The sequence below is a fragment of the Ureibacillus sp. FSL K6-3587 genome (genome assembly GCF_038593165.1).
Lineage (GTDB): Bacteria > Bacillota > Bacilli > Bacillales_A > Planococcaceae > Ureibacillus > Ureibacillus suwonensis.
Map to the genome: position 1 here is coordinate 3,343,656 of NZ_CP151969.1, position 57,671 is coordinate 3,401,326.

At 39.9% G+C, this 57,671-nt stretch carries 56 protein-coding genes and 1 pseudogene (2 of these 57 cut by a window edge); 18 read left to right on the plus strand and 39 right to left on the minus strand.

The genetic code is table 11. The annotated features are described in order from the left end of the window. From NSS77_RS16525 to NSS77_RS16590, 14 genes and pseudogenes are all read right to left on the minus strand, one after another. Positions 1–131, minus strand: a pseudogene (locus NSS77_RS16525) (GNAT family N-acetyltransferase) (its annotated part extends 223 nt beyond the left edge of the window); the annotation flags it as partial. 199 nt (positions 132–330) lie between these two features. Next, entirely contained in the window at positions 331–1,656 is a 1,326-nt protein-coding gene (gene lysA, locus NSS77_RS16530; protein WP_342469720.1) for a diaminopimelate decarboxylase, read from the minus strand. 245 nt (positions 1,657–1,901) lie between these two features. After that, the gene (locus NSS77_RS16535; protein WP_342469721.1) at positions 1,902–3,362 is read right to left on the minus strand and encodes a spore germination protein; all 1,461 of its coding nucleotides are present in this window, start codon (positions 3,360–3,362) and stop codon (positions 1,902–1,904) included. Further along, positions 3,359–4,153, minus strand: coding sequence for a SigF/SigG family RNA polymerase sporulation sigma factor (locus NSS77_RS16540; RefSeq protein ID WP_342469722.1), 795 nt, complete (start codon positions 4,151–4,153; stop codon positions 3,359–3,361). The genes NSS77_RS16535 and NSS77_RS16540 overlap by 4 nt, the downstream gene beginning before the upstream one ends. Before the next feature lie 90 nt (positions 4,154–4,243). After that, positions 4,244–4,687, minus strand: coding sequence for an anti-sigma F factor (gene spoIIAB / locus NSS77_RS16545; RefSeq protein WP_342469723.1), 444 nt, complete (start codon positions 4,685–4,687; stop codon positions 4,244–4,246). Then, positions 4,680–5,030 carry an anti-sigma F factor antagonist gene (spoIIAA, locus tag NSS77_RS16550; RefSeq protein WP_342469724.1) on the minus strand — a complete coding sequence of 117 codons (351 nt, stop codon included), beginning with the start codon at positions 5,028–5,030 and terminating at the stop codon, positions 4,680–4,682. The genes spoIIAB and spoIIAA overlap by 8 nt, the downstream gene beginning before the upstream one ends. A gap of 507 nt (positions 5,031–5,537) precedes the next feature. After that, positions 5,538–7,259, minus strand: a complete 1,722-nt coding sequence (gene sulP, locus NSS77_RS16555) for a sulfate permease (protein WP_342469725.1) — start codon at positions 7,257–7,259, stop codon at positions 5,538–5,540. A 271-nt stretch (positions 7,260–7,530) separates the two neighbouring features. Continuing rightward, a complete protein-coding gene (locus NSS77_RS16560; RefSeq protein ID WP_027725900.1) occupies positions 7,531–8,733 on the minus strand; it encodes a transposase in 1,203 nt (400 codons plus the stop codon). A 226-nt stretch (positions 8,734–8,959) separates the two neighbouring features. Beyond that, positions 8,960–10,264: a pyrimidine-nucleoside phosphorylase gene (locus NSS77_RS16565; RefSeq protein ID WP_342469726.1), complete on the minus strand. Its 1,305-nt coding sequence runs from the start codon at positions 10,262–10,264 to the stop codon at positions 8,960–8,962. A 13-nt stretch (positions 10,265–10,277) separates the two neighbouring features. Next, complete coding sequence (gene deoB / locus NSS77_RS16570) at positions 10,278–11,456, minus strand: phosphopentomutase (RefSeq protein WP_342469727.1); 1,179 nt, start codon at positions 11,454–11,456, stop codon at positions 10,278–10,280. A gap of 26 nt (positions 11,457–11,482) precedes the next feature. Then, positions 11,483–12,385, minus strand: coding sequence for a site-specific tyrosine recombinase XerD (gene xerD / locus NSS77_RS16575; RefSeq protein ID WP_342469728.1), 903 nt, complete (start codon positions 12,383–12,385; stop codon positions 11,483–11,485). Between the two features lie 280 nt (positions 12,386–12,665). After that, complete coding sequence (locus NSS77_RS16580) at positions 12,666–13,124, minus strand: Fur family transcriptional regulator (RefSeq protein ID WP_342469729.1); 459 nt, start codon at positions 13,122–13,124, stop codon at positions 12,666–12,668. A gap of 62 nt (positions 13,125–13,186) precedes the next feature. After that, positions 13,187–13,699: a hypothetical protein gene (locus NSS77_RS16585; RefSeq protein ID WP_342469730.1), complete on the minus strand. Its 513-nt coding sequence runs from the start codon at positions 13,697–13,699 to the stop codon at positions 13,187–13,189. Between the two features lie 98 nt (positions 13,700–13,797). Beyond that, positions 13,798–14,340: an NUDIX hydrolase gene (locus NSS77_RS16590; RefSeq protein ID WP_342469731.1), complete on the minus strand. Its 543-nt coding sequence runs from the start codon at positions 14,338–14,340 to the stop codon at positions 13,798–13,800. 81 nt (positions 14,341–14,421) lie between these two features. Between NSS77_RS16590 and NSS77_RS16595 the strand changes: the two genes are divergently transcribed. The 3 genes from NSS77_RS16595 to NSS77_RS16605 all read left to right on the plus strand — a co-directional run bounded on the left by NSS77_RS16595 (position 14,422) and on the right by NSS77_RS16605 (position 17,679). Further along, positions 14,422–15,321 carry an aldo/keto reductase gene (locus tag NSS77_RS16595; protein WP_342469732.1) on the plus strand — a complete coding sequence of 300 codons (900 nt, stop codon included), beginning with the start codon at positions 14,422–14,424 and terminating at the stop codon, positions 15,319–15,321. Beyond that, on the plus strand, positions 15,318–15,809 hold the full coding sequence (locus NSS77_RS16600) for a VanZ family protein (protein WP_342469733.1): 492 nt from the start codon (positions 15,318–15,320) through the stop codon (positions 15,807–15,809). The genes NSS77_RS16595 and NSS77_RS16600 overlap by 4 nt, the downstream gene beginning before the upstream one ends. Before the next feature lie 529 nt (positions 15,810–16,338). Then, a complete protein-coding gene (locus NSS77_RS16605) occupies positions 16,339–17,679 on the plus strand; it encodes an amino acid permease (protein WP_342469734.1) in 1,341 nt (446 codons plus the stop codon). Between the two features lie 203 nt (positions 17,680–17,882). Here the strand turns inward: NSS77_RS16605 and NSS77_RS16610 are convergent, their stop codons facing one another. Next, the gene (locus NSS77_RS16610) at positions 17,883–18,137 is read right to left on the minus strand and encodes a DUF3886 domain-containing protein (RefSeq protein ID WP_342469735.1); all 255 of its coding nucleotides are present in this window, start codon (positions 18,135–18,137) and stop codon (positions 17,883–17,885) included. A 20-nt stretch (positions 18,138–18,157) separates the two neighbouring features. Beyond that, complete coding sequence (locus NSS77_RS16615) at positions 18,158–19,339, minus strand: acetyl-CoA C-acetyltransferase (RefSeq protein WP_342469736.1); 1,182 nt, start codon at positions 19,337–19,339, stop codon at positions 18,158–18,160. A gap of 231 nt (positions 19,340–19,570) precedes the next feature. Between NSS77_RS16615 and NSS77_RS16620 the strand changes: the two genes are divergently transcribed. Continuing rightward, positions 19,571–20,518 (plus strand): alpha/beta hydrolase, encoded by a 948-nt coding sequence (locus NSS77_RS16620; protein WP_342469737.1) that lies wholly within the window; start codon positions 19,571–19,573, stop codon positions 20,516–20,518. 219 nt (positions 20,519–20,737) lie between these two features. On the opposite strand, the gene NSS77_RS16625 is transcribed toward NSS77_RS16620, so the two are convergent. The 5 genes from NSS77_RS16625 to NSS77_RS16645 all read right to left on the minus strand — a co-directional run bounded on the left by NSS77_RS16625 (position 20,738) and on the right by NSS77_RS16645 (position 24,523). Beyond that, positions 20,738–21,379 (minus strand): hemolysin III family protein, encoded by a 642-nt coding sequence (locus NSS77_RS16625; RefSeq protein ID WP_342471318.1) that lies wholly within the window; start codon positions 21,377–21,379, stop codon positions 20,738–20,740. 234 nt (positions 21,380–21,613) lie between these two features. After that, positions 21,614–21,841, minus strand: a complete 228-nt coding sequence (locus NSS77_RS16630; RefSeq protein ID WP_342469738.1) for a YneF family protein — start codon at positions 21,839–21,841, stop codon at positions 21,614–21,616. 283 nt (positions 21,842–22,124) lie between these two features. Next, positions 22,125–23,210 carry a class III poly(R)-hydroxyalkanoic acid synthase subunit PhaC gene (gene phaC / locus NSS77_RS16635; RefSeq protein ID WP_342469739.1) on the minus strand — a complete coding sequence of 362 codons (1,086 nt, stop codon included), beginning with the start codon at positions 23,208–23,210 and terminating at the stop codon, positions 22,125–22,127. Positions 23,211–23,243: 33 nt separating this feature from the next. Next, positions 23,244–24,023 carry a 3-oxoacyl-ACP reductase family protein gene (locus NSS77_RS16640; RefSeq protein WP_342469740.1) on the minus strand — a complete coding sequence of 260 codons (780 nt, stop codon included), beginning with the start codon at positions 24,021–24,023 and terminating at the stop codon, positions 23,244–23,246. A 47-nt stretch (positions 24,024–24,070) separates the two neighbouring features. Beyond that, positions 24,071–24,523: a polyhydroxyalkanoate biosynthesis repressor PhaR gene (locus tag NSS77_RS16645; protein WP_342469741.1), complete on the minus strand. Its 453-nt coding sequence runs from the start codon at positions 24,521–24,523 to the stop codon at positions 24,071–24,073. Positions 24,524–24,736: 213 nt separating this feature from the next. Between NSS77_RS16645 and phaQ the strand changes: the two genes are divergently transcribed. Both phaQ and NSS77_RS16655 read left to right on the plus strand, forming a co-directional pair. Then, on the plus strand, positions 24,737–25,294 hold the full coding sequence (gene phaQ / locus NSS77_RS16650; RefSeq protein ID WP_342469742.1) for a poly-beta-hydroxybutyrate-responsive repressor: 558 nt from the start codon (positions 24,737–24,739) through the stop codon (positions 25,292–25,294). A 76-nt stretch (positions 25,295–25,370) separates the two neighbouring features. Next, positions 25,371–25,865, plus strand: a complete 495-nt coding sequence (locus NSS77_RS16655) for a PhaP protein (RefSeq protein ID WP_342469743.1) — start codon at positions 25,371–25,373, stop codon at positions 25,863–25,865. 125 nt (positions 25,866–25,990) lie between these two features. On the opposite strand, the gene sirA is transcribed toward NSS77_RS16655, so the two are convergent. After that, positions 25,991–26,416 carry a sporulation inhibitor of replication protein SirA gene (gene sirA, locus NSS77_RS16660; protein WP_342469744.1) on the minus strand — a complete coding sequence of 142 codons (426 nt, stop codon included), beginning with the start codon at positions 26,414–26,416 and terminating at the stop codon, positions 25,991–25,993. Between the two features lie 305 nt (positions 26,417–26,721). Between sirA and NSS77_RS16665 the strand changes: the two genes are divergently transcribed. From NSS77_RS16665 to NSS77_RS16685, 5 genes are all read left to right on the plus strand, one after another. Then, positions 26,722–27,078 carry an ABC transporter permease gene (locus NSS77_RS16665; protein ID WP_342469745.1) on the plus strand — a complete coding sequence of 119 codons (357 nt, stop codon included), beginning with the start codon at positions 26,722–26,724 and terminating at the stop codon, positions 27,076–27,078. After that, positions 27,078–27,710, plus strand: coding sequence for a PspA/IM30 family protein (locus tag NSS77_RS16670; RefSeq protein ID WP_342469746.1), 633 nt, complete (start codon positions 27,078–27,080; stop codon positions 27,708–27,710). The genes NSS77_RS16665 and NSS77_RS16670 overlap by 1 nt, the downstream gene beginning before the upstream one ends. 81 nt (positions 27,711–27,791) lie before the next feature. Next, on the plus strand, positions 27,792–28,475 hold the full coding sequence (liaF, locus tag NSS77_RS16675) for a cell wall-active antibiotics response protein LiaF (RefSeq protein WP_342469747.1): 684 nt from the start codon (positions 27,792–27,794) through the stop codon (positions 28,473–28,475). Further along, positions 28,472–29,545 carry a sensor histidine kinase gene (locus NSS77_RS16680; RefSeq protein ID WP_342469748.1) on the plus strand — a complete coding sequence of 358 codons (1,074 nt, stop codon included), beginning with the start codon at positions 28,472–28,474 and terminating at the stop codon, positions 29,543–29,545. The genes liaF and NSS77_RS16680 overlap by 4 nt, the downstream gene beginning before the upstream one ends. Then, entirely contained in the window at positions 29,538–30,176 is a 639-nt protein-coding gene (locus tag NSS77_RS16685) for a response regulator transcription factor (protein WP_342469749.1), read from the plus strand. Before NSS77_RS16680 ends, NSS77_RS16685 begins: the two co-directional genes overlap by 8 nt. A 396-nt stretch (positions 30,177–30,572) precedes the next feature. Here NSS77_RS16685 and NSS77_RS16690 read toward each other — a convergent pair whose 3' ends face one another. The 7 genes from NSS77_RS16690 to NSS77_RS16720 form a co-directional block, all read right to left on the minus strand. Then, on the minus strand, positions 30,573–30,905 hold the full coding sequence (locus tag NSS77_RS16690) for a DUF779 domain-containing protein (RefSeq protein WP_342469750.1): 333 nt from the start codon (positions 30,903–30,905) through the stop codon (positions 30,573–30,575). Then, positions 30,905–32,425, minus strand: a complete 1,521-nt coding sequence (locus NSS77_RS16695) for an aldehyde dehydrogenase family protein (RefSeq protein WP_342469751.1) — start codon at positions 32,423–32,425, stop codon at positions 30,905–30,907. Before NSS77_RS16695 ends, NSS77_RS16690 begins: the two co-directional genes overlap by 1 nt. A 266-nt stretch (positions 32,426–32,691) precedes the next feature. Next, complete coding sequence (locus tag NSS77_RS16700; RefSeq protein WP_340714247.1) at positions 32,692–34,047, minus strand: transposase; 1,356 nt, start codon at positions 34,045–34,047, stop codon at positions 32,692–32,694. Positions 34,048–34,272: 225 nt separating this feature from the next. Then, entirely contained in the window at positions 34,273–36,267 is a 1,995-nt protein-coding gene (gene tkt / locus NSS77_RS16705) for a transketolase (protein WP_342469752.1), read from the minus strand. Between the two features lie 129 nt (positions 36,268–36,396). Further along, on the minus strand, positions 36,397–36,627 hold the full coding sequence (locus NSS77_RS16710) for a DUF896 domain-containing protein (RefSeq protein ID WP_342469753.1): 231 nt from the start codon (positions 36,625–36,627) through the stop codon (positions 36,397–36,399). A gap of 64 nt (positions 36,628–36,691) precedes the next feature. After that, a complete protein-coding gene (locus NSS77_RS16715; RefSeq protein WP_342469754.1) occupies positions 36,692–37,348 on the minus strand; it encodes a recombinase family protein in 657 nt (218 codons plus the stop codon). Next, positions 37,348–37,680: a LysM peptidoglycan-binding domain-containing protein gene (locus NSS77_RS16720; RefSeq protein WP_342469755.1), complete on the minus strand. Its 333-nt coding sequence runs from the start codon at positions 37,678–37,680 to the stop codon at positions 37,348–37,350. Before NSS77_RS16720 ends, NSS77_RS16715 begins: the two co-directional genes overlap by 1 nt. Before the next feature lie 168 nt (positions 37,681–37,848). Here NSS77_RS16720 and lexA point away from each other — a divergent pair, with 168 nt between their 5' ends. Continuing rightward, entirely contained in the window at positions 37,849–38,466 is a 618-nt protein-coding gene (lexA, locus tag NSS77_RS16725) for a transcriptional repressor LexA (protein ID WP_342469756.1), read from the plus strand. Positions 38,467–38,516: 50 nt separating this feature from the next. Here the strand turns inward: lexA and NSS77_RS16730 are convergent, their stop codons facing one another. The 9 genes from NSS77_RS16730 to NSS77_RS16770 form a co-directional block, all read right to left on the minus strand. After that, positions 38,517–39,266, minus strand: a complete 750-nt coding sequence (locus tag NSS77_RS16730; protein ID WP_342469757.1) for a gamma-glutamyl-gamma-aminobutyrate hydrolase family protein — start codon at positions 39,264–39,266, stop codon at positions 38,517–38,519. Between the two features lie 1,421 nt (positions 39,267–40,687). Further along, the gene (locus tag NSS77_RS16735) at positions 40,688–41,440 is read right to left on the minus strand and encodes a prepilin peptidase (protein ID WP_342469758.1); all 753 of its coding nucleotides are present in this window, start codon (positions 41,438–41,440) and stop codon (positions 40,688–40,690) included. 27 nt (positions 41,441–41,467) lie between these two features. Further along, the gene (locus tag NSS77_RS16740; RefSeq protein ID WP_342469759.1) at positions 41,468–42,175 is read right to left on the minus strand and encodes a potassium transporter; all 708 of its coding nucleotides are present in this window, start codon (positions 42,173–42,175) and stop codon (positions 41,468–41,470) included. Next, entirely contained in the window at positions 42,172–42,756 is a 585-nt protein-coding gene (locus tag NSS77_RS16745; protein ID WP_342469760.1) for a hypothetical protein, read from the minus strand. The genes NSS77_RS16740 and NSS77_RS16745 overlap by 4 nt, the downstream gene beginning before the upstream one ends. Continuing rightward, positions 42,756–43,730 (minus strand): pilus assembly protein PilM, encoded by a 975-nt coding sequence (pilM, locus tag NSS77_RS16750; RefSeq protein ID WP_342469761.1) that lies wholly within the window; start codon positions 43,728–43,730, stop codon positions 42,756–42,758. Before pilM ends, NSS77_RS16745 begins: the two co-directional genes overlap by 1 nt. Positions 43,731–43,837: 107 nt before the next feature. Further along, entirely contained in the window at positions 43,838–44,350 is a 513-nt protein-coding gene (locus tag NSS77_RS16755) for a prepilin-type N-terminal cleavage/methylation domain-containing protein (RefSeq protein ID WP_342469762.1), read from the minus strand. A 52-nt stretch (positions 44,351–44,402) separates the two neighbouring features. After that, positions 44,403–45,569, minus strand: a complete 1,167-nt coding sequence (locus tag NSS77_RS16760; protein ID WP_342469763.1) for a type II secretion system F family protein — start codon at positions 45,567–45,569, stop codon at positions 44,403–44,405. Positions 45,570–45,607: 38 nt separating this feature from the next. Further along, positions 45,608–46,651 (minus strand): type IV pilus twitching motility protein PilT, encoded by a 1,044-nt coding sequence (locus tag NSS77_RS16765; RefSeq protein WP_342469764.1) that lies wholly within the window; start codon positions 46,649–46,651, stop codon positions 45,608–45,610. Positions 46,652–46,664: 13 nt separating this feature from the next. Continuing rightward, positions 46,665–48,326 carry a GspE/PulE family protein gene (locus NSS77_RS16770; RefSeq protein WP_342469765.1) on the minus strand — a complete coding sequence of 554 codons (1,662 nt, stop codon included), beginning with the start codon at positions 48,324–48,326 and terminating at the stop codon, positions 46,665–46,667. A 167-nt stretch (positions 48,327–48,493) separates the two neighbouring features. On the opposite strand from NSS77_RS16770, the gene NSS77_RS16775 reads away from it, so the two are divergent. Next, positions 48,494–49,930, plus strand: a complete 1,437-nt coding sequence (locus NSS77_RS16775) for a DDE-type integrase/transposase/recombinase (protein ID WP_340714312.1) — start codon at positions 48,494–48,496, stop codon at positions 49,928–49,930. Between the two features lie 251 nt (positions 49,931–50,181). Here NSS77_RS16775 and NSS77_RS16780 read toward each other — a convergent pair whose 3' ends face one another. Next, positions 50,182–51,525 carry a VanW family protein gene (locus NSS77_RS16780; RefSeq protein WP_342469766.1) on the minus strand — a complete coding sequence of 448 codons (1,344 nt, stop codon included), beginning with the start codon at positions 51,523–51,525 and terminating at the stop codon, positions 50,182–50,184. Positions 51,526–51,989: 464 nt separating this feature from the next. On the opposite strand from NSS77_RS16780, the gene NSS77_RS16785 reads away from it, so the two are divergent. The 5 genes from NSS77_RS16785 to NSS77_RS16805 form a co-directional block, all read left to right on the plus strand. After that, the gene (locus NSS77_RS16785) at positions 51,990–52,451 is read left to right on the plus strand and encodes a hypothetical protein (protein WP_342469767.1); all 462 of its coding nucleotides are present in this window, start codon (positions 51,990–51,992) and stop codon (positions 52,449–52,451) included. Between the two features lie 289 nt (positions 52,452–52,740). Then, positions 52,741–53,238 (plus strand): prepilin-type N-terminal cleavage/methylation domain-containing protein, encoded by a 498-nt coding sequence (locus NSS77_RS16790; protein ID WP_342469768.1) that lies wholly within the window; start codon positions 52,741–52,743, stop codon positions 53,236–53,238. Further along, on the plus strand, positions 53,235–53,723 hold the full coding sequence (locus NSS77_RS16795; RefSeq protein WP_342469769.1) for a prepilin-type N-terminal cleavage/methylation domain-containing protein: 489 nt from the start codon (positions 53,235–53,237) through the stop codon (positions 53,721–53,723). The genes NSS77_RS16790 and NSS77_RS16795 overlap by 4 nt, the downstream gene beginning before the upstream one ends. A 20-nt stretch (positions 53,724–53,743) precedes the next feature. Continuing rightward, positions 53,744–55,981: a hypothetical protein gene (locus NSS77_RS16800; protein WP_342469770.1), complete on the plus strand. Its 2,238-nt coding sequence runs from the start codon at positions 53,744–53,746 to the stop codon at positions 55,979–55,981. A 444-nt stretch (positions 55,982–56,425) separates the two neighbouring features. Further along, positions 56,426–57,671, plus strand: the 5' portion of a protein-coding gene (locus NSS77_RS16805; protein ID WP_342469771.1) for a hypothetical protein. The gene runs 842 nt beyond the window's last position; only the first 1,246 of its 2,088 coding nucleotides appear in the window; the start codon lies at positions 56,426–56,428; the stop codon falls past the right edge of the window.

Consider the following 57,671-nt stretch of genomic DNA (forward strand, 5'->3'; position numbering starts at 1 on the left):
AATTGCCAATTGTCTTCTTGTTCGTAGGACTGCATTGTTTCCATCAGCTTTTTGACATCCTTCTGCTGCGGCATAAACGAAAGTAATCCCATCGCTATTTTTTCGAGTGATTTTTTATAACGAACTAACATAGTACATTCCCTCGTTTTCTTATCGCATACAACATTCTATATTATCGTACACGATTTCAATTCAAGAATCAAATTTCATCCAATTATTGCCAAATCGCAACAAGTCAATCGAGTCTTGGAATTAAGAAAAAAATGTAAAACAATGCCCATATTAAACAAAAAGCAATGAGGATTCCTAGCAATTTCCATCTTGAAATTTTCACAGTTGATTCACCTTATTTAATTGATATTCCATATCGTTTAAGATGAGATCGTCGTAACTTTCTCTGCGAATGGCCAATTGATGTTTCCCGTTTTCCACAAAAACAACTGCAGGTCTCGGTACGCGGTTGTAATTGGATGCCATTGAATATCCGTAAGCGCCAGTACAGAAAATCGCAAGAATATCGCCTGGTTCCGCTTTTTGAAGTGGGGCATCCACAATCAGTTTATCACCGGATTCGCACAGTTTACCAGCAACTGTATATTTGTATTCTTTTGGTTCGTTCGCTTTATTGGCAATCACCGCATCGTATTTTGCATCGTACAATGCCGGGCGGATGTTGTCGCTCATTCCTCCGTCAACGGCGATATATTCGCGGATATTTGGAACGGTTTTATGTGAACCGATCGTATATAGTGTCGTTCCTGCATCCCCCACTAAAGAACGGCCTGGTTCAATCCAAATTTCCGGCATGGATAAACTGCGTTTTGCGGTTTCTTCCTTCACCGTTTTGATCATTTCTTCCACATACACATGAGGTTCAAGTGGACGATCTTCCTCCGTATAGCGGATACCGAAACCTCCTCCTAAATTGAGGACTTTACATTCAAAGTTGTATTTTTTATTCCAATCATCAATTTTTTCGATCAATTTTCCAGCGGCTAAACTGAAACCGTCTGTTTCAAAAATTTGGGAACCTATATGACAATGCAGACCCAATAAATTTAAATATTCATGATCCACAACCAATTGAAACGCTTCATCAGCCTGACCGTTATTCAAGTCAAAACCGAATTTGGAATCCGCTTGACCTGTTGTGATGAAATCATGCGTATGGGCTTCTACCCCCGGTGTCACCCGCAATAAAATATTCATAGATTGTTTCCGTGATTCGGAAATCTCTTTCAATAACTCAATTTCATAGAAATTATCCACTACGATGCATCCAATTTTTGCATCAAATGCGAGATTCAATTCATCATAGGATTTATTGTTTCCGTGGAAGTGAATGCGTTCCACCGGAAAGTTTGCCTTTAGGGCCGTATATAATTCTCCACCGGAAACGACATCCAAAGATAAATTTTCCTCATTCACAAATTGATAGATTGCGATACATGAAAATGCCTTTGAAGCATATGCGACTTGTGCTTTCACACCATGTTTTTCAAACGTTTCTCTAAATGCGCGTGCCCGATTTCTGACTAATTCGAGGTCATAAACGATTACCGGAGTTCCGTACTCTTTTGCAAGCTCTACCGCATCAACTCCACCGATATGTAAATGACCATTTTCTCCGATTGTTTGTGTTCCGAATAAGTGCATAGATTCCCCTCCGTATTCAATGAAGCTGTCCATGTCTATGAATATAATCACACCATTTCTATCTCTTAATCTCCATTTTATACCATTTATTAAAAAAGCAGTAGAAAAAAATAATTACAAAATCGGAAAGCCCGCATCTGCAAGCTTTCATTTTGATGAAGATTGAATATTTCGACAATGGACAGCCGCAATTTTTAGTATTATGTTTGAACTTTAACATAGGCGCATGGCTTTCGCAACAGAATTTAAGTCCGTTTTCGCTGTTTCGCTCCGACAATGTAAGGTCTGAGCGCATCGTCCGCCATCGGGAATCGGATAAATACCCTCAAGAAAGCTTTTGGGAAAAACGGTACAAGCGGCCACATATAGGGGATTTGCATCGGCCGAAGTGAGCAGAAATACGAAAAAATCAAGAAAAAGCCGATGAAAAATCCGCTTGGTCCAAATAAAGCTGTCAACACCAGCACGATAAAACGGAAATATTTAATGGAAACGCTCAATTCAAAGGTTGGAATCGCAAAAGTAAAGATCGCTACAACCGCCGAATAAAGAACCACTTCCGGCGAGAATAATCCAACATCGATGGCAATTTGCCCGATGATAACGCCCGCTACCAACCCCATGGCAGTGGATAGCGGCGTTGGTGTATGAATCGCAGCAATCCGCAAATATTCCAACCCTAAATCGGCAATGAAAACTTGAAGCAAGAGCGGTATATTCGATTCTTCTTTCGCACCGATAAAATCAAGCGCTTCCGGTAAATATTCTTCATGGGTGGCCAGCAAATACCATATAGGCATCAATGTTAAACTTAAAATAATGGCCGAATAGCGCAACAGCCGAACAGTAGAACCGACAAGTGCCGATTGCCTATATTCCTCCGCATGCTGCATCAAGTGGAATATTGTAATCGGCAGCAAAATGACGGATGGGGAAGTATCAACAATGATGGCGATATGGCCTTCAAGGAGGTGGGCAGCAACGATGTCCGGTCTCTCAGAATATCGAACAAAAGGCACCGGATGGAACTTTTGCTTAAAGATCCATTCCTCCAAGGTTTTGTCGGCCATTGTCAATCCATCGTGTTTGATTTCTTCGATTCTTTGTTTCACCCATTTTAAATGTTGATCATTGACGATATCTTTAATGTAAGCAATCGCTACATCGGTTCTGCCATTTGAAGTGATTTTGTGCATTTCAAATCGCAGCTCAGGACTCCGAATTCTCCTGCGAATGAGTGCCGTATTGATCATAATATTTTCCGCAAAACCGTCACGGGAACCTCGAATGACTTTTTCATTATCCGGCTCTTCCGGCTGACGACCTGGATAGTTTCTCAACTCTAACAAATAGGCAAATCCATGTAGTGTAACAAAGCCTACTTGGCCGCTTAAGACACCCAGCAAAAATTCTTCCTTGTCTTTCGGCTCGGATTTTCCATAGAAATTGAAAGTATTGTCGAAATAAGTGTCGTCATTGATGTCCTCAGCCGGAACTTGCCCATTATCATCGCTATCAAAGTAAAGCGGAGCCAATTGATCAGTGAGGGTACTTCCGTCAACAAGCCCGCTTATATACACGCATAACACCGGTAATTTTTTCACATAAACATCTTTGATACAAACATCAAAAGATTCATCTTTTCCAAATTTTGAATACAAGAATTCTTTTGCGTCTTCTTTGGATGCAAAAATTCTGTTCGTCATTTATTCACCGTCTTTTTTGTTTTTCTTGTTGTCGTTGATGATGTATCCATCCATTCTTTCAATTGGGCCAAAATTTTCTTTTCAAGCCTCGAGACTTGTACTTGGGAAATGCCAAGTCTTTCGGCGATATCCGTCTGGGTCAAATCGTGATAATAGCGCAAGTAAATAATCGCTTGCTCTCTCTTATCGAGTTTTTTCAACACTTCTTTCAAAGAAATATATTGAAATGGCAATTCGGATTTTTCATCCTTCATTTGATCCATTAACGTGATGGAATCTCCCTCTGATTCAAACAGTTGTTCATGGAGAGAAGCAGGATCTCTCATGGCATCGGTCGCCATTAAGATTTCATCCTGTGATACACCGAGCATTTCGGCCAATTCCGAGACTGAAGGTGGCTTCTCATTGGTCTTTAAATATTCATCGGTCACTTGACGTATTTTAAAATTCAATTCCCGGATGGAGCGGCTCACTTTCACCATGCCGTCATCACGCAAAAAACGCTGTATTTCACCAATAATCATCGGTACCGCATAGGTTGAAAATTTAACGTCATACGATAAATCAAATTTATCCACTGATTTCATTAAACCGATACAACCAATTTGGAATAGATCTTCAAGCTCTACCCCGCGAGAAGCAAAGCGTTGAACAATCGACCAAACAAGCCGCGTATTCCCTTCAATCATTTGTTTCCGTGCTTCCATATCTCCAGCTTGTGCGAGCCTGATCAACTCCCGCATTTTTTCCTGCGTCAACAAAACATTGGACGGCTGTTCGATTGTCCTCATCCCCCTTACTTCTTCCAAATACCCTTAAATAGATTGGCATCCATTTTGAAAAATATTCTTTAAAAAAGGGTGTTGAATTTCATGATGGAATTAAGAAATTTGCTTCATTTTCATGGAGTGAAATTTTTTGGAAAAAGTAACAACCGTTCCAACACCCGGTTCCGATTCCACTTGAAGATGATCCGCGAAACTTTCCATAATCGTAAAGCCCATGCCGGAACGTTCCATATCCGGTTTTGTAGTGAACAAAGGCTCCATCGCTTTTTTAATATCCGGAATCCCTTTTCCTTCATCTTTCACAGCAACCGAAACAACATCGCCTTCGCGAACCGCATGGACTGTGACAATCCCTTTGCCATCCTCGTCATATCCATGAATAATTGCATTGGAGACAGCTTCCGATACGATGGTTTTAAATTCGGAAAGTTCGTCGATCGTTGGATCCAATTGAGCCACAAAACTTGTGATGGCAATTCTCGCCAAGCTTTCATTTTCGCTTAATGCTACGAATGATAGTGTCATTTCATTATCCATTCACAATCCCCCTTGCATATAAAATAGCCTCTTCTTCTTTACCCTCCATCACATACTTGCTTAACCCGGAAAATTGAAATATTTTTTTCATCGTATTGGATGGATTGAGGATGATCGTTTGTCCATTGACCGCATTCAACTCCCGCATGCGGCCCAAGATGAGGCCAACTCCTGAACTGTCCATAAAATTCAATCTCTCTAAATTCCAAATAATGGTGTGTAATTTCCCTTTCAAAATCGTTTTGGAAATGTCTGTTCGAATTTTTTCGGCTTCATGATGATCCAATTCGCCATAGAGTCGGATAATTGCAATATCATTTTCCATATTGATTTCATAATTCATCCGTTACATCGCCTCCTCCCTTCGCAATTCCACATAGCACGTCCAAATTCCTTTTGATTGACAATAGTAGAAGAAATTCGCTGAAACTAGCAAAAATACGACAAACTTTTATTTTTACTTGTTTCTTCTTTTCATCCACCACCTGTCCGATCGATGCAGAATGACGAGCTTGCGAAATAACGAAGAATAAACAGAGGAAGTCAACCAACGGATTGCAAGCTCATCCGGATGGCGACAACTATTTGGCAGAAACCGTTTCGACAATAAACCGGGAGGCCAGGAAACTTATGTACAATCACCTTCCCACTCCCGAAAGCAGACCTTGATTTTGCATGGCTGCTTATTATGAACCTTCCATTTTCCCATTTTTTAGGATACAGACCATCTCTCCTCATGAAACATAAGAAGGTATTACCTAATCAGCTTTAGTATGGAAAAATAGGAAGAATTTTAAACATAAAAAAGACTTAATGAGCCAAAATTTGGCCATTAAGTCCCATGATTGAATTAGCTGATTTTGGTTGTTGATAATTCCTCACATTCCCTGAATGCGAAATGTTTGCAGCCGATGCACTGATTCCGGTTAATGCATCTCAAAGCGCAATCAATCGCTTCACCGGTGCGTTCAAAGAAATTGTCTTCCCCGATTTCTTTCGTCAATCCGCTTTTATCCAAAAGCATCTTCATGCTTGGCTGCACCCCTGTTACAAGGAGCTTTCCACCCTGGGATTTGAAGTTGCGGACTATATTTCTCAAATAGGCCTCACCCGTCGCATCAATAAAAGGCACTTTCCCCATGCGAAGCACGAGGATTTTTGGATGATAATGGATGGATTTTAAAATCCGTTCTTCAAAGGTTTGGGCCGCACCGAAAAACAACGGCCCTTCCACCGTGTAAATGCTGATTTGCGGACAATCCCGCGCTTCGCTTACCACATGGGAATGTACTTTCCCGTTATTTTTATGGTCCGGCAATACTTTCGACACAATCAGCATATCGCTCATCCGCTTCACAAATAAAATGACGGCAAGCAATAATCCCACCATGACCGCGATGGTCAAACTTGTAAAAACGGTAAGCAAAAAAGTGATGACCAACACAAGGGAGTCACCGGATTTCAATTTTAATACATGGGCAAAATGTTTCCGTTCACTCATATTCCAGGCGACAACCATTAACACAGGGGCCAAGCTCGCGAGCGGTATATGCACTGCAAGCGGCGCAAACAACAATAATGTAACAAGGACGAATAAACCATGAATGACTCCGGAAAAAGGGGAAGCGGCGCCAAACTTAATATTGGTGGCTGTTCTGGCAATAGCACCTGTCGCAGGTATTCCGCCAAAGAGTGGCGTCACAATGTTCGCGATCCCTTGTCCGATCAATTCGCGATTCGAATTGTGTTTGCTGTTCGTCATGCCATCCGCTACAACCGCAGATAACAATGATTCAATCGCACCCAACATCGCAATGACAAAAGCCGGCCCCAACAGGGAAACCATCCGATCCGCCGTAATCTCCGGCAACCGGAATTCCGGCAATGTGTTTGGAATCGCTCCATAGGTTGATCCAATCGTTGCCACTTGTCCATTAAAAAAGATGGCTGCAACAACAGAAGATAGAATAATGCCCATCAATGGCCCCGGCACTTTTGGCAACACTTTGGGCGTGAGGAGGAGTGTCACCAGGCACAAAAATGCTACCACGATGCTATAGATATTGATTGTATTCAAATGGGTTGCGATTTCTTGCATGTTGTCGATAAAACGTTCATGCTGCTTTAATCCGGTTAAACCGAGAAAATTGGCAATTTGCCCTGTAAAAATGATGACGGCAATTCCAGCTGTAAAGCCGATTGTCACGGGTCTAGGGATATATTGGATGAGTATGCCCAACCGAAAAACACCCATTAATACGAGCATCACACCCGCCATTAAACCTGCAAGCAACAAATCTTCATAACCATAGACAAGCACGACTCCCAACAATACGGGAACAAATGCCCCCGTCGGCCCGCCGATTTGATATTTTGATCCCCCTAACAAAGAAATAAGAATCCCCGCAATAATGGCCGTATAAATTCCGTACTCCGGTTTGACCCCGGAAGCAATCGCAAAAGACATCGCCAACGGAATGGCTACGATTCCAACAATTGTCCCCGAAACTAGATCCCTTTTAAAAGAATTGAATGAATATCCTTCAAATCTACCCCGCCATATTTTATCCATTTTACCCCTTCTTTTTTCTTTTATATGTCTTAAATTTTCTTTGTTAAGTTCTATAATATATAATTTTCATAAAATTGTCACATTTTTTATTAAAAAATAATATTCTGTCAATCTTCTTATCTAATATGAGAGTTTTGCAAAATTAGATTTTTATTAAAAAGAGTTTTAAAAGAAACCCAAATAAATTGGGGTATTTTGTATCTTTGGTTTACAAATATTCTGTTTGTCCTTTTTTGGGCGTACTTGCAGAATTTTTCGCTTTAAAAATTTTTTAAGCGGTTTGTTGCTTTTTACTCTCTTTTGCCATTGCGAGAGCTGAAACCAGTAATACGATGGCGTTCAAGTAAATATGAGTTTTTACTTTATCGATTCCCCACACATGCAGGGAGTTCGCTGTAAGATAACTTTTCATTCTTGAATTGCACCGTTCTACACTGGTTCGCTCATTGTAAAGTTCTTTCCAACGTTTGGAATCGCGGTGTGGATTAGAGTACCGGCGAAGATCCTTATTCACGTTAATTTTTACTACCATTCCATAGTTGGAGGATGAACAGGCTGCCATTCCTAATGGGCAATCCACTTTTCCGGTTGCGTGTGGACATCTGAATTTGAGCTGATCCTTATTGGCGCCCCAATAAGTCATTTCGTACCCCATCGAACAACGTGGGGTTCCATTGGAGGCAATTCCTTCGGGAGGCTCCTTTTCATTACGCAAATTGAGTGGAATAATAGCTTGAGCCCCGATGTTCTTGGCGGATTCGTAGTTTTTTAGCTGGTCGTACCCACCATCCATTATCAGGAAATCAATTTTAGAGTTTGTACAACTCTTTACTTGTTCAATTAATTGTGGTGCGACATCCCCATCGTTGATATGAGCAGGGGTTACTTCAATCGCCATTGGTAATTCACTTTTGGTGTCAACGGAAAGATGCATCTTATAGCCAAACCAAGTAATTTTATTACCGAAGGAATCAAACTTTGCCCCCCAATTGGCGTTGCCTGTTTGTTCACTTCGCTTCTTAGGCTGCTTCTTTTCATAAGCATCAATGGCGGCACTGTCGATAGCCTGATGTTTTCCATCAATTACTCCTTCCTCTTGAGCTAACTGGACGAGATCTTGAAAGATTCTTTTCACAAGTCCAGTTTTGGTTAGTGAAGAAAATACTCGGCTAAGAGTAGAGATGGATGGTGCAGGCCTGCTAATATCTAAACCACATTGGTAACGAAAACGCAGGTCATTTTTTAATCGATTGTGAAGAGAAGTAAAAGTATCAATACCTTCTAATGGGGCAGCGATAAGAGCCCTTAATATCCCTTCTTTGGAATGTCCTTCAGCCCCTTGGGGTGAAGAACTTTTCAATTGTTTAGCATAAGGACGCAAATCTAGAGCACTAAAAAAGATCGGTAATTTCTCTTTTGACTCTAAAATTTGCAATTCTTCAAAGGAAAATAGACTTTCTTGTAGAATATACAAAGTGACTTCCTCCTTATGGATTTTTGTGGTTTGGTCACTTCAAAATTCTACAAATAAGGGGTGAAGTCCTTTTTTATGCTTTAGAAAACCTTATGGCTCTTAGGTTGAAAAATGTGCAAAATGCTCAATATAGAAAAAAGAGCGGGTTGGAAATTGACGCTTCCCAATCCGCTCTTTTTTATCATGTAGCGGTGTATCATTTTCAAAGATTAATTGGATGTTTTCCTTATTCTGTGATGATCCCTTTGATCAGTGAAGGAGTTTCTATTATTTCATTTGTAATGTTTATATTTGAATAAATTTTTTTCTTAATGTCTTCTATATCTTCCCGATTGGAGTGAATGGTCGCCAAACTTTCCCCTTTTTCGACATGGTCTCCCACTTTTTTGTTCAACACGATGCCTACGGACAAATCGATTTCCGAATCTTTCGTTTCTCTTCCGGCTCCAAGAAGCATCGCCGCAACACCGATTTCATTGGCAATGATTTTTTTAATATATCCTGCTTCCTTGGCTGGAACATCCACTTTATATTTGGCTTGGGGCAATAAATCCGGATGCTCTGTAATGGACGGATCGCCGCCCTGGGAAGCGACAAAGGCTTTAAATGTTTCCAGGGCTTTTCCATTGTTGAGCACTTCCTCCAACTTTTTGCGCGCCTCTTCAATCGACTGTGCTTTGCCGCTGAGCAGCACCATTTGGGAACCCAGGGTTAAGCAAAGTTCTTTTACGTCCTCCGGGCCATGACCTTTCAAAACGTCGATCGCTTCTTTAACTTCCAAAGCATTTCCAACCGCATACCCTAATGGCTGGCTCATATCGGATAAAATGGCAATCGTTTTTCTTCCGACACGGTTGCCGATTTTCACCATCGCATGGGCCAATTCTTCCGCCTCTTCCACCGTTTTCATGAAGGCGCCTTCACCGACTTTGACATCCAAAACAATGGCATCCGCGCCGCTTGCAATTTTTTTGGACATAATGGAGCTGGCAATCAGCGGAATGCTGGGGACGGTACCGGTCACATCTCTCAAAGCATAGATTTTTTTATCTGCCGGTGTCAAATTTCCGCTTTGGCTGACAACGGCCATTTTGATGTCATTGACTTGCTTGATAAATTGTTCGCTCGTCAGTTCCACCTTAAATCCCGGGATGGATTCCAATTTATCGATCGTCCCGCCTGTATGGCCCAACCCCCGGCCGCTCATTTTGGCTACGGGCACTCCGCATGCGGCGACCATCGGGGATAAACAGATAGTGACTTTATCCCCTACACCGCCTGTGGAATGTTTATCGCATTTGATTCCTTGAATCGGAGACAAATCAATCGTATCCCCTGATTCCACCATCGCCATGGTTAAATCCGTCCGCTCCCGTTCAGTCATGTCTTGGAAGTAGATGGCCATCAGCAAACTTGCGGCTTGGTAATCAGGGATGGTGCCTTCCGTATAGCCTTTGACGAAAAATTGAATTTCCTCTGTTGACAGCTCTTTGCCATCCCGCTTTTTTTCAATAATATCGACCATTCTCATGAGACTCACCCCGCTATTTTAAACTTGATAAAAAACTCGTACCGTAAGCTGGCGCCGGAACCTTAAAGTTTTCTGCAACCGTAGCCGCGATATCCGCGAAAGTTTCCCGCAAACCTAAAGTTCCAGTTTCTTTAAATTGTTTGGAGTAAACGAGCAGTGGCACAAATTCCCGCGTATGGTCCGTTCCTTTAAAGGTTGGATCATTTCCGTGGTCCGCTGTGATGATCAGCAAATCGTCTTCCTTTAATAAGTCCAATACTTCCGGCAAGCGCGCGTCAAATTCCTCCAACGCTTTTCCATAACCGATCGGGTCCCTTCTATGTCCATACATCGCATCAAAATCTACCAAATTCAAAAAACTTAATCCGTGGAAATCCCTCTTTACCGTTTCAACCAACCGATCCATTCCATCCCCATTGTTTTTCGTCCGGATGGCCTCCGTCACCCCTTCGCCATTATAAATATCGGAAATTTTCCCAAGGGCGATCACATCAAAGCCATGATCTTTCAATTCATTCATTGTCGTTCTTCTAAAAGGCTTGATGGCATAATCATGGCGATTGGCTGTACGCGTAAAGTTGCCCGGCGTTCCTGTAAAAGGGCGCGCAATGACACGGCCTACCAGATATTCCGGCTGCAACGTAAGTTTCCGGGCAATTTCACAAATTTTGTACAGTTCTTCCAAAGGAACAATTTCTTCATGGGCAGCAATTTGAAGAACGGGATCTGCCGAAGTATAAACAATGATCGCTCCCGTTTCCATATGCTCTTTCCCCAATTCTTCGATGATGGCAGTACCGCTGGCCGGTTTGTTGCCAATCACTTTCCGTCCTGTCCGCTCTTCCAGTTGACGAATCAATTCTTCCGGAAAACCATCAGGGTATACTTTAAAAGGTTTATCCACTTGAAGCCCCATGATTTCCCAATGTCCTGTCATCGTATCTTTTCCAGCCGATGCTTCCTGCATTTTTCCGTAATATGCTTTCGGGTTTGGAACCTTTTGGACCCCTTTTATTTCCCGGATATTGCCTAAACCCAATGCTTCCATATTTGGCACATTTAGTCCGCCCATTGCCTCCGCAATATGGCCAAGGGTATCACTTCCGGCATCGCCAAATTCCGCTGCATCGGGCGCCTCCCCTATTCCAACAGAGTCCATTACGATTAAATGAATTCGTTTAAATAATTGCATCCCTTTTTCCTCCTTTGCCTTTCCATCTACGCACGAGGATGGAATTGTTTATAAACTTCCGAAAGTCTCGTTTTACTAATATGCGTATAAATTTGTGTCGTAGAAATGTCCGCGTGACCCAACATTTCTTGCACCGCCCGAAGATCCGCGCCATTTTCAATCAAGTGAGTGGCAAAACTGTGCCGCAACGTATGGGGGGTCATCTCTTTTTTAATATTGGCAGCGAGGGCATGCTGTTTCAGTATTTTCCAACATCCTTGCCGCGTTAAACGCTTGCCTCTCCGGTTGATGAAAAATGCATCCGTTTTTACATAATTTCCTTGCAACAGGGGTCTGGCTTGCTGCAAATATTTTTCGCATGCATACAGCGCACTTTTTCCCAACGGTACAATCCGCTCCTTGCCGCCTTTCCCAAAAATGCGGACAAATCCCATCGACAGATGTACATCTTCCAAATTCAATTCGACGCATTCACTTATCCGCATTCCTGTTCCATACAGCAATTCAATCATGGCCACATCCCGTACTCCTTGGGGTTTGGATTGATCCGGCGCTTGCAATAATGCTTCGATTTCCGCAATGGATAATACTTTCGGTAACGTCTTCTCGATTTGAGGCATTTCAATATGGACTGTAGGATCATGATCAGCGATTTTTTCCCTTAATAAAAATTGATGAAACGAACGGATTGATGAAATGTGGCGGGCAATGGTGCGCGAAGATTTCCCTGTTTCTCTTAAATGTTCCAAATAAAGAAGGATTCTGGAACGGTCCACATCGTTTAAACTTTCTATTTTTTGCACTGTATGTAAATGTTCTATATAATCTTCCAAATCTCTGCGATAGGAAGCCAACGTATTTTCCGAATATTGCCGCTCGACTCTTAAAAAATGGAGATAATCAAGGACGGCTTCTTGTGCTTCTCTCATGATTTTCACCTGTCCCTTCTTAATTAAAATGATAGAGATTTATTTGATGGCATACAAGATTTAACAGTTTTTGTTTAAAGATTTTTAAAAGTCGCCCTGATTTTGCCTGAAGCCGCTAGCATCTCTATTCATCTTGCAAGTATTTTCAGAAATCTGCAAGTGTCTTTAGGATTTTCCAAAAAAATATGTAAAACCAGGTTTCTAATATTTGTAGGAATTGGAATAAGTTATCAATGAAGATGAACAAAAAACCCCTAAATAGGAGAAACCTATTTAGGGATTACTCTTCTTCTTTTGCGTGTTTTTCTTGACACCGATGACAAATTCCATGGAATGTGAGCCGATGGTCTTTGATAATAAAATTCCACCGTTTTTCTACTACCATTTCTACTTCTTCCAGCAAATCTTCTTGAATTTCGTCCACTGAGCCACATTCGATACAAACTAAGTGATGATGGAAGTGTTTTGCACCCTCTTGTCGAAGATCGTATCTGGTGACGCCATCTCCAAAATTGATTTTGTCGACAATTTTCAATTCCGTTAATAACTCAAGAGTGCGATACACTGTGGCAAGACCGATTTCAGGCGCTTTTTCTTTCACCAATAAATAAACGTCTTCCGCGCTCAAATGGTCTTCTTCATGTTCCAATAGTACTGCTACTGTCGCTTCACGTTGTGGCGTCAGTTTATAGCCAGCACTATGTAATTGCTTCTTTATACGATCAATACGGCTTTCCATATGACGCCCTCCTAAACACATTCCATTATAACAAAAGACCAATTTTAATTACAAGGTCAAGGTTAATTAATAATGTAAGAAATCACGAACATTTCCCCCAACCCCATCATTGTAAAGGCCATTACCAATGTAAAAAATAATTTCTTATTAAATACAAATTTACGATTCGTCCCTACTTTTCTCGTTCCAAAAACGGAACATAGCGCTAATAGTAAGATACAATAAATTAGCTGAAATGGAAACCACCAAACACTATAAACGAGAATGGACTCTTGCTGCGTCAGTAAAAAAACCGAACCAAAACCGAAAAATGTCGCCTTGATCGCTACCACCAGTTTAGCAAAAAAATGAAGATACGGGTGAGTGGTAAAAAATAATACAAATAATGCCCAAATCAGTATCGGCAATGCCGTTTGCCAAATTGTGACATCGGTCAACTCCAGCACTCTTGGATCCACCAATTTTATGAGATTCATAGACTTGTCCAAAGAAAAAGCTTGGAAACAGATGACGCCGCTGACGAAGCCAATGGCCAATAAAAAGGCATATTGAATGAAATAAATGGAACGAAACATAAGCATTTCCCCTTTCGTTGTTAACAGCTTATGCTCGTCCACGGGTATTATTAGTACGAAATTTGGTAAATTCTATCGAAATTTCGCTCTACATAATCTTACTTCTCGTTTAATTTATACCAAAGCACACTGAATGCCGTTTTCGCATCATAGATTTGCTGATTTTTCACCATTTCTTCCGCTTCTTCAAGGGTAGCTTCGATGATGGAAACAAATTCATCTTCGTCCAATTCACGTTTCTCTTCAATTTTATACAAATCTTTCGCAACAAAAAGGTGAATGATTTCGTTGGCAAATCCAGGGGAGGTATAAAAAGACTGAATATGGGTTAATTCCTTGGCGCCGTAACCCGTTTCCTCTTCCAGTTCCCTTCTTGCACATACGGCCGGCTCCTCTCCCGGTTCGAGTTTCCCCGCCGGAATTTCAACAATGGTGCGTTCCAACGCTTTCCGATATTGTTCGACAAACACAATCTTTCCATCCTTCGTGATTGGAATGATTGCAACAGCTCCCGGATGATGGATGATTTCCCGTTTGGCAGGTTTCCCGTTTGGCAAAATCACATCATCCACTGTTAATGTCACAACTTTTCCTTTAAAAATTTCTGTCGATTGTACGGTTTTTTCTTCAAATTTTTTCATACCTATTCCTCGCTTGTCCTTCATACTGAATTCATTGTACCATTAGTGATAGAAAATGAAAGAATGAATGCAGGTGATTCCATGAAAAAAAGAAGATTGGGAACAAGTGACTTTGAGATTTCAGAAATCAGCTTGGGTTGCATGTCTTTGCCGGCTTCGGTGGAAAAAGCAAGGCCGGTGATCGAAACAGCAATCGAACAAGGCATCAATTATTTTGATACGGCAGATCTTTATGATAAAGGCGTCAATGAAGAAGTTGTCGGGGAATGTTTAAAACCTTACCGCGATCAAGTCTACATCGCCACAAAAGTGGGAAACCGCTGGAATGAAAAGGGCGACGGCTGGTACTGGGATGCCTCAAAAGAGCATATCGAAGAAGGCATCAAAGACAGCCTCCGCCGATTAAAAACCGATTATATCGATTTATATCAACTTCATGGGGGCACCATTGACGATCCGTGGGACGACATCATTGAAACCTTTGAAAAATTAAAACAAGAAGGCCTCATCCGCGAATACGGCATCTCCTCCATTCGTCCAAATGTGTTTCAGCCGTTTTTTGAAAAAAGCAACGGAATTTCAAATATGATGCAATACAGTATTTTCGACCGCCGTCCGGAAGAATGGTTCCCGTTTTTTGAAGAAAAGAAAGTGTCTGTTGTGACGAGAGGATCCATTGCAAAAGGATTATTGACAGATGAATGGAAAAAACGGGTGGAAAAAGTGGATTCCTATTTAAATTACTCAAAAAAAGAACTCGTTTCGATTTTGGAAAAGATCGAGAAAGAATTTGGATCCGTCCATCCTGCCGCCATCGCTTTCAATTTGAGCGAACCCGCTGTGGCATCCATTGTCGTGGGGGCAAGAACGAAGGAACAACTGCTGGAAAACATCAAAGCTTATGAGGAAGCCCAAAGCATCGAGGATACTTCTTTCATCAAAACCATCACAAAACAAGAAATTTACACGGATCACCGATGAAAAAATATTTGTTTTTCGTAACCGCTGCGCTCCTCGGTTTATATTATCTTTCCAGCATGCCTTATGAACAGCAGACCATTGTTCCGGAATTGAGGGTATTGCTCCGCGATCAGCCTTTTTATGAACTATTAAGCAAAATTGAAGTGAGCTACTGGGGTCGGACGATTTCAGTTGAAACGAGAGGATATTATTATTTCATTGAATTTTTATTCCGCAAAACGATGCATTTTGTCGGATACGGAATTGTTGCTGTACTCTTATATTTACTATTCCGCAAACTGAAATGGCTATTTCCTTCCATCATCGCTTGCATTTGCACTTTTTTCATTGCCGCATTGGATGAATATAACCAGACCCTTGTCGAAGGCCGTACAGGCATGTTTGAAGATGTGTTGCTTGATACGGCTGGAGCTGTCACTTTTGTTTTATGCCTAAAAGTTATATCCACTATAAAATATTTATGGAATAGGAAAAGGTCCGTGAATTGAATAGATAGACGATTGATTCACGGACCTTGATCAAATCAAAAAACATCCTTTCTCTTTTTAAGAAAAGGATGTTTTTTGATTTAGCGTTGAAAATGGATTTCCGCTCAGAGGTCAGAATCAGGTTTACACATACGTTCCTGCGGGTTCCCAGGGACACTTCGAAGCGGATTGACAGGGTCACTCCTTCCGTCTCTCCAATCAATTTTTACTAACTCCTTACTAATTGAAAATCCATAAAATAAATTTTTATTATTTCCGAAAAATTCACAATCTTTTACAAATAAAATATTTTTTACATCAAAAACAAACCATCACAAACCCCGAGTCCCTCTTTTGATTAAAAAATCCCCTTTCGTCCATATTTTCAACTCGAAGATTCCCTTTATAATTCTATTTCTATACAAATTATTGAAAATAAAATAGTTTATTGATAAAATTTCAAAGTTAACATCAATAGGATTGATGAATGTATTTAAAAATATTGATAACAAAACTGAAACGATTTTTCATTGGTTTTGGGGGCAACATAATGGAACAGAGAGAATTAAAGAGAGATTTGAAAAACCGCCATGTCCAGTTAATTGCCATTGGCGGAACGATTGGTACGGGGCTGTTTTTGGGTTCCGGGGCTGCGATTTCCAAAGCGGGCCCATCCATACTGTTAGTTTATTTAATCGTTGGAACTGCCCTATTTTTTGTGATGCGTTCCCTCGGTGAACTGCTTTTATCCAATGCCGGGTACCAATCCTTCACCGATTTTGCGGCAGATACAATTGGGCCGTGGGCAGGTTATGTCACAGGCTGGACCTATTGGTTTTGCTGGATTATGACGGCGATGGCCGATGTGATTGCCGTCGGTGTTTATGTCCGTTATTGGTTTGACATTCCTCAATGGATTCCGGCATTGATTGCCATTATCCTATTACTCGTTTTGAATCTTTTAACCGTGAAACTGTTTGGGGAATTGGAATTTTGGTTTGCCTTAATCAAGGTCATTACCATCGTCGCTTTGATCGCCATTGGCCTTTTTTGGCTGATCATTCGTTTTAAAACGGATTCCGGAGTTGTTTCCATTCGCAATATTTGGAGTTACGGCGGATTGTTTCCAAATGGGATAGCCGGATTCCTGTCCGCTTTCCAGATGGTCGTCTTCGCCTTTGTTGGGGTCGAACTGGTGGGCGTGGCAGCCGCGGAAACGTCCAATCCGGAGAAAAATATACCGTCTGCCATTAATAAAATTCCGATCCGGATTTTGTTGTTTTACGTAGGGGCGATTTTCGTCATTTTATGCATCAATCCTTGGACTGAGCTAAGCGCCGCCAACAGCCCCTTTGTGCAAGTATTTGCTTTGGCGGGTATTCCCTTGGCGGGCGGCATCATCAATTTCGTTGTGCTGACATCCGCCGCTTCTGCAGGAAACAGCGGTTTATTTTCCACAAGCCGGATGATGTACAATTTAAGCAAGCATGGTCAAGGCCCGAAATTTCTATCAAAGCTGAATCAAAACTTTGTCCCGGGGAATGCGCTTGTTGTTTCCGCCATCGTTCTTTCCATCGGAGCATTATTAAGCTACGTCATTCCTGATACAGCATTTGGAGTGGTGACAACAATCAGCGCCATCTGCTTTATTTGGGTATGGAGCATCATCTTAATTTCACACATCATCTATACAAAGAAACACCCGGATTTACATAAAAAATCCCATTTTAAAGCGCCGCTTGCTCCATATATGAACTATGCCATTTTAATATTTTTTGTTGCCGTGTTGATTATTATGTTCATGTCCGAAGAAACAAGAATGGCCGTTATGCTCACACCAATTTGGTTCATCATGCTGTTTATCACATACGCCCTTCGCAAAAAACGTTGATGCGTTGGGCGTTTTTTTATTGAGTGGAAGTTGATTTATGTGAGGTTGCGCCAATATCCCCTTTCAACAACAGGAATGCAACGGAAGTTTTCCAAATGCTATGGACCCACGCCGTTGAATACCGGAAGCACTCATCTCCGAAACAGAGGTTTTATGCAAAAGTAGCCGGTCATAAAAAAGGTGTCGCCTTTCCGCGACACCTGTCAACTAAATTTCGAGCCTTGATTTCCGTACTTTTCCAGCAATTCTTCAAAGCTCATATTCTTTTCCCGCTGTTTTCTCTCAAACTCAAGTCTTGCTTGCCGTTCTTCCTCTTTTTTTCTTTCTTCTTCAAGCAATTCTTTTTTTGCCGCTTTCAATTTTTCCAGCATTTCCTGGTTCAGTTGTTCTTGAAGGGAAATTCCTTCATTGTTTTCAATTGTTTTTTGAGAAGATTGTTGCTTTTTCTTTTTTGCCATCATGTTCACCTGCTTTAGTCTTATCGTTGAACGATGGTTGCAACTCCCTGTCCTCCACCGATGCAAAGGGTGGCAAGCCCCAGCTTCGCGTCACGTCTTTTCATTTCATGAAGAAGCGTAACCAAAATGCGCGCTCCACTCGCACCGATTGGGTGTCCAAGGGCAATTGCCCCACCATTTACATTCAGTTTATCAGAATCAAAGTGAAGTTCGCGATCCACAGCTATTGATTGAGCTGCAAAAGCTTCATTTGCTTCAATTAATTCGATTTGATCAAGAGTCAAATCTGATTTTTTCAATGCCTTTCGAACCGCTTCAGCAGGCCCGATTCCCATAATTGCAGGATCCACCCCGACAGCGGCATTGGCGACAATGGATGCAAGAGGCGTGATTCCAAGCTCTTCCGCTTTCTTCTTTGACATCACAACAACTGCTGCCGCACCGTCGTTAATACCTGAGGCGTTCCCGGCAGTGACTGTGCCATCCTTTTTGAAAGCAGGACGCAACGCGGATAGTTTTTCTACAGTTGTGCCCGGGCGAACAAATTCATCCGTATCAAAAATGATTGGATCCCCTTTTCGTTGAGGGATTTCCACCGGCACAATTTCTTCTTTAAATTTACCTTCCACGATGGCTTTTGCCGCACGAGCTTGGGAACGTGCCGCGAACTCATCCTGTTCTTCCCGCGTAATATGATATTGGGAAGCCAAATTTTCCGCCGTGATTCCCATATGGTAATCATTGAAGGCGCACCATAGGCCGTCATGAATCATGCTATCCACCAAATTTTGATCACCCATTTTAAAACCGGAGCGGGCATTTTTCAAAAGGTATGGCGCTTGGCTCATATTTTCAAAACCGCCGGCCACCACAATATCCGCTTCCCCTACCGCAATCGCTTGTGCCGCAAGATGCACGGATTTCAAACCGGAACCACAGACTTTATTGATCGTCATGGCTGGCACCGTTTCCGGAAGCCCTGCCTGAATGGCTGCCTGACGTGCAGGATTTTGACCCAGTCCAGCTTGAAGTACATTTCCCATGATGACTTCATCCACTTGATTTGGTTCAATACCTGCCCGGTGTAAAGCTTCTTTAATGACAATCGAGCCTAATGTCGGAGCTGGAATGTCTTTTAACGAACCTTGGAAGGAACCGATGGCTGTTCTGACTGCGCTTACAATAACAACTTCTTCTAACATGAACTTCTCCCCTTTATTCAGACTCCAATCGCACACGATTTTGCATAATCTGTTAATATAATTATATCAGTATAAAAATTGGAACAAAACCGTGCAATTTTATTCTACCAGATGATATGTGAAATTTTGTTCTTTTACTACAAAATTTTTGTTCATTTGCGATATTTTCGAACTTTCCGAAATATATTAGTGGTTATACATAATTTGATATCAAGCGAGGAGGTGCTTATATTGAAAAAGAAAAAGAAAAAAATATTCTGGTTTTCTACGATTATTACAACGATTGCAAGCGTGCTCACTACGATTTTTGGTTTTGCTTTAACAAATCGACTCATGTATATCCAGAAAAAAGATGATGCATTTATTTTAGACAGGGAACTAAAAGCGAATCGATTTGATGAAAAATGGTTCAACAGCATAAAAAAAGATGAATTTACCATCGACTCCCCTAACGGCTACCCAATCAAAGGGATTTTTCTGCAACCATGCCCGACAAAAAATACGGTCATCATATGCCACGGGGTTACCGAAAACAAAATCAATTCGATCAAATATGCGCGCATGTTTGAAAGGCTTGGGTTCAATTCCTTTGTATACGATCATCGAAGACATGGCGAATCCGGCGGAAAAACGACAAGTTATGGATATTATGAGAAGTTTGATTTAGCGGCCGTTGTCAAAACGGTTCGTTCCGTCATCGGGGAAGAAGCCATCCTGGGCATTCACGGGGAATCAATGGGCGCGGCGACAATGCTTTTATATGCGGGATCCATTGGAAATCATGTGGATTTTTATATCTCCGATTGCGCTTTTTCAGATTTTGAAGAACTTTTGCGGCATATCGTCAAAAATTCCACCCGCATCTCGCCAAACATTCCAATCCATTTGGCAGATTTATTCCTGCGTTTCCGTGATGGATACCGGTTTAAAAATGTAGCCCCCAAAGATGTGGTACCGAATATTAAGAAGCCGGTGTTATTTATCCATAGCATTCCCGATTCGTTCATCCCTTGTCAAATGACGGAAGAAATGTACGAATTGAAAAAAGGTCCGAAAAGATTAAAATTGTTTGAACGCGGTCTTCATGCCCAATCTTTCAATGAAAATCCGGTTGAGTACGAGGAAACGGTAAGAAATTTTTTGCAAGAATATGTGATGAATGAAAGAGAGAACGGCTAAGACGATATGGTTAACCGATGATTCCTCAAATGGCGCCCTCGTAACAGCAAGAGGGCTTTTGATGTGTTAAGTCATTCTTGTGGAAAAGTTTCTTTCACTTTATGACCGATTTGCAAAAGGGAATGCTATAAAAAATGAAAAACACTCAACCTCTGCGTATCAAGAGATTGAGCTTTTTCAATTCAATGAGAGAATGTTATTTCATCCAATGTACGCATGTTATAAAAAGAGATATATTGCCAAAAACATGAATAAGCTGCCAACCATGACAAATACATGCCATATCGCGTGGTTATAAGGAATATTTTTATTTTGGTAAAAATACGTTCCAATTGTATAACTTAACCCGCCAGCTAATAATACCAACACACCTTTGACCGTCAAATATTCAATGACTGGTTGAAAAACAAAGATGACGAGCCATCCCATCCCGATGTAAACGAGCAGTGATGTTCTTTTAAAACGATGGACAAAAAATTGTTTTAAAATAATTCCAATAACAGCGAATCCCCATTCAATCCCTACAAGCGTCCACCCGGCTGTTCCTCCGATGGCAATTAATGCGACGGGGGTATACGTTCCCGCAATTAAAAGGAAAATGGAGCTGTGATCCATTTTTTTTAGAAAAACTTTATGTTTTGGAATTGAATGGTACAGTGTGGAAGCCAGGTAAAGGAGAAACATCGAGACTCCAAAAATAATGTAACTAATAAGCTCCACTTTCGTTCCTGTACTTTGGGCTTTTCCAATTAATAAAATCAATGCTGGAATGGTTAAAAGTGCACCTATTCCATGGGTTAATGCATTCCAAAACTCTTCTTTTTTACTATATGAACGATTCATTACAACAGACTGTGTCATCATCTTCACCTCTGTTTTTATTATGTGAGTATAACGTTATTTCAAACAGGGGAAGATGTAATGAAAATTATGTGATAAATGTCATATCCAACCAATCGTGTTGAAGATTTTAAGAAATTGAAAAAGCTTGTGAATGTTCCCAATATAATTTCACAAGCTTAAACTGTTGCTAAATATAAATAAAAAGGTTATCCTCCTTCAGAATAAATTCCGATGTAGGACAACCTTGTATGATTATTTTTGCTTTTCTTGAATTTTATTTAATTGAGCCATCATTTGACGAACTTGCTTTTCAGATGGTTTTCGTCCCATTTGTGCCATCATCACACGAATCATTTGTTCATTGATTGGTGGGTTTTCTTTTAAGTATTTCATCATGGATTGACGTGCCAAGTAAAAACCTAAAGCTACACCAGCCACTAACGCAACAATAATTAACAATATTGCTAACCAAGTATCCAAAATACTTACCTCCTTCTCAACTTATACCGCGAAAAACTCTCCACGTTGGATTATACACTATTCATACTATGGATTCTAGCTTTTCCACAGTTTTTCAAATCGAATGCACTATACATACCTTTTGTATTGTAACCAAATTTCTTGATAAGATAAAGATATTTTTCCAAAATATATTATTCGAAATTTTCTCATTTTATTGCACAAAAAAATCCGAACGCATTTGAAACACTCTCTGTGAGAATTTCAAACACCGTTCGGATGCGGCAATTTCATTTAATCCGACTTATTTGGAATTTTCAGTAATCCATTGTTCAATATATGGATATCTCTCAGCCACTGCCCGTTTTCCGGTAATCACTGAAACATGTCCAGCATTCACAACGTGCAACGTTTTGTTTTTGCTGGATACTTTCTCATTTAATGGTTCAATCTGATGCGGTAAAACGATATTGTCTCGAGTGGCTACGATATTTAATAAATTCGCCTTAATATTTGACAACAATACCCGTTCCCCACGGATTTCTAATTCATTGTTAATCAATTTGTTTTCTTGGTAAAAATCGCGTATCCATTGGCGATATGCCTCACCAGGGAAAGGCACACCATCATTCAACCATTTTTGCATCAGTTTCCAATTGAGCACTTTTTCTTCATTTTGAATGTTTGAAGCGACATTGACATAAACACCTACAGTATTTGATAAAGGATTTAACAACTTATTGCCAAAGTCAATGAATTCAAATGGGACATTTCCAAAAGTTTCAACAATATTATCCAATTTGAAGTAACGTTTATCCAACCAATTGGTATAAAGTCCTGCATCTTGGAAATCGATTGGGCTTGTCAGCAAAATCAGATTCCGGATTGGCAGTTTATTTTGATAGAGGGCTGTGAAAATGGCCGTCATTGTACCGCCCATGCAATAACCAAACATCGTGATTTCTTTGGCGCCGGAATGTTTCAGCACCTTTTTGGCCGCCCGTGGAATATAATCGACAATATAATCTTCCAATTTCATATGGCGGTCTTCGTAACCGGCTGTACCCCAGTCCAAAAGATACACGTCATGACCGCGGTCCGTTAAATATTCGATTAAACTGTTCCCAGGATATAAATCCAAAATATAAGGTTTATTAATAAGTGCATAAATCATCAATATAGGGACTTTATTCGTTTTTTCTTTATTCGGCTGATAACGGTAAAGTTTCGCTTTATTTTTTGTCCAGATCACTTCTTTTGGTGTTTGACCCACTTGCGGATCCGGATCAGTGAACAATACTTCATTAAAACGTTTCAACTTTTCAAGCGTTTCATTTTTTGGCAAGCTATCATACCATTCTTTAATTGGTGTTGTATCAACAGTAACCACATAATCCCTCCCAACAATCTTTCCGACAAAGTGTTACATATATAGGCCGCCGTTTACCGCAATTGCCTGGCCTGTCACATAATCCGCCTGAACCAGGTATAATACCGCCTGAGCCACTTCGCTCGGTTCACCTAATCGTTTCATTGGAACTTTCGCAATGATGTTGTTCAACACTTCTTCCGGCATGGCCGCCACCATTTCTGTTCCAATATATCCAGGGCACACTGCATTTACGGTGATTCCTTTCGATGCCGTTTCTAAAGCAAGGGATTTAGTGAAACCCAAAATACCGGCTTTCGTTGCTGCATAGTTTGTTTGCCCAAAGGCGCCAGCTTGGCCGACGATGGAACTGATGCTCACAATGCGTCCATAATTTTGGTCCATCATATGCTTTATCACTGCTTTGGTTGCGTTAAAAACACCATTCAAGTTGACGTTGATGACAGCGTCCCATTCTTCTTTCGAAATTTTTCTAAATGTACGGTCTTTCGTAATCCCGGCATTGTTGATCAAAATATCAATTTTGCCGAATTTTTCAACCACTTCGGCTGCAAGTTTTTCCGTATCTTCGTAAACAGAGACATCCGCTTGCAATGCATGGAATTTTCCGCCTTCTTCTTCAATCGTTTTTGCCACGTCCTGAATATGCTTAGGGCTGTTGTTATATGTGCCTACAACCGTTGCACCATTTCTGGCCAGCACTTTTGCGATTTCCGCCCCGATCCCACGGGATGCGCCTGTAACAATCGCCACTTTTCCTTCCAATGGTTTTAACGCATTTACCTTTTCTACTTCAAATACTGTAGTCGTCATAAAACAGTCTCCCTTTCTCATCATATTTTTCTATTTTAATAAAAGTATTATTTTGAAACCGTTTTATTGGCGGTAGCGGCCACTGAAGCCTTCGATTCTTCAGCCAGCTCCAACGTTTTGGTCAATAGATCTATGACTTTATCCAATTTCTTTTCCAACGAAGAAACGGATTTTTTAAGGCTGTCAATTTCTTTTTGGATCTTCTCCCGTTGCAAATCATACTCATCTTCCAATTGGTCGATTTTGGAATCTACATTAATGATTAAAGAAGCCACATTCGCGATTTCGTCCCGGGTAGGAATGTTCGCTTGTTTCAAATAGCTTTCCGTCATTTTATTGACAAGTTCTTGATATTGAACATATTGGCTTTGAATTTGACCTAAACTTTCAGCAAAGGACTTCTTTTCGAGGGTTTCTTGAATCGTCTCTTGCCATACACTTTCCGTTTTGTTATAAATTTCTTTCCATAATGTAAACACATCAAAGGATGATTGGGTCAAGGATCATCATCTCCTCCACTAAAATTTCTTTGTTATAAAAACAACATATTTTAATATATTATTTATGTATTTTTTTCATTCTTATGAATATATCACAAAATTGTGAACTTTCCTGAAAAAATGTTGTTTAAATTTTCAAAAAACAATTGACAAAGTTTACATATAAGTGTAAATTACATATATAAGTAAATAGCAGAAGGCGGTGTAAAAATATTGGTATCGAAAGATGAAAAAAAGAAGCCGAAAAGTCCAAGTATTGGTGCGCCGAAAAACTTTTTGATTCCGATCATGTTATTGCACTTGAGAGAATTTAATACCCATGGTTATGAACTGATGGAGAAAATTACGAAATTCGGTATTGAATCATTGGATCATGGAAATTTCTATCGCCTGTTAAGACAACTGGAAAAAGACAATTTGGTTACTTCCGTTTGGGATACAAGTTCCGGGGGCCCTGCCAAACGCATTTATTCCATCACAGAAGCCGGAGAAAAATATTTGGATATGTGGGCCAATTCATTGAGTGAATATCAAAAGCTGTTAAATCAATTTTTCAATTTATATAACCCATTTTTTTCAACAGGCAGCACCTTTCAATCGCAGCAAAAAGTCGAAGCAACTCCTAAAGAAACGAAAAAAACATCCGCAGCAACAAACACAGCCTCAACCAAAGTAAAAGCCGCAGCATCCTCTTCAAAACCTAAAACCACTCGCACTCGCAAAACAAAAGCTCAACATTCCGGTACACCTGAGGAACAACCCCAATCTTGATATTCGGATGTATGCATTGCAAAATGCATTCATTATAAATTAAATTTCTCGTTACATTAAAGGAGGAAATCAAGTAATGGCAAAAGAGCAAATTGCAAAAGGTGTAGATTTAGTATGGGACAGCTGGGTTAATAGCTTAAAAACAATCGAAAAAGTACAAGAAGATTTCGAAAAAAGAGCTCTACAAGCATTTAATGTTCAAAAAGAGTTCATTGAGTCTTCTGTGAATGCCATCAATGCTATTGAAGAAGAAGCAAAAAAAGCTTCCAAAGAGTGGCAAGAAAGACTTGAAAACAGCTTAAAGGAATTGGGCAAAGAAGGTCAGTTTGATGAAGTGTCAAAATGGCTTGAAAGTGTCCAAGAAATTACAGATAAAGCTCAAAACCTTGCATGGAAACCAAACAATGCGCTATTAGATCTTTTCGCCAACGCCCAAAAACAAATTGAAATCACGCTTCAACAAGCCATTGAACAACAAAAGCAAGAACGCATCGAAACATTAGGTAAAATCGAAGAGATTGCGAACCAATTGAAAGAGACACATAAAAAACTGTTGGCAGTCGCTGATTAATTCTTCCTTGTTTGCACTTATATATATTTTATATAAGTAAACATATCCCCTTTCTTAAATAAGATCCCCTCAATTCCCTGAAAACCCTGTTGCACGTTCGGTGACAACAGGGTTTTCAAATTTTCCTAATAGGACGCATATTTCACCGGCTTTAACCAACCACATTCGTATTCCTCTTTATTAAACGCAAGAAATGAATCATTGATTTGGCTCAAGCATTGAAACAGATCCAAATCGAGCATGCGCGATCCTTCACATATCGCTTCAATATAATATTCAAAAACCTTGATTTTAATTCGCCCTTTTAATTTATGTTCAAATCCTAAATAACCGTCCATCCAACGCATTGCAGGAAAACATTTTTGAAGATGTTCATAAATTTTTCCCTCTACATTTCCTTCCATAGGCTCACAAATGTAACTTAATTGCTTTTTTGCAGAGGACTCTTGCTCGTCATCGATTTTTGCTACCATCTCTAGCAGCATTCTTTCCCTTCCAAAGACAAATGACTGGTATTGTTTTTTTATGTTAAAGATTGAATAGATTCTCATCCGCTTGTCCTCCTTTCTGACTTCATTATAATTTAAAGATTTCGAATATTTTGTCAAAACTTGTCCCAATCATAGATTTTTTTTTGTCAAAATCCGATGAAATCACTACCTATTCAACAATAAAAAACTTTTATAAATCTCATTTTTGTAAAGGTTGATTTTAAAAATGTATACCCATTTCTTTCCCATATAAACCACACTTAGTCACTCGGTCTCAAGACTTAGGGGAAAATACAATTCAAGGTCGTTTTGAGAAAACAAGTTGAATTGTAACATGAAAGTACAATGATGAAAGGAGAATGAATATGAAAAAATTGCTTCTGCTGCTTCTCGCAATCGTTTTAGTTTGCGTCGTACTCGCCACTTTAGGGCCACTGATGGGACTTGCTTTTTCCCTGGCATTCATCTTTCTTGGAATGCATTATTACGTCAAAAGCCGGTCTGTTGTCAGCAAGGTGCTTTGGATCCTCATCGGCTTGATCGGAATTATGATGGCCGTATCCAATATCCCGGCACTTTTGGGGCTTGTGTCAATCATCCTCTTATATGTTTTGTATAAACAATGGAAAAATGAAGAGGTATCGATTGCAATGAATGAAGAAGATCCATTCACAAACTTTGAAAATGAATGGTCAAAAATACAAAAAAAGGAGAGATTTTAATGAATTTATTCAAACGATTCCGGTATACGTTGGAAGCGGATTTGCACGCGCTATTTGATAAAAAAGAAGAGAAAAATCCGGTGGCGATGCTGAACCAGTATATTCGCGAAGCCGAAAAAATGACGGAGCAAACTGGCAAATTGTTAGAAAGACAAAGACGGTTAAAAGAAGAATTGGAGCAAAAATTAAAAGAAACAGGGAACATGCTGGAGAAAAGAACCAACCAATTGGAGTTGGCGAAAGCAAGCGGAGAAGAGGATTTGATTCTCTTTGCAACCCAGGAAGTGGAGAGCTATAAAAGACGCCAATTGACTTTGCTCGAAAGTTTGGATCAAGCTAACAAAGAATATATTCAATTGGAACAAAAATTTGAAATGATGAAACATAAAATTGAAGATATGAAAGTTCGACAATTGCAATTAATGGGGAAAGAAAATGTCGTCCGAGCTAATGTGAAAATGAACCGCGTATTCGATTCAAACGACATGGATTTCCAAAACCTCTCATCTTATATCGACCAATTATCCAATAAGATTGAGAAGAACTATGAATATTCCCAATTGGAAACCCGCTTGGCACTGCTCGAACAAAAACAGGCAAACACGTCCTCGAAGGAAACGGTCGAACCGTGATATAATGAAGAAAACGAGAAGAAGGGAATCTTCCCTTCTTTATTATTATGAACTTTCGCTTATCTTGAGGGAGGGGCCACTTTGAACCGTTTCACAACGAAACAGCTGATAACCGTATTTTTGATCATGTTGCTGATTGTTTTTGTAGAGCTCACAGTTTTCAATAACGGTGGCGCCTTCTTTCTCTTGTTGGGGGCATTTTTTCTTTATCGTAGTTTTGCCAAAGGAAAAAAAGTCTATTTTTGGATAGGCGCCTCTTTTATTTTAGTTGCCATTATAACCATTTGGAGTCTGCGATTTTTCGTCGTCTGTGTATTAATTTATATTTTGTATAAACAGGCAACAAATCATCAAAAAGAAGTCAAAGTGGAAGCCCGGCATTTTGAATTGGGTACCGTTCAAAAAAATGACTTGGTTCTCCCCTCTTCCATGCCAATGGAACATTATAAATGGCAAGATATTCAGATTCAAAACTTCCTTGGGGATTACACCATCGATGTGACAGAAACCATTTTGCCAGCCGGCACTTCTGTCATCACCATTCGCCAGGGAATTGGGAAAGTAACGATCATTTTGCCTTATGAAGTGCCATTCAAACTTCAATATTCAACTCTGATTGGAGAAGCGAAACTATTGCATCATCCTCCGAAACGGTTATGGAATGAAAGGATTACTTTTGAAGATGGCGATGTGACAAACGCCAAAAGAAAACTTGTGATTCATATAGCCACATGGCTTGGGGATGTGGAGGTGATTCGGAAATGATATCACTTCTATTCCGCACCCTTATGATCTCTATCATTTTAATAAGCATGTTTTTTGGTGTTTTCTATTTATTATATGATGTTCCGAATGCTGCAGCGTGGAGCCCTTTATGGGAAAACACTTATAATGGCATGCCGCTTGGTGTCATCATTGTTTGTGGCGTGTTCTTCATCAGTTTTGTTATTAGTTTATGGTGGATGATTTCGGTAAAATCGAAAGAATTCATTACGCTGAAATATGTAAAGCAATTGGCTGAACCGGATTTCACATTAAAGCGCAACGTTTCTTATCCTTTGAGAAAAGCGTTAAAAGAAACAAATGAATTGATTGAAACCCAAAGAAAGAGCCTGCAGCGCCTATCCAATGAAAAAGCGGAAGCAAGCGACAAAATCATCCAGGAACGAATCGTGGCGGAAAGACAAAGACTTGCAAGGGAACTTCACGATTCCGTTTCCCAGCAGCTATTTGCGGCATCCATGTTATTGTCATCGATTACGGAAATGGATACCCCTCCAGAAAACGCAAAACAAATATTGGTGCAAATTGAGAAATTGGTGCAGCAGGCCCAACTGGAAATGCGCGCATTGTTATTGCATCTCCGTCCAATTGCATTAAATAATAATACCTTGGCGCAAGGGTTGAAAGATTTAATTTTCGAACTGAAACAAAAGGTCAATTTTGACATCGAATATGAAATCGAGGAAATCAAGTTGTCAAAAGCGGAGGAAGATCATTTATTCCGCATCGCCCAAGAAGCGTTATCCAATACATTGCGCCATGCCAAAGCGACGGAAGTGGAGATGCTGCTAATTGAAAGAGACAATCTGGCCATTTTGAGAATCCAAGATAATGGCCGCGGATTTGATATGAATGAAGAAACCAACTCCACTTCATACGGTTTGAAAAACATTGCCGAAAGAGCCGTGGAAATCGGGGCGAAATATAAAATTGTTTCCGTTCCCGGAGAAGGAACCATTGTTGAGGTGAAAGTGCCTTTGAATAAAGAAGAGAAAGAGTCGGAGGAAGGCAAATTGGCCGGAAAGGAAACGGGAGGTGCAAGCGATGATTAGGGTGTTCATTGCCGATGACCACGAGATGGTCCGTATCGGCGTTTCCACTTATCTTTCCGCTCAACCGGATATGACCGTTGTGGGAGAAGCGGAAAATGGAAAAGAAGCAGTGGAAAAGGTTCTCCAGTTGAAGCCGAATATTGATATTATTTTGATGGATAACGTCATGCCTGTCATGAACGGAGCCGAGGCGACGCAGGAAATTTTGAAAGTGTGGCCGGAAGCGAAAATCATGATGGTGACCAGTTTCCTGGACGATGATAAAGTCTACCCCGCATTGGAAGCCGGCGCCATCAGCTACATTTTAAAAACGTCCAATGCAAAGCAAATTGCGGATGCCATCCGGAAAACCGTCCATGGGGAATCGGTGTTAGAACCTGAAGTCACTTCAAAAATGATTCATCGGATGCGGAATACGGGCAGCCGCCCTCTTCATGAGCAACTGACCGAACGGGAAATGGAAGTGTTGCTGCTCATAGCCAAAGGAAAATCCAATCAGGAAATTGCCGATGAATTGTTTATCGCGCTAAAAACGGTAAAAACCCATGTGAGCAACATCCTCGCCAAGTTGGAAGTGCAAGATCGGACCCAAGCAGTGGTTTATGCTTTTCAAAACGGATTGGTGAAGTGATAGATTGCCTCCATTCCATGATGAAAATGGTCCATGGGAGACGATCTATAGCTAGGAAAATTTTCAGCTGTACCTTTTCATTGCAATCAGTTATCACACATTATGTATGTGGTCAAACTGCCCTTCTGTGACCAGCACAAAAGGGCAGTTTTTTATTCTTCCCATTTTTTCGCCTGAATGACAAAGGATTTATTTTCCGTGCTCTCCAACGAAAAGGAATTGCTGATTCCATCCGTTACGTCTTTCACAATACGCAAATGCTGCCAGTAAGGGAGATTCGCCCGATGCATGTAATATGGTAAATAAGGTTACTCATTTTCGCATCCGCCCTCCAACGACAAACAAAAAAATAAGCTACCCCTTACAAATGTACAAAAAGGGCAGCTTATTATAATTTTATTCCGCTAATTTCTTTGCTTGGATGATAAAGGATTTATTTTCGGTGCTTTCCAGGGAAAAGGAATTGCCGATTCCATCGGCCACATCGATCACCATCTGCAGATGTTGCCAGTACGGGAGATTGGAACGATGCATGTAATAAGGCACCCCTTCCATAACCTCTCCAATCTGTTCATCCTGGCTGCTTAGATAGAAGTCCTCTTTTTTCATACAGATGGGGGAAGTTCCATCACAGCAACCTTCCGAATGAACAAATATGAGCTCTCCGTGTTTTGCTTTAAGATGCTGTATCATGTCCATGGCAACTTTTGTGGCAATGACTTTTCGCATTAGAAGAAGCCCATTGATCCTTTATTGTAACCGACTAAAATACATTTTGTTTGTTGGTAATGGCTAAGCATCATAAGATGGTTTTCACGGCCAATACCGGATTGTTTGTAACCACCGAATGCGGCATGGGCTGGGTATTGGTGATAAGTGTTCGTCCAAACGCGGCCTGCTTGAACGGCGCGGCCTGCTTTATAAGCCGTTTCAATGTTGCGGGACCATACACCGGCACCCAAACCATATAATGTATCGTTGGCGATTGAAATCGCTTCATCAAAGTCTTTGAATGTAGTGACAGAAAGAACCGGTCCAAAGATTTCTTCCTGGAAAATACGCATTTTGTTGTGGCCTTTGAATACCGTAGGCGCTACGTAATAACCGCCTTCCAATTCACCTTCCAATTTGTTTTGGTATCCACCGATGAGGCATTCCGCACCTTCTTGTTTACCAATTTCAATGTAAGAAAGGATTTTATCCAATTGTTGTTTGGAAGCTTGGGCACCCATCATGGTTTCAGTATCTAACGGGTTGCCAATTTTGATTGCTTTAATGCGTTCCATCACTTTTTCCATGAATTTGTCATAGATGGATTCTTGTACTAATGCACGGGATGGACATGTACAAATTTCTCCGGAGTTTAACGCAAATAATACAAAACCTTCAATGGCTTTATCTAAAAATTCATCATCTTGATCCATGATATCTTCAAAGAAAATATTAGGTGATTTTCCGCCAAGCTCTAATGTTACAGGTATGATGTTTTCTGTAGCATATTGCATGATGGAACGGCCAACTGCTGTTGAACCGGTGAACGCGATTTTTGAAATGCGCGGGTTTGTTGCAAGAGGTTTGCCCACTTCGATACCCGTACCTTGAACAATATTCAACACGCCTTTTGGCAATAAATCTTGAATCAATTCAAGCAATACACAAATGGAAGCAGGTGTTTGTTCAGCCGGTTTCAACACGATACAGTTACCTGCAGCCAAAGCCGGAGCGATTTTCCAAGCGGCCATCAGAAGCGGGAAGTTCCAAGGGATGATTTGTCCAACAACACCCAAAGGTTCATGGAAGTGGTATGCGACTGTATCTTCATTGATTTCACTGATTCCGCCTTCTTGAGCGCGAATGGCTCCTGCAAAGTAACGGAAATGATCAACCACGAGAGGGATATCCGCATTCAACGTTTCACGAACCGCTTTCCCATTGTCCCAAGTTTCTGCAACGGCGATCATTTCGAGGTTTTCTTCAATGCGATCCGCGATTTTATTTAAAATTTGTGCACGGTAAGCGACAGACGTTTTTCCCCAAGCGTCTTTTGCAGCATGCGCCGCATCAAGCGCCAACTCGATATCCTCTGCCGATGAACGTGGAACGGTTGTAAACACTTTTCCTGTCACCGGAGAAATGACTTCTAAATATTGACCTTTTACTGGAGGAACCCATTCGCCGCCAATAAAGTTTTGATATTGATCTTTAAAATGTACTAGAGCACCTTGTGTGTTCGGATTTGCATAAATCATGCGTTTCCCTCCAAAATTTATAGATTATAAGCCGTTGCAACTAGTCCGTCACAAAACTTATGAACCTATCATGCTCCTTTTTTTGAGAAAATGCAAACGTTTACGCTTATAAAAAATTTTAATAATATATTTTAAAAATCTGATAAAAATTTAATTTTACGCCTAATATATTTAAGCGGAAATATATTAAAATGAATCAATTTCATAAATCATAGTTTTTCTGAAGTATAGAGTACCCCTATACTAAAAACTTTGTTTTTTTTAAATTATGCAACTTGGTTTTGTTGCTGTAATAAAGCATTGATTCGATCAACTGCTAGTTTGCAGGTATTATAAATTAACGTCACCAGATTGAAATGCATTTTTGCTTTCTTTCCTGTACGATGACGGACATTGTTTAATTGAAAGTATTCCTTTAAATAAGCGTTAACGCGTTCGACTGCTGTACGTTCTTGATAAAGCTGTTTCCATCGTTCTGTCCCACGTGCTGGATAGGTAAATTTACGGATATCTATATCACATTTGATTTTGAAAACTTTTTGGCAAAGGGTGTCTTCTCGTAATGGGCAAGTTGCACATTCCTTTGGACGTGTGAATTTTAATGTATTGTACTTAGCGTCAAAGCTGTCATATTGGTAACTATGTTCACGCACACAGGTTGGACGAAAATGTTCATCGAATCCTATATATTCTCCTTCTCGGCGAACGTTGTAAGGAATCACGACTCGCATGGACTGTGATACGGCTTGACGGTAAATAGGTTCAACATCATAACCAGCATCAAATATAGCGATTGTAAATTGACCGTTTCCTAAGTGATGAAGTTTTTTCAATAATGGAATCGCAGCTTTACAATCACTTAAATTACCTGAGGACATCAAACGAGTGATGATATATTGACTTTTCGTCGAAACAGCTAAATGTGCTTTATAACCAAACCAGAATGTATTTTTTCCTTTACTATTCTTTTTCACACCCCATTTTGGCTCAATCGGTACATCCTTCCAAAGGGTTTCTAATGGGATATCCAGCTGTTCTTTCAGTTCTTTTTCATAGGTTGATTGATTTCCTTTTTTCTCTACTTGTTCGGCTAACCAAACAGCTCGTTCAGCTTTCGTTTTACGACCACGTTTTTTAGGAGTTTTAGGTGCTTTCTTTTCTGATGGTGTGAAAGCATCACGAGCTTCAAAGTGACTCGCATCGATGGCGACATGTTCATCATTTAGAAAGCCTTCCAACATCGCTGTTTTGATGAGTGTATCGTTCATTTTATCTAGCACATCTGATTCACTAATGACTTGAATCATGCGTGAATAAGAGCTTTCAGATGGTACGACATCAGACACAAGGAATCCACAGTCGAAACGAAATAAAGGATCATGGACCAAACGTTTGACTAAATCCTTCATTGTTGGAATTCGTTCGACAATACGAATAATCAGCGATTGAATCATTGCACCATAATTCAATTCACGTGGTGCACCTTTCAATGTCTTTTTAGAAAACAATTGAAATATAGGCTGAATGTCGATAGCACTAAAAATGGCTTCATAACGATGGGAACTTTCCATTTCTAATAATTGATGGATGTCAAAAAGAGAAATTTGTTTTACAATAGTCATAGGGTACTCACCTCTTTCGTATGGTTTGTTTGGTTACCTACCATTATAACGAAATTTGGGGAGGTACCCATTTTTTATTGTCTTGAATCCCTTGAAAATCAAGGGGTGAGAATTATGAAATTAACTCAAATAATAATTATTTAAAATAATTTTAAAATAATGGCTATTCAATATTGCTTGTTCAATAAAAAAAGCATCCCCTCAATGGAGATGCTCTTTATATTTTTATAAGGATTTTACTTTATTCACGATATTTTCAACAGTGAATCCGTATTTTTCCATCACAACTTCCCCAGGAGCGCTCGCACCGAACTTGTCGATGGCAAGCACGTCTCCATCAGTGCCGACGTACTTGTGCCAACCCAATGAAGAAGCCATTTCAATCGCCAAGCGTTTTGTCACAGCTTTAGGCAATACGGACTCTTTATATTCATCGGATTGTTTATCAAAACGGTCGATGGAAGGCATGGATACAACCGATGCATCGATTCCTTCTTCACGCAACTTTTCTTGGGCCTTAACAGCCAAAGAAACTTCGGAACCAGTGGCAATTAAGATTGCATCCGGTGTTTCTTTCGTTGCCGGTGATACGACATAACCACCTTTTGCAACGCCATCTTTCGCCAATGTTGCCGTATTCTCAAGCACAGGCAAGTTTTGGCGGGACAATACTAGGACTGTTGGTTGGTCTTTTGATTGAATCGCCAGTTTCCATGCTTCACGGGATTCGTTGGCATCCGCCGGGCGAATCACTGAAACATTCGGCATTGCACGGAATGAAGCCAAATGTTCAATCGGCTCATGGGTTGGGCCATCTTCACCAACAGCGATGGAATCATGAGTGAACACATAAGTGACCGGCAATCCCATTAATGCGGACAAACGGACAGCTGGACGAACATAGTCGGAAAATACAAAGAATGTACCTCCAAATACGCGTAATCCGCCGTGTAATGCCATTCCGTTTAATGCAGCGCCCATTGCAAACTCCCGAACACCAAACCAAATATTGCGCCCTTCCGGCGATTGTGCTGAGAAGTCGCCGCCGCCTTTGATTGTTGTTTTGTTGGAACCTGCCAAATCGGCGCTTCCACCGAAGAAGTATGGGATTTTTTTCGCTAAAGCATTGATCGCTTCACCGGAAGAAGAGCGGGTCGCAATGGATTTGCCAACTTCATAAACAGGAAGCTCTGCATCAAAGTCTTCAGGAAGTTCACTATTCATTGCTTGAATGAACTGTTTTGCAAGTTCCGGATACTCATTTTGATATTTTTCAAATGTTGCATTCCATTCAGCCTCAGCTTGTACTCCAATTGCTTCAATGGCCGTTTTGAATGTTTCGTAAACTTCTTCCGGAATATTAAATGGCTCATGGTTCCAGCCGTAAAATTCCTTCGTCAATTTAAGTTCGTCGGCTCCTAATGGCGCACCGTGTACGTCGGATTTGCCTGATTTATTTGGTGAACCGTAGCCAATGATTGTTTTGACTTCAATTAATGTAGGTTTCCCTTTGGATTGTTTCGCTTTTGCAATGGCTTCATTGATGGCATCCACATCTGTGCCATCTTCCACACGCAAGTAATTCCAGCCGCACGCTTCAAAACGTTTTTGAATATTTTCAGAAAACGCTTTTGAAAGGTCGCCGTCCAACGAAATGTCATTGGAATCGTAAAGGACGATCAATTTTTCAAGTTGCAGATGTCCGGCCAATGAAATCGCTTCGCCAGCGACACCTTCCATTAAATCTCCGTCACCGCAAAGGGCATAGGTATAATGGTCGACTATATCGTACCCCGGTTTGTTGTACATCGCTGCGAGATGGCGCTCAGCCATTGCCATACCTACTGCCATCGCAATGCCTTGTCCAAGGGGACCAGTCGTAGCTTCCACTCCTACAGTATGGCCGTATTCAGGATGCCCTGGCGTTTTTGAACCCCATTGGCGAAAGTTTTTAATTTCTTCCATGTCCAAGCCATATCCGCTTAAATGAAGCAAGCTGTATAACAACATGGATCCATGACCTGCGGAAAGAATGAAACGGTCGCGGTTGAACCAATTCGGATTTTTCGGATTATGGCGCATTTGTTTCGTCCATAATGTATAAGCCATTGGAGCCGCACCCATTGGAAGTCCTGGATGCCCTGAGTTCGCTTTTTCAATCGCGTCAATGGATAAAGTTCGGATTGCATTAATTGCTAATAAATCCGCTGTAGTTGTCATTTTTTGACATCCTTTCTCGTGCTAAAAATAGTTCCGTATTCAGTTTAGACAACATTTCCATAGAAAACAATCTATTTTTTAGGAATATTGTGTGTTAGCTTACATTTATTTGACATCACCAGGACTTCGTCAATTTAATCGGTTGCGGCGAAGTTGTTTTATTTTTTCCGGTGTAACATCATTTCCTTCAATATCAAAAATTTGCACGTTTTCGATGGTCTTTCTGAAAGATTCCCGGAAAGACTCCAAATATTCCTTCCGAAGCAATGTTCGCTCTTTTGCTTCCTCTTCCGTCAATTTGCCCTCTCTTGCTTTTCTTGTTAATTCATTGATACGGTCGATCTTTTCTTTTGGTAACATTCAATCACACCTTTCCCTTTCAATACAAAAAGAATATGAAAAAAAGACCCGAAGTGCAAGCAGATTAGCCTTCAAGTCTTTCTTTATATTCCATATATCTGCGGTGAACGGTTGCTTTGCTCACATCATATCCCAATCCTCTTAAAGTGGATGCAATTTCTTGAAATGTCAACCCCTTTTCCCGCAGCTTGACAATTTCTTCAACAGGAACTTCAATCCGGCCCCTTCCCTCACGATTATGTTTATTTTTGAAATTCCGTTCGGGACGATATCCGTTTTCAACGGCCCGGCGCATTCCCCGCTGAATTTTTGCATTATGTATTTTCCGTTGATACTCCTCTACAATCGCTAATATTTTCAACAGCATTTCGTCCATTTCGTTCAATTTCAATGGACCGGCATCATTAAGGGAATATACATCCGTCTCGCTTTTTTTAAGCAAATGCAGTACCGCTACCCGGGCATGTCCACGGCCTAATCGGGTTTCATCCTGTACGAAGACAGCAGAAATTTCATTTTCCGAAATATAATCCAGCATTTCAAGCAGTCCATCACGATCTACATCATAACCGCTGTGGCAATCTTCAAATATATTATCCACACGAAAGCCCAAACTTCGGGCATATCGTGAAAGCTCTTCCTTTTGCCGTTCCAGGGAAGTTTCCTGTTCAGCTTTTTCCGTACTTACTCTTGCATAAATAACCGCCTTGTTATTTCCCATTATCGTTTGCTCGCTACCTTTACTGATTGAATTTCATCCTCTTCATTAATGGCAATATAGATCGCATCTTTCGGAACCGGGATCATCAACGTTTCTCCGGCAATGATATGTTCTCCGTCAAGATTGTTTTCAACCGCCACCATCCGAATCCAATCCTCTTTCGTCAAATTTCCTTTATAGCGATCCGCCAATGTCCAAAGGGTATCGCCTTCTTTGATTGTAATTTGTTCGAAAGTCAATTCCCCTTCATCTGTAATAAAAATATAAGCAATTATGATTAAAGAAACAATAATCAGCACTTTTAAGTAATGATTTCTTTTTAACCAAGCCATAATTTTCTTCCCCTTTTACGAATGTTTGTTCCGAATATCTGTTCTTACTTTAATACGAACGTACGTTTTTGTCAAGAGTGTTTTTCGAACTTGTGTTTGCATTCTCCGAGATTCATTGCTATACTATATGTAAAATATGTAAAACTATTCACATTAGAGGTGACCACGATGGAAAAGCTGTCAAAAAGGCAAAGAGATATTTTGGAATTTATAAAGAAGGAAGTTCGGGCAAAAGGATATCCTCCATCCGTTCGGGAAATAGGTGAGGCGGTTGGGCTTGCCTCCAGCTCAACAGTACATGGTCACCTTACGCGCCTGGAACAAAAAGGATATATCCGAAGAGACCCGACAAAACCTCGGGCGATTGAAATATTGGATGGTGAAGAAGAACCGCAAAAACAATCAGTAATTCATGTGCCATTGGTTGGCCGGGTGACTGCCGGAAGCCCAATTACAGCGATCGAGAACATCGAGGAATACTTTCCTTTACCTGACGCATACGGAACAAGCAACGATCAATTATTCATGTTGGAAGTGATGGGGGATTCGATGATTGAAGCAGGGATTTTGGACGGGGATTATGTCATTGTAAAGAAAACATCCACTGCGAATAATGGGGATATTGTAGTTGCCATGACCGAAGAAAATGAAGCGACCGTGAAACGTTTTTATAAGGAAAAAGACCACTTCCGACTTCAACCGGAAAACTCGGCGATGGATCCGATTATTGTGGATAAAGTGACCATCTTGGGAATCGTTGTTGGTTTGTACCGAAGATTTCATTAATGAAATAAAAAAACTCGCAATCTCTTAATTGGAATGCGAGTTTTTTTATTTTATTTTTTTCTACAGGCATGAACAAATGCTTCAAATAACTTCTTTGAAACCTCTTCGCCGCAAATGGCCAATTGTTCCGGATGCCATTGAACGCCCAGACAGAACGGAGCCGTTTGATGTTCCACCGCTTCCACTATGCCATCGCTTGATACTCCGACAACCCTGAGATCTGCCGCAACATCCTTAATCGCCTGATGATGGAAGGAATTTACTGAGATTTTGTCCGATTGAACAATTCGGCTCAATCGGCTTTGTTTTTGAAGCTGTACAAAATGGGACGTTTCAAAGCGGGGAGAGGTTTGGGAATGAAGGAGAACCTTTCCTTCCAATTGATCATAAATATCCTGGTAAATGGTTCCCCCAAGCGCCACATTCAATACTTGCAAACCACGGCAAATGGCAAGAATCGGAATATGGTGTTGGATCGCCAGTTTTGTCCATTGGATTTCCCGTTCATCCCGTTTCGTGAAGACCCTTCCCAACTTTGGAAGCGGTTCTTCTCCAAAGAAAATTGGATTGATATCCCCTCCGCCGGTAAGCAATAACCCATCAATTGTACAAATCATCCGGTCGCCAGCCGATTCTTCGGCATATGGCAGGCAGACTGGGACTCCTCCCGCATCCACCACCGCTTTCACGTACGCCTCATTAACCTTATATATCCCATCATCCCAATCCAACGTGATGCCAATTATCGGTTTTATGCAGGTTTCCTCCTTTATGGCTAAAATATTCCTGACCAAAGGCAAAGAGTTTGAACATTTCTTACTTTAAATGCTGCATATTCCGATTGTTTTCGACATCTTTTGCTTCATAGTGACAAAGGTTTGACAGAAAAAAGATTCATTTTTACTAATAGAGATTCGGACCGGAATAGAGCTTTCTGCTTACAATGGGAAAAGAGCATCTTCCAATTCCATAAATTATTATTTTCACTATAGCAATATTTAAAGATATTTCTTTTTCAATCACTAATAATTCTGTTAATTAATAGTTTTTTATTATAATATAACCAGTTCATCAAAAATAATAGGTCGTGCGGCCTTTTGGATTTTTAGAAAAAGTTACTATTTATCCATAAATACTATTAAGTAATTTTATACCATTGACGGTAATATTGAGAAATTTTATATTCATTATGTAAGATGTCTGTACTACTCCGATTCGAAGATCATTCTTCGACAAAAGTAAGACAGGCTATACATAACGCTGGGAGGTGTAGTCATGCAATTAGTAGGAAACTTATTACAATTAGTACTTGGTTTACTTAACAGCCTTTTAGGCGGTCTTCTTTAATCCTGACAAACAGAAAGTTTCTTTATAAGCTTTCTGGACAAGCTGTTCTTTATTTCAATTTGGAATACCCAGCTTAAGCTTTTAGCTGGCATAAGTAAGATATGGGATGAACTTATGCCGGCTAATTTTCTTTTCAGGTCAACATGCAAATGATGTCGACAAAATTCATCTTGCATAGTAAATCCTTCATCATCATATTTTTGAATTTTTTATGAACCATGTTTGAAGAGCCTTTTCTGATTGACAAAGGCCGTAAGTTGAATACTGTCTCTCTTTCCAATTTATAATAAGTTCCCTTTTATACATAACATCCTTTAAAAGGATCAAAGAACAGAGAAAGGGCAGTTACCCTTAAAATCAGTGTTCCAATTACACAATCCAATCAGTTTGCTGGTATAAAGTCCCTATCGGAGAGGTTGGGGCTTGTACCAGCTACTATTATTTTTGAAAAATCTCCCAACAACATAATTCTTTATGACTATTCATAGAGAAACATTACTTTATCATCTTTGGTTAGCTCATCAAACCATATGAATTTTCTGTTACAATATTACTCTTTCTTTATTGTTTTTACCATTTTTACGCTTATAATGTCAACATGGAAATTTTATTCGGTATCCGTTTCTTTTTGTCTTCAAATCTTATTAGCCCTGCCCATCTTCAACGAATAGCATAAACTTCTGATTTTCGTTTCACCGCTTATCCGCTTTTTGAATTTTTCCGGAAACCCTTCAAAATTCACACCATTGCATTTTCCAATAAAAAAACACCCCAAAAGTCAGCTTTTCCAGTCCAACTTTTGGGATGCGGATTCATCATCTATCCATTATCCACCATATTATTAAAGCTCCAAATCAGCAGAGGTTTCTACACTTTAAAACAAATTCCAATACCATCGGATCATTGCATCGCCGTAAAAATATACAATGATGGCCGCAACGGCAATGGATGGCCCAAAAGGAACCGGGACTTTGCGGCTTTGCTTGCGAACTTTGATCACAATGATTCCAACAATCACGCCAATAACACTGGCCAAAAACAATGCGAGCAATGTCTTCACGGTTCCCAAAACCAGCCCAATTAAGAAAAACAGCTTAATATCGCCTCCACCCATTCCGCCTTTTGAGATCACAGCAATGAAATATAAAATGCCAAATCCGGCCGCAGCACCGAGGAGGGAATCCCACCACGGTTCAAGGGGGGAAGCGATACGGCCGATGATCAGAAAAGGCAGAAAGAAAAGAAGCACTTTATCTGGAATGATCATGTATTGAATATCCGAAACGACGATTATGGCCAATAATGAAATGAAAAAGAGTGCAACGGCCAGTTCAATCGATAGTCCAAGCAACAGATAACTCCATACGAAAAGCACTCCGGTTAGTAGCTCTGTTGCTACATAAATGGGTGATATTTTGGCGCCGCATGTCCGGCATTTTCCATGTAAAAAAATGTATGAAAACACCGGAATCAAATCGATGGCGGTTAACCGTCTTTGACATTTCGGACAATGGGACGGCGGCGTAATGATGGACTCCTTTAACGGAACACGAAGTCCCACAACGTTATAAAACGAGCCTAGCACAATCCCAAACAGGAAGAAAAAAACAGAATACAAAATATCCATAAAAGCGCTCCTCACAATTCCAATCGATTACACATCCCCTTCATAATAGAAGGTTGTCACTTGGATTGTTGCTTCGATGCTGTCTTCCGGATTTTCGGCGAATTCATTTTCTTCACCTGGCAATGAAAAATCGATGATATCGATGTGCATGATACGTTCAATTTTTTCAATTTCTTTAATAAAGTTTACTAAATGCTGAAAGTCCGGAGATTGTACGTCAATTTCAAAGGTGATTAATTTCAATTCTGGCGGCAAGGATTCATTATCGATCGGAGAAACTGGTGCTTCATCTGATTCTTCTTCGTTTTCTCCTTGAGATGTTCCTTCATTTTCCCCATCACTTTCATCCTCTTCGGCAGAAGCATCCGGCCGGTCAAATCCGGAATCAGCAACAAGCGTATCATAGTTGTTAAAATCGATGGATAAAATTTTTGTTCCTGAGACGTATTGAGTTTCTTCTATATTTAATACCAAATCGTCCAAGTTTCTTGTTTGAGGCACTTTTTTCCGCATTTCAAAAATTGTTGCCTGATCGAGGTTTTTCGATGCGTTGATCTCCTCGATTTGCTGCTCGAGCGATGATATTTCCGAGCGGGTTGATTCAATGGACGATTCAAGAGATTCAACCTCTTCTTTTTTCGGCAGAATTATATAATAGTAGAAAGCAAATAACAGCGCTGCTATGAGGACGATCAACAATAAAGTGGTCGAATTTTTCCCACTTAATGACTTCATTGGTTACCACCTCCAGCAGCTAAAGCATTTTGATTGATCAACAAAGTAAATTTGACCGCATAACGTGGAATTTCATTGAAATTCGCTTTCCCTTCCACTTCCTGATTGCCAAGCTCAAAATGCTCTATGGATGAAACTTGTGCATCAAAGAAATATGTACTGCTTGATAATCGGGATAAATATTTGGAAATATCACTTAATGTTTCAAAATCCATGGACACTTCCGCCGTTTGCGCATCAAAGGCATATTCCCTCAAATAAGAATGTCCGGGCTGCAAACGAATCGTTTCATCAAGAATCGGTGAAACCGGATAAGAAATCGCTTCGACAAAATCAACCGATTGCTTTAATGAACCAGTGTCAACCGATATGCTGTCCAGTTCCGCTTGAAGCCGATTCCGCTCATCAATCACCCGCTGCTCCTCGCTCCGCAAATCGGCAATTTCACCACGATAATTAAAATACTGGAACACAAAGAATGCAACAAAGAGCAACGCGATAATGGATAATACAATGTATACAGTTTTGGATGTGGACTGCCTTCGATCAACTTTCGGCAACAGGTTAATATCCGGTATCATCATTTAACCTCCTTTAAGGCAAGTCCAAGTAATGCTGCATGTTTTGCCTTGAATCCTGGATAATGCTTTTTCATGAATTGGTCATTAATGAGTTTGATTGGCAACTCGAAATTTTGCTTCAAATGGGAATGGATGTTATTGAGATTCGGATTGTCCCCCATAACGATGATTTCATCGATTCCATTTTGTTCCTTGCTGATGGAGAAACGGAAGAAATCCATAATTCGCTCCAGCTCCAACATTTGATCGGTAATCAGCATGCGGTATTCATCAAACTCTCCCAAATAGGAGAAATCCAATTGATGTTCACCCGCTTCCTTCGCCTTCCATTTGCTCAAATCTGTATCCAGCGGCTGAAATCTTTGGAATTCAACATTCCCTTTTGAATAAATGGTAATGGACAATTCATTGATCAGCCAATTTGTAAGCAGATAGGTTTTTGTGTCATCCAAAAGGTTCATGGATTCGAGCAATCTCAAATTACAGAGGGCCCTGACATCCGCAGCTTCCGGGTACGTATGTATATCCAAAAGCAAATTTATGTATTGGTTCACCGGTTCGGAGTTGGCGGCAAACATCATGGCCTTGCCGTCCCCTTCCACCGGGTCAAATACATCGATCAACGGATCATCAAATGGAAGGTGAATCGAATAGCCAATCTCCATTTCCGCATATTCCCTCAATTTTGAAGGTTCCACATCGTCCGGATGATCAAATGTTTTCAATAGAATGATAGAATCCGGAACGATCATACGGATCTCCTGTTTTTTTCCACCCCATAATGAATGGCACTGTTTGAACACTTCAAACAAAGCCACCTCATCTTTTATTTCGGACTCGGCAATCACCCCTTCCGGTATGGCAATTTCAAATACTTCCGCCTGCGATAGATCCGGGCCCTTCATTACGAGGGAGCGAAGTACGTAATCGTTGATTTCAATGGAAACATTCGACTTTTTATTTCGTCTAAACATACGCAGGGCTCCTTTTGATAAAATTGTCAACTAATGAACATGTATTATGAATTCATTAGTTTCTCAATGGAACACCCAACAAAAAGAGTTGGGTGTTCTATGAAAAACTATGGGGTTTGGGTTGAAATAGTTTTATCACCATCAGTACTACCTTCTTGAGAATCATCATTAATCTCTTTAATTGTAGCATTACTAAATGTAACTGTTTTTTGACCAGAATATGTTATAGCAGATGTAGTTAATTTATGACCTCCCTTAGCTTTAGAAATTGTACTTTCAGTTGGAATTTTTCCTTCGCTATCTAAGAATCCGTCTTTTTTTAATGTTCCTACAGTAACAGTTGTTTCTTCATTATTCTCTGTAAAATATAAATTGGCTGCATTTAGTACATTGATTGCATCTGCTTTTACGGCATTATAACGTGAGTTTTCAATTATGTTCCCAATCGCTGGAATCGCTATTGCTGCAACAATGGCCAAAATAACAATTACCGCTAATAATTCTACTAATGTTAAACCTTTTTCATTTTTCAAACGTTTTTTCAATAATTTCATCATAGAAAATCCTCCTCCAGAATTTGTATGTAATTCGTTTTGATTATGTACAGATGATTCTTTCAACTGTTTCTCACCTCCTTAAAAGGGTTTGAATAATTTTTCCATTCTATTTCCATTACATTTGTTCATACAAGCTGAACATCGGCAAGAAGACCGCTGCAACTATTCCACCGACAATCACGGCCAAGAAAAGGATCATAACCGGCTCTATCAACGCCTTTAATGTATCGACACTCCGATCCACTTCCGCTTCATAAAATTCCGAAACCTTTTGGAGAATAAAATCAAGTGTACCTGTTGTTTCCCCGATATGTACCATCGACGTGACAAGCGGTGGAAATAACCAACTATTTTCCAATGGCTCTGCCAACGAACTCCCTTTCTCCAAACTTTTTCTGGCATCCCTAATCACTTTTCCGATGACCGGATTGCCGATCACCTTTTCCACAATCGTCAAACATTCCAAAATCGGTACGGCACTGCTGAATAATGAAGAAAGGTTGGACATCATTCTTGAAAGTGCGGACTTTTGCAATAATGGTCCGAAAATCGGAATTCTTAACAATGTATAATGCACACCATAGTGAAATTTCCCGTTATTTTTATATAGGAAGTAAAACACCAATACAATGAGAAGAATCGCACCCAGCACGCTCCACCAATAATGTTGCAATATTTCGCTGATTTTGATGGTGAAGATCGTAATGGCCGGCAGCTCGGCACCCATCGACTCAAAGGACTCGATAAAAGATGGGACTATGACCACCATCATAAATACGGCTACCACGATGGTCAGTACGAGCAATACCAACGGATATGTCATGGAAGATTGCACTTTTTTCTTCAAGCTGTACTGCTTTTCAAATGTTGTCGCCAATTTTTCCAAAATCGTATCCAGGTTTCCGGTCGCTTCAGCGGACATCATCATGTTGACGAACAAATCCGGAAACACTTTTGGATGTTTTTTCGTCGCTTTCGAAAAAGAGAGACCCGACCGGACATCTTCCTCCACCTGTTCCAATGCCCTCTTTAACGGTTTGCTTCTCGTTTGGCGAGCCAATATATTCGTCGCTTCAACGACTGAAACCCCCGCCCGGATCAATGTGGCAAATTGACGGCAATAAATGACGAAATCCTGATTTTTTACTTTTGATCTGCCCAGATTGAATTCTTTGTCAAGAATGTTCGAAGATTCATTGATTTCCCGGGGATTGATGCCCCGCTCCCTGAGCTTTGCGATTGCCGCTTTTTTGCTCGGGGCATCAATTTTCCCCTTCGTCAACTCTCCCCTTCTCGTCCTTCCAACATACCTGTAAATGGTCACCGGTAATCACCAACGTTCATGTATGGTTTGACTTCTTCCAACGACACTTGCCCTTTTGCAAGCAATTCCTGGATTGAATGTTGCATCGTATGCATACCCAACGCCCGGCTTGTTTGTATAATATTTGGAATTTGTTCAATCTTTTCACTGCGTATTAAATTTTTTACAGATGGCACGGCAACAAGAATTTCCGTTGCCGCCACACGGCCTTTTTTATCTTTTCTGACGAACAGACGCTGTGAAATGACGCCTTCCAATACACTGGCCAATTGCGAACGAATCTGATTTTGCTGATGGGGCGGAAAGACATCGATGATACGATTGATCGCGGACGGCACATCCAATGTATGAAGAGTTCCAAACACCAAATGTCCGGTTTCCGCAGCCGTGATTGCCGTTGAGATGGTCTCCAAATCCCTCATCTCCCCGACGAGAATCACATCCGGGTCTTGCCGCAACGCCGCTCTTAAGCCGGTGGCGAAATTTCTTACATCTGTACCGACTTCCCGTTGATTCACAATCGAATTTTTGTGAGAATGAATAAATTCAATTGGATCTTCAAGGGTGATAATATGTTTTTTCATTGTTTCGTTAATATGATTGATCATTGCCGCCAAGGTCGAAGATTTCCCGGAACCTGTAGGACCTGTGACCAATACAAGCCCTTGTGCTCTTTCCGCCAAATCAAATAGCACTTTTGGCATTTCCAAAGATCTAATCGTCGGAATTTTGGTAGGAATCAACCGGAATGCGATTGCCGGCGCATTTCGCTGTTTATAAACATTTACACGGAATCGAACGTTTTCATTGTATGTATAATTAAAATCGGCATCACCTTTTATTCGATATCCCTTCAACTTGTACTTGGGCAAAAGCTGATTGACCATCTCTTCAATTTCTTCGGCAGAGAATTCCACATCCCCAAATTTCTCCAACATTCCGTGGATCCGGAAAATCGGCGGTGTTCCGACAGTGATATGTATATCCGAAGCATTATTTTCAAAAGCGCTTCTCAGAATATCTTCTATTGAAATATTCATAGCTCATCCCTTTCTATTCAACCGTTGCCACGCGTAATACTTCTTCTGTTGTTGTCAGTCCATCCAATACTTTCAAGAAACCGTCCCCTAGCAAAGTGCGATAACCTTCGCGCTTCATGTAAGCCATTATCGCCGCAATCCCTTTCCGCTGTGATATGAATTCTCTTACCGTCCGATCTATCGGCAATATTTCATGAATCGCAATTCTTCCTTTATAACCTGTATGGTTGCAGGCAGGACAGCCGCGCCCCCTGAGCACGTTCTCAATCTGCAAACCTTCTTTGGCAAACAGTTCCTTTTCCCTCGAGGTTGCCGGCACCGTTTCCGCACAGTCACGGCAAACCCGTCTTACTAAACGTTGAGCCACTACACCAACTACGGAAGATGCAATCAAGAACGATTCAATGCCCATATCTTCCAGTCTGGAAATCGATTCAACGGCATTGTTCGTATGGAGCGTGCTTAAAACCAAGTGTCCGGTCAGCGATGCCCGGGTTGCAATTTGCGCAGTTTCCAAATCCCTTATTTCTCCTATCATAATAATGTCCGGGTCTTGTCGGAGAATGGAACGTAATCCTGCCGCAAAGGTCAATCCCACTTCTTCTTTCACTTGAATTTGATTGATTCCTTCCAATCGGTATTCCACCGGATCTTCAACGGTAATGATATTGACGCCTTCTTTGTTCAGTTCAGATAAGGCCGCGTACAATGTCGTCGATTTCCCGGAACCGGTAGGGCCAGTGATCAATACGATGCCATTCGGTTTGGATATCATGTTTCTGAACAATTGTTCATTCAGTTTGCTGAATCCCAATTTATCGATGCTTGTTGCCGCATTGCTCAAATCGAGGATCCGCATCACAATTTTTTCTCCGTAAATTGTGGGCAATGTCGACAACCGGATATCCACCGGTCGGAAATTGATCGTCGTTTTAATGCGGCCGTCTTGCGGAATGCGATTTTCCGTAATATTTAAATTCCCCATGATTTTAATGCGGGCTGTAATCATATTTTGCATATGTTTCGGGATTGAACGTTCAGTTCTGAGAACCCCGTCAATCCGGTACCTTACACGGAAATCCGTTTCTTGCGGATCTAAGTGAATATCACTCGCCCTTAACAACACCGCATTGGAAATCAACTGATTCACCAAGCGGACAATGGGTGAATCATCATCGGTTATCTGTGTATCCGCCGCTTCGTTCGCATCAATGTTTATGTCAGCCATTGCCGCATCCATTGATTCCTGCAAATCGTAATATTTGGCAATCGTTCGATACAAATCGTCTTTCGCCGCAATGCCCGTCTCTATATGGCACCCGGTTGCCATCCTCACTTCTTCGATGGCGAAATAGTCCATCGGGTCAGCCATGGCGATGAACAATTTATTTTTATCCCGCCGTATAGGCATTACTTGCGCCCTTTTTGCCAATTCCGCCGGCACGAGTTGGAGCACTTCCGGATCGATTGGATATTGGCTCAAGTTGATATGGGGAACACCCAGTTGGAATTCGAGCACTTCTATCAGTTGTTGCTCTGTCAATATATTTTCACGGATTAAAAAATCTCCCAACTTTTCATCGCTTGACTTATTTTTCAATGCGTATTCGAGTTGTCCGGGTGTTATGACACCTGCTTCAACGAGCAAATCCCCGAGCCGCTTGCGATATTTCATATGTTTCCCCTCGCTTTCTATGACGTATTGTCAAAAATTACTTAATAAAACTTACGTTTTTGTTGATATAACTAGTTTTATATAAAAAAAACTTGCCACCCCCTTAAAATTAGGGTATTTATGAGGTAACCACACACTCAAAAATCCCTAATAAAGGAAGTGACAAGTTGTTACCTCAATTATTAACCTATTTGCTTGAATATATCAAGTACCAAGATCAAATGATTCGAACATTACTTACCCTTCTGATTGGAAAAAACATGTTTGATAAGCCAACTGAAAAGCCTGTCAATAAGCCTTATCAAAAACTCCAGGTGGATGAGCTGCCAATCATTGAAACTCTACAAAAGCTCGATTATCAAATTCTTCTCAAAGAATATTTGGAGAAGAACGGGAAACCTCTCAAACCTGTTCAGAGGCGTTCCAATTCAAAAGGTAAAGTACCTTCATCCATGAAATGTCCAAGGTGTGGTGCTCCGTCAGATTATCTTTATGCCAATAACGGAGGTAAAGGACAGTATCAATGCAAGGTGTGTGCGTGTCTGTTTAATAAAAAGAATCAATATGCCAAGGAGGCTATACTAAAATGTCCACACTGTTCGAAAACACTCGAGAAGATCAAGGAAAGAAAAGATTTTCTCGTATTTAAGTGCAAAAACAATGACTGTCCGTATTACAAAAAGAAACTGCAAGGAATGTCTAAAAAAGAGAAAAAGCAGTTCGAAAAGGATTCTCCGTCTTTTAAAGTTCGATACATATTTCGTCAGTTTCAAATTGATTATCAGCCGTTAGCCAAACATTCACCTAAGAAGCCAAAAGTGGATTTGTCCAGGCTTCATGTGTCACCGCACACATTGGGGCTCATTTTAACCTACCATGTAAACTATGGCTTATCGGCTCGGAAAACAGCTGCACTGATGAAGGATGTTCATGGCGTACCCATCTCTCACCAGAGTATATTGAATTACGAAAACAGCGTAGCACTTCTTCTCAAACCTTATGTGGATCATTATCCTTACGAGCTTTCTGATCAATTCTGCGGAGACGAAACATACATTAAGGTGAATGGTCGTTGGCATTATCTTTTTTTCTTTTTTGATGCGGTAAAGAAAATTATTCTGTCCTACCCTGTTTCTCCAAATCGTGATACGGTATCAGCCATTCGTGCGATTGATGAGGCCTTATGGAAGATGAAAGAGATCCCGGAAGACCTCACCTTTGTCGTAGATGGCAATCCGATTTACCTTTTAGCACAACACTTTTTTGCCCAGCACGGTATTACGTTTGATGTGAAGCAGGTCATTGGACTAACCAACGAAGACCAGGTTTCAACGGAATACAGACCGTTAAAACAAATTATTGAAAGACTGAATCGAACATTTAAGGGCAATTACAGATCGACACACGGATTTGGATCCGATCACGGATCCGTTTCTTATGTGACTTTGTTTGTGGCTTATTTTAATTTCTTGCGGCCACATTCAGCCCTGGAAGGCAAAGTGCCTGTAGTTATTCCAGAGCTAAAAGGACTGCCGAATATGCCTGCACGTTGGACAAAACTGATTGGTTTAGCTCAACAATGGCTAGTAGAGCAAACTGCCTAACTTTTTGTTTAGCAGAGCCCTTACCAGCATCGGCGAAGCGAACTCTTGACAAACCGAACCAGTCAATGGTTTAAAATGGGAATTGGCAAGGGCTTCTTTGGTGTGCCTTCTTTTTGTTCCCTTCGCCCTTGTTGGTTCGAAATCAAACCATTGACGTGTTTGTCAAGAGCGATTGCGGCGGCATTTCCTCTAGTTTCGCTAGATCACATCCCTCCAAAACTAAGTTTTCATAGATTTTTTGACACTACCTTCTATGAAGTTACTAAATTCCCACCCTTGTCATAGTAACTTCCAGGAGGTAATTCGTCTTTATTTTTGTCCTTGTCTTGATTGGAATTGCCGTCAGTTTTATTGTTGTTTTGTTCAAAATCAGGCAGTCCGTTTCCATCCAAATCCAAGTTGTCCACGTTGCCGGAATTTGGACCCGTTTCTTCTTCAGCCGATTCTTTCGGTTGAATGGCTGATTTTAACACGATCCGGTTTGTCGGCGCATAATAATCACGACTAATTTCTTCAGTTTTTTCTTCACCGTTGCTATCCGTCATTGTTCTTGTAACGGTCACCCGAAGTCCTTGTTTTCCTTCTTGAATCAATCTGGAACTTCCCATCGGCAAATCTTTTGAAAATCTGTTGATGATTCGGGGAGCAATCGTTTGCTGTTGAACGGAAACCCGAACCGTTACATCTTTCACACTGGAATACAACTCTACTTTTAAATTTTCTCCTTCGACGGACATTTTCAGTAAATATGGATGTTTCGATACGTTGATAAATTGCAGATCTTTCTCACTGAACGCATCTACGGAGACGTTCAATCCCGGCTGTAAATAACCAGGTAATTCTTTTTGGGCATGTCTCTCCATAATTTCGATATTTGCCTGCAAAACGGTGTTGTAAATCATCGATCCGACAAAATTTAAACCTTCCGTATTTGCGGAATCCGTCAAATTTTCCAACACTGTTAATAGTGAAAAAGCTTCGTTCGGCTCTAATATGTATTCGTTCAATTCTTCCGCCAATGCTTGTACACCTTTTGTATTGGCTGGAATTTTTTCAATGGACAATGCGATTCTTTCATTCTCCAATTGTGTGGTGTCTGTTACAACCGCCTCAATTTCATGAGACTCCAAGTATGATGCTTGCGCTAAAACCCGTTTATATGTATCTTCCGTATCCCAAATGGTTATGTATGATATTTGTTCTTTGATAGATTCACTATCTGAAATATGTATCGGAATATGTACAACCTCTTCTGATTTCCAAAAAAGATAGAAAGGTTTATCTGTTGAATCTCGATATTCATCGATCGCCCGATCAATATCAAATATGATTTCTTGCGGGTCAATGCTCAGTTCTTCACCTCCACCCCGGATGACGATCGGCTCTGATGCCCATTCATCAATGGCATTTTCCAGCACTTTTTTTATTTCCTGATCTTTCAGACCGGAAACATCAATGCCACCAATGGTAGAACCATTCGATCGCTTCTCGTCCGCAAAAGCTGTCAAATAGGATTGTGCCGGAATCAGTAAGCAAACCAAGACAGCAGCCACCAGGACGAAGGTGAAAGCTTTACGTGATTTTATAGTTTTCAAACTATCCACCTCATTATTTTATGTTATTTTTTTATTATTTTTAGTTGAAAAATACTATTTTTTATTCCATTTTTCCCTGCCTTTTCTAACTCAAAAAAAGAATACAATAATTTTCAAACTTTTGTATCATACTTTTTTCCTATTTTATTAAATTTTTTTAAAAATCCGATAGAAACATGTGCAACTAACTAATTATTTTTACATAAACTGGAATTTGATGTTATACTTAATATAATAGTACCCTTATACTAAGCATTATATTCATTTAGACTTTATTATTTTTATATAATTTTGTACATTCCTTTTCATAATTGTTACAATTTTTTGCCTAACCAAGAAAATCATGAATTTTAAATCGAAATTTGTGACAATGGAGGGACATTCTTTTTGCACCACTGGCATTTTTTTGTGTTTTCGTTTACATTGAAAATAGATTTCATTCCATACCGAAGTAGGTGTAACTTATGAAATATCTTTCCAATCAAAGAGGCGGCAAACCTCTCATCATCACAGTCATCACTCTTGTCATTATTTCTCTTATCTCTGCAGTTGCGATTGTTTATTTTACAATCAAAGATCAAAACATCGAATTTTCTGAAGAAGAGATTGCCGAGGCGACCAAAGTGGCGGAATCGGAATTGGATAAGGCTTATGCCGTTGCAAAAGAATATCCTTTTGAGAAACGGTTTGAAGCGATACAATCAATCGGTTATCGCGAGCCAAAGGAAGGCGAATACGCCATCTTCACTTTTGAAAAAGAATATGATGAAGATGATGAATATTACGTAATATTAAAAATGAAGCCCCATGCGCAATTTGAAAATTTATCAGTAGTGACTGTAGCCATATTTGATAAGAAAAACGGCGCTCTAATCGTGGAAAAACAAAATGTATTGAAATGGGAAAAGCAAGAAAATCAATCTTAAACTCTTCCCGTAAAACCGGAACAAACCCTGCCTTTCGCGATGCAGGGTTTGTTTTTTTATTCAAAGGGTATATATAAATATATCTTTCGGACTATTACATTTTCTTGGTTTCTTTTGCAATAATATAAAAGAATCATTTTGTCAAAGAATCTCAAAACAATTTCTGTTTAATCTAGTAGATTTGTTGTTTGGAATAAACTATATTTTAGTTGTTCTATTTCTATTTTCACATTATTGATTTGATTTTTTTATCTACTACGACTAACTATGACTTAAGGAGTGGCAAAATATGAAGCTTAATGAAAAGGGGCTGACCCTCGTCGAAGTGGTCGCCAGCCTCCTTATCATAACGATTGTTTTATTAAGCGTTGCCCAACTCGTTATTCAATCGAATAAGACCAATTCGATTAATAACGAAAAATTGGTTGTGATTGATTTGGCGGAAACCATTTTGGAACGGCTGAAAGCGGAAAATCACATCGTAAAAGAGGCAATCGAAACATCTTCCAATCCGGATCAGGAAGTTGAAATCCCCTTAAGCTCCATTAATATGGAAAATCTTTCGACCAAAAAAATCGATGGGAAAGATTGCTATTTTGTTGAAATGAATCATGAAACATATCAAGTGAGCGCCTATGCGAGGAAAGCAAACAAACAAGAAATAAGCGATTTCGGCTTAAGACCGGTTGTTGTAAAAGTAAAACGGGTGGAGATCATTACGAATGGAACAACCAGCATCAAAGATTTGATTGGAAAAAGCGAAATAGAAGGATATGTTGAACTATGATGAAAAATTGGAATTCAAAGGGAATGACATTAGTAGAAGTGTTGGCGGTATTGGTGTTGGGTACAATAATTGCCCTTTTGGCTTTCAATGTGTTATTTGGCATGTTCTTTAATCACAAAGAAAAAATAATCACTTCCGCCAATGTACGGGATGTCGCGGATTACTATTTGGAGAATTTGTCAAATTATATTTTTTCCCTTAGTGAAAACAATGTGGAAAAAATCGTTCAATCGGAGACTGAAGGGTATTATATCGTCGAAAAAGATTCGCCGGCAAACATCACCGGATTTAAAAAGGATGACGGAATGGTTTCACTCTATGTCGGAGGTGAAAAGATTGAATCCTCGTATCCAGACATCAAAATTTCCGACTTCCCTAATACAAAAATTGTAAAAGAAAGAAACAACATCTATAAAATCACTTTGACCCTTGAATACAACGGTAAATCCAAAACCTTTAACAAAGAAGTCCATTCTATACCTTAGTTTTTAAGGAGGGAACATAATTGAAATACATAAAATCCCAAACAGGAAACACCCTGCTTTTTGCCATAATGGTATTAATGCTCGGTTCAGTCATCGCGCTCACGTTAATCGGCATGTCCATCAACGGCACCGCCCGAAATGAACACCGGGAAAATTATAACCAGGCCAAAAAAAATGCGGAAAGCGGGATTGAGCATTTAATCGCCAGTATGGAAAAGGATTTGGAAAGTATAATCCCATCTCCTGGCATTAATCCTACTTTTTCATTAAATAATTTTAAAGAAAGTTATAAAAAAGACATTTTAGGTAAATATAAATGTTCATCTAAAAACTTTATACATAATGAAGATGGAAAAACAAATTACTCCACTTGTATCGAATATAATGATAATGACATAGAAAAATTACTGGATAAGAATAATTTTTATGTTCCAATTACAATCAGAAGTACAGGTATTGCAAATGATGAAGAAAAAGAAATAATCGCTAAAGCAAAATTCGGTGCTACATATAAAAATTACCCCAGCTTTCTAGACTTTGCCGTGGCTACTCACCCGAGCACCGTTTCAAAGGGAGATCCAAACTTTCAGAGTGAAAGTATAATTTTTAACGGCGGTTTACAAATAAAAGGAAATGTGTTTACTAACGGAAATATTGCAGTTTCCAATCGTGCATATGCGCCTATAATAGACGCAAATAATGTCGGAAATCCATGGAAAGAAACAACTTATCCCGAAATTACAGGATTTAACGGTAAACCTGCGGAAATTTATTTGAATACGGACAAATCACTCTTTGAAATGAAAAAATATGAATTTGATGGTAATTGTAAGCGTTCCAAAGAAGTTAATGGTTTAATCAAATCATTAGGAGATTTGATGGACGCATTAGGGGACATCCCACAAGGCCTTATTAACCTTGTATCAATTATCACATTCGGAAATTTTAACATACCTGATCGTTATTTTACATATTACGACTTGCAAGTTTACAATTTTGACGAACATAAAACTGATGACGATAAATGTTTTTATAAAAAACAATCTATAGAGGAAATCAATAGTTTTCTTACAGGAAAAAGCAATGTAAAAATTAAGAACACTGTTAAAGAGTTAGAATCAGTTGCTATAGCTGGAGATAACTCTTTCATAACAAACGGTAAAGACAATGTATTGAAAATAGTTAATCAAAATGGAAAAGTACTTAATGGATTGCAATATATTAATCCAAAAAATAACAATTATAATGTAAAAAACGGAAATATCTTACTTATTGATAAAACACTAAAAGGAACCAGCTATATCACTACTACCCAGAGCAGCATAGATACCATTAATACTTCAATTACAAAAGATGTAATAAAATTATTAGACCAACTTGTACCAATAGTGGGTTTAGGTTCTCATCTCGAGAAATTATTAAACGGTGATTCAGATTCCTTCTTATTGGATCTTGTAAAAGATTTAGTTCATCTAATACTACAAATCTTAGGTTTGGCTGACAATGAAACAAATGGATTAGAAGGACAATATTATATTCATAATAACAATGAGCAAAAAAAATTAGTAATTGAATTGCTTAAAGGATTAGGTTTATTAAGTTCTTCACAAAATCCTGATGAAACACGATTACTCGATTTTCTCCTTGATAATGAAGGATTAATCCAAAAGGGAAAAGCCATAAATTTGGATCCTGGTCTTTTAGGAAGCAATGATTTTAATTTAAATGGAGTTTATTATATTGATGGTGATGTAAGAATTTTCAACTCCAAGGTTAATGGAAATGCTATACTTTTTGTTAACGGAAATGTCGATATAAAAGACTCTCAATTAAACAATAAGAATGATAATAATAAAATTCTCATCTTTGCAACAGGTGATATCATCTATCAATATAGTTCAGAACGAGGAAGCCAAATTACAAAATCCTACTCAAATGATAACTCCTTTGTTGTAAATGCTTTCTTGTATTCCGACAAAAAAATCGAACTGCATGGCACTGTCTCAAAATTTCATATAAAAGGCGGAATCGCAGCAAACCAAGTGATATTAAGTGGCGTAAGAGGTGATGTAGATAAAATTCTATTTGGTCCGAATATGTTCAAAAATCCTAAAGATGAAAGCAAACCTTCACGTTTAATTATCGAGCACGATCCAAAAGTGTGGGAAACTTTTGTCAAACTTACAAAAGACTACTCTACAATGCCTGAATATCATGAATTTTTCCTAGAACCAACGACAATAACATCAAGAAAATAATTTAAAATCAATCTCCCAACTTTATGGTTGGGGGATTATTATTATGCCGAAAATTGTTATCGTATAATTAATATAATAGTTTTAATCACAAAAAATTTTTGTATATTTTTGATACTTATTTTTGTGAAGACAATTGAGTTTGCAAAACGATATTATTAAAACGATAAGATAAAAACCACCCGATTCGTTTTATTAATATAGTAATAATATATCCATTGAAACAAAAACTTATCGTTATAATAACTTGATAAAGAAATTCAATGTTTATTTTAACATTTCACAAGAAATAAGTTGAAAAACATACAGCAAATTATATCTTAATATACTAAAATTTCACAAGATCTTTATAGGATATCTGTTTTTTTATAAGTATAATATGATTGGAAGAATGAAAAAAATTTATCAACATTCCCCTATAAATATCCATTCGAAGGGAGATAACTTATGAGAATCCTCCGAACACAAAAAGGAAACGCCTTTGTGATAACCATCATGGTGTTGTTGATTGCAACGGTTATCGGGACAACCTTGATCACCTTTTCCATGAATGGGATCACACGCAACGAACACCGGGAAAAAACGAATCAGGCGGCCAAATTGGCAGAAGACGGAATTGACCATATCACTTTAAAAATCAACAAAGAATTGGAGCAAGCGATTGAAGAAGTGCTGGAAGACACGAAAAAGAAGTATTATAAGCTGAATTTCATCAGCAAGTCGCAATTTATAAACGCATTCAACGACAAATTTGATGATATTTTACAGAAGTATGAATGCGATTCAGGAACCCATGTTATGAATGAAAACGGTGAAAAAAAATACGATGCATGTTACATAAAAACTCCCGCCGATCCTCTTGACACCATCCGGACTGTGAAATTCAAAAGCGTCGGTACGGCTAACGATGCCACAAAAACGGTCGTTGCCGAAGTCAAACTCGGAGCCGTATACTCAGATGTCCCGAAAATACTGAATTATGCCGTCAGTACAAGCGGCGATGGCAACCTTATGTTAAATGGCGGGGTCAGCATCAATGGAGATGTAAAAGCCGATGGAAATATCATCGTCTCAAACAGCGCATACATACCAAGCCCACTGATTGAAAGACGTTGGAAAGACAGTACATACCCTGCCATTGGCGGGGAAACGGTTTTCCCTTCCGAATCGAAAAATGCAAAGTTATTTGTCAATCCTTCAAACGGACGGCTGTTTGTCATCAAACCGGAAGCATTGGACAACTGGAAAGGCTGCGACAACAAGTTCTTCGACCGGGTCAATTATAATGATGTATTTAAACATAACTTCCATGAAATGAAGGAAAGCAATTGCCTTTATGATATACAATCCGTGAAGAATGTCACTTCCTACTTATTCAATGAAGATCTGCCGGATCTGATGGAAACGGGGACAGCTGAGCCGTTTGATGTGGAAAATATGGTCAAAATCGGAAAAATGGCGCTTGCACAAAAAGTGATCAAAAACGATAATGAATATTCGGTTTACAAGCTGCCTGTAAATTCGTCCTACTACGCCAAAAAGCCGACTTGGTTCAAATATGGCATCCAAACTATCATCGATGGTAAAACCCATGAAATCAAGGGCGAAAATGGGAACGAATATTTCAGATTGACCACATTATTAGGCAATAACAATTTTATCGATCGTACAAAATATACGCTGGACGGGAACT

What these genes read in the sequence shown, in the direction of transcription:
- NSS77_RS16745 (WP_342469760.1), bottom strand. Translation starts at nt 42,756, where the DNA reads ATGATACCGGATATTAACCTGTTGCCGAAAGTTGATCGAAGGCAGTCC.
- NSS77_RS16770 (WP_342469765.1), bottom strand. Translation starts at nt 48,326, where the DNA reads ATGAAATATCGCAAGCGGCTCGGGGATTTGCTCGTTGAAGCAGGTGTC.
- NSS77_RS16565 (WP_342469726.1), bottom strand. Translation starts at nt 10,264, where the DNA reads ATGAGAATGGTCGATATTATTGAAAAAAAGCGGGATGGCAAAGAGCTG.
- NSS77_RS16595 (WP_342469732.1), top strand. Translation starts at nt 14,422, where the DNA reads ATGAAAAAAAGAAGATTGGGAACAAGTGACTTTGAGATTTCAGAAATC.
- NSS77_RS16720 (WP_342469755.1), bottom strand. Translation starts at nt 37,680, where the DNA reads ATGGCTTGGTTAAAAAGAAATCATTACTTAAAAGTGCTGATTATTGTT.
- NSS77_RS16795 (WP_342469769.1), top strand. Translation starts at nt 53,235, where the DNA reads ATGATGAAAAATTGGAATTCAAAGGGAATGACATTAGTAGAAGTGTTG.
- NSS77_RS16680 (WP_342469748.1), top strand. Translation starts at nt 28,472, where the DNA reads ATGATATCACTTCTATTCCGCACCCTTATGATCTCTATCATTTTAATA.
- NSS77_RS16580 (WP_342469729.1), bottom strand. Translation starts at nt 13,124, where the DNA reads ATGGAAAGCCGTATTGATCGTATAAAGAAGCAATTACATAGTGCTGGC.
- NSS77_RS16785 (WP_342469767.1), top strand. Translation starts at nt 51,990, where the DNA reads ATGAAATATCTTTCCAATCAAAGAGGCGGCAAACCTCTCATCATCACA.
- NSS77_RS16700 (WP_340714247.1), bottom strand. Translation starts at nt 34,047, where the DNA reads ATGACTATTGTAAAACAAATTTCTCTTTTTGACATCCATCAATTATTA.
- spoIIAA (WP_342469724.1), bottom strand. Translation starts at nt 5,030, where the DNA reads ATGAATTATGAAATCAATATGGAAAATGATATTGCAATTATCCGACTC.
- NSS77_RS16655 (WP_342469743.1), top strand. Translation starts at nt 25,371, where the DNA reads ATGGCAAAAGAGCAAATTGCAAAAGGTGTAGATTTAGTATGGGACAGC.
- NSS77_RS16585 (WP_342469730.1), bottom strand. Translation starts at nt 13,699, where the DNA reads ATGTTTCGTTCCATTTATTTCATTCAATATGCCTTTTTATTGGCCATT.
- spoIIAB (WP_342469723.1), bottom strand. Translation starts at nt 4,687, where the DNA reads ATGGATAATGAAATGACACTATCATTCGTAGCATTAAGCGAAAATGAA.
- NSS77_RS16790 (WP_342469768.1), top strand. Translation starts at nt 52,741, where the DNA reads ATGAAGCTTAATGAAAAGGGGCTGACCCTCGTCGAAGTGGTCGCCAGC.
- tkt (WP_342469752.1), bottom strand. Translation starts at nt 36,267, where the DNA reads ATGACAACTACAGCGGATTTATTAGCAATTAATGCAATCCGAACTTTA.
- lexA (WP_342469756.1), top strand. Translation starts at nt 37,849, where the DNA reads ATGGAAAAGCTGTCAAAAAGGCAAAGAGATATTTTGGAATTTATAAAG.
- deoB (WP_342469727.1), bottom strand. Translation starts at nt 11,456, where the DNA reads ATGCAATTATTTAAACGAATTCATTTAATCGTAATGGACTCTGTTGGA.
- NSS77_RS16710 (WP_342469753.1), bottom strand. Translation starts at nt 36,627, where the DNA reads ATGTTACCAAAAGAAAAGATCGACCGTATCAATGAATTAACAAGAAAA.
- NSS77_RS16715 (WP_342469754.1), bottom strand. Translation starts at nt 37,348, where the DNA reads ATGGGAAATAACAAGGCGGTTATTTATGCAAGAGTAAGTACGGAAAAA.
- NSS77_RS16665 (WP_342469745.1), top strand. Translation starts at nt 26,722, where the DNA reads ATGAAAAAATTGCTTCTGCTGCTTCTCGCAATCGTTTTAGTTTGCGTC.
- NSS77_RS16685 (WP_342469749.1), top strand. Translation starts at nt 29,538, where the DNA reads ATGATTAGGGTGTTCATTGCCGATGACCACGAGATGGTCCGTATCGGC.
- NSS77_RS16740 (WP_342469759.1), bottom strand. Translation starts at nt 42,175, where the DNA reads ATGAAGTCATTAAGTGGGAAAAATTCGACCACTTTATTGTTGATCGTC.
- lysA (WP_342469720.1), bottom strand. Translation starts at nt 1,656, where the DNA reads ATGCACTTATTCGGAACACAAACAATCGGAGAAAATGGTCATTTACAT.
- sulP (WP_342469725.1), bottom strand. Translation starts at nt 7,259, where the DNA reads ATGGATAAAATATGGCGGGGTAGATTTGAAGGATATTCATTCAATTCT.
- NSS77_RS16640 (WP_342469740.1), bottom strand. Translation starts at nt 24,023, where the DNA reads ATGACGACTACAGTATTTGAAGTAGAAAAGGTAAATGCGTTAAAACCA.
- NSS77_RS16615 (WP_342469736.1), bottom strand. Translation starts at nt 19,339, where the DNA reads ATGTTAGAAGAAGTTGTTATTGTAAGCGCAGTCAGAACAGCCATCGGT.
- NSS77_RS16590 (WP_342469731.1), bottom strand. Translation starts at nt 14,340, where the DNA reads ATGAAAAAATTTGAAGAAAAAACCGTACAATCGACAGAAATTTTTAAA.
- NSS77_RS16735 (WP_342469758.1), bottom strand. Translation starts at nt 41,440, where the DNA reads ATGGATATTTTGTATTCTGTTTTTTTCTTCCTGTTTGGGATTGTGCTA.
- pilM (WP_342469761.1), bottom strand. Translation starts at nt 43,730, where the DNA reads ATGTTTAGACGAAATAAAAAGTCGAATGTTTCCATTGAAATCAACGAT.
- xerD (WP_342469728.1), bottom strand. Translation starts at nt 12,385, where the DNA reads ATGAGAGAAGCACAAGAAGCCGTCCTTGATTATCTCCATTTTTTAAGA.
- NSS77_RS16670 (WP_342469746.1), top strand. Translation starts at nt 27,078, where the DNA reads ATGAATTTATTCAAACGATTCCGGTATACGTTGGAAGCGGATTTGCAC.
- NSS77_RS16605 (WP_342469734.1), top strand. Translation starts at nt 16,339, where the DNA reads ATGGAACAGAGAGAATTAAAGAGAGATTTGAAAAACCGCCATGTCCAG.
- sirA (WP_342469744.1), bottom strand. Translation starts at nt 26,416, where the DNA reads ATGAGAATCTATTCAATCTTTAACATAAAAAAACAATACCAGTCATTT.
- NSS77_RS16625 (WP_342471318.1), bottom strand. Translation starts at nt 21,379, where the DNA reads ATGACACAGTCTGTTGTAATGAATCGTTCATATAGTAAAAAAGAAGAG.
- NSS77_RS16600 (WP_342469733.1), top strand. Translation starts at nt 15,318, where the DNA reads ATGAAAAAATATTTGTTTTTCGTAACCGCTGCGCTCCTCGGTTTATAT.
- NSS77_RS16535 (WP_342469721.1), bottom strand. Translation starts at nt 3,362, where the DNA reads ATGACGAACAGAATTTTTGCATCCAAAGAAGACGCAAAAGAATTCTTG.
- NSS77_RS16690 (WP_342469750.1), bottom strand. Translation starts at nt 30,905, where the DNA reads ATGCGAAAAGTCATTGCCACAAAAGTTGCCATGGACATGATACAGCAT.
- NSS77_RS16695 (WP_342469751.1), bottom strand. Translation starts at nt 32,425, where the DNA reads ATGATTTATGCAAATCCGAACACACAAGGTGCTCTAGTACATTTTAAA.
- NSS77_RS16610 (WP_342469735.1), bottom strand. Translation starts at nt 18,137, where the DNA reads ATGGCAAAAAAGAAAAAGCAACAATCTTCTCAAAAAACAATTGAAAAC.
- NSS77_RS16765 (WP_342469764.1), bottom strand. Translation starts at nt 46,651, where the DNA reads ATGAATATTTCAATAGAAGATATTCTGAGAAGCGCTTTTGAAAATAAT.
- NSS77_RS16540 (WP_342469722.1), bottom strand. Translation starts at nt 4,153, where the DNA reads ATGAGGACAATCGAACAGCCGTCCAATGTTTTGTTGACGCAGGAAAAA.